Source organism: Acidiferrimicrobium sp. IK (assembly GCF_025499425.1).
Lineage (GTDB): Bacteria > Actinomycetota > Acidimicrobiia > Acidimicrobiales > Palsa-688 > Acidiferrimicrobium.
This window is the reverse complement of the sequence record NZ_JAIMCB010000021.1, coordinates 1-52,949: the sequence shown is the minus strand read 5'-3', so window position 1 is coordinate 52,949 and position 52,949 is coordinate 1. Positions and strand designations below refer to the sequence as shown.

Sequence of the window (52,949 nt, the reverse complement as noted above, 5' to 3'; positions counted from 1 at the left end):
GCGGAGCGCATCGGGATCACCATCGGCCTGGCCGAGCTGGCGTTCGTGCCGGCCATGCTCCTGGCCCATCCGAGCGGCCACGCCCTGCTGCACGGTATGGCCTCCCTGCCCCTCGGCCACTCCTCCTACGTGTACCTGCTGGCCGCCAACGTCGGCGCGGTGGTGATGCCGTGGATGATCTTCTACCAGCAAGGGGCGGTGGTCGACCGGGGCCTGACCCCCGCCGATCTGCGCCAGGAACGCCACGACACCGCGGTCGGCACCCTGCTCACCCAGGGGATCATGATCGTGGTCATCGTCACCCTGGCGGCCACCGTGTGGAGGGCCGGGGCCCACAACTCCCTCGACACCGTCGGGCAGATCGCCGGGTCTCTGACGCCGTTCATCGGCTCCGAGCAGTCCAAGGTGCTCGTCGGCGCCGCAGTGCTCGGCGGGGCGATGGTCGCCGCTTTGGTGGTGTCGCTGGCCGGGTCGTGGGGCGTGGCAGAGGTCCTCGGCTGGCGCCACAGCCTCAACGAGAAGGTCGGGCGGGGTAACGCCAAGTTCTTCGTGCTCTACGCCGCCACCCACATCGTCGGGGCGGTGCTGGTCCTGGCCAGCGTCAACTTGGTGTCCCTGGCGGTGGACGTCGAGGTGATGAACTCGCTGCTGCTGCCCCTCGTCCTCGGCCTGCTGCTCGCCCTCGAGGCCCGGGCCCTCCCACCTGAGCACCGCATGCGCGGCGCCTACCGGGTGGTGGTCACCGGCTTGTGCCTGATCGTGATGGCCTTCGGCTTGTACATGGTGCCCCAGACGCTGGGGCTGTGAGCCACCGCGGGTTCGGCCGGCAGGCCGGCGGCCTTGGACGCGTCGAGGAACCGCCGGTCGAAGGCGACGAACGCCCTTAGATCGTCGCCGAGCAGCAGGGTAGAGGCCAGACGGAGCGCGTCGCGCGAGCGCGACAGCGGCTGGCCCAGCTTGCGGGCGGCGGCTTGGACGGCGCGCTCGAGCGGCACCAGGTCGAGGTCGCCGACCACCGCTCGCGCTTCGATCAGGACCTGGCCGCCCTCGCCGGTAGCCATTGTCGCCGGAAGCCCGGCGCCTGGCCCGGCTCGGTGGGACCGAGCCCGGGCTGACGCTGCCGCCTCGCCGTCGTCCAAAGCCCCGGTGATACTGGTCGACACCTCCATATGGGTCGACCATCTCCGGGCCGGCGAGCCGGCCCTGGCTCACCTGCTCGACCATGGCTGGGTGCTCGCCCATCCGTGGGTGACCGGCGAGCTGGCCCTCGGTCACCTGTCGCAGCGCGAAGACATCCTGGGTCTTCTGGCCAACCTCCCGTCGGCGGAGGTCGCCACCGACGCCGAAGTCCTCGGATTGATCGACGCAGAGCAGCTCTACGGGCAGGGCATCGGCTACCTCGACGCCCAGCTCCTCGCCGCGACCAGGCTCACCGCGGACGCCCGCTTGTGGACCGCGGACAAGCGGCTCGCCGCGGCCGCCCGCCGTCTCCGTCTCCTCGCGGACGGCGAGGCCGGGCCGTAGCAGTCACAAGCAGACAGCGACTGGAGTGGTAGGCGAGACGGGACGGGGGCGACCAGTGAAAGGCCGCTGCCACCTGATCGTCTGCGGCCCGGGTGGCGTCGCCAGCGGCACCGTCAGCTCCTCGATCAACTGGCGGGACGGAGCAGGCGGGGCGACGCCGGGTCCGAGGCCACCCAGCATCGAGGTGGCCAGCCGGGGGCCGGTGGGGATGGCGGGCCGCCGGCCGCGTGAACAGCTCGTTTTGCGCGTCGGCGCAGCGCAAAACTCCGCGATGTCCGCAATGATTGACCGATGGAGGACCAAGACGGGCGGGAGGACCGAGACCGCCGGGAGGGGCGAGACGGGGGGCGGCCGGTGGAGGGCCGCGACCACCTGATCGTCTGCGGCCTGGGCGGCCTGGCCCTGCGCTTGATCAGCGCCCTCCACCACGCCGGCAACGCGGTCGTCGCGGTCGACGCCGCACCGCCGGCCCCGGCCCGCCAGCTGCTCGAAGAGCTGGCGGTGCCCCTCGTAGTCGGCCCGCCGTGGCTCAGCCCGGTCCTGCGCCGGGCCGGCGCGGCGCGCGCCAGAGGGTTGATCTGCGCCGAGGACGACGAGCTGCGCACCCTCGAGACCGCGCTCAGCGCCCAGCGCGCCTTCCCGCAGCTGCGGGTGGTGGCCAGCATGTCCAACGCGTCGGTGGGGCGGGCCCTGGCCGGGGTGACCGGCCCGGGGACCGTCCTCGATGTCGCCACCCTGGCCGCCCCGTCACTGGTCCAGGCGTGCCTGGCCGACAACCACAACACGCTGCGCATCGGCGACGCCGAGTTCGAGGCCACCAGCGTCGAGGTCACCGCCGGGGGTTCTCTGCGGTCCCTGTTCGGGGACCTGGTGCCCATCGCGGTGACCCGGGCCGGGACCTCCGAGGTCGAGGTGTGCCCAGGACGCGACGTCACCGTCGGCTCCGGCGACACCGTCCGGGTGCTCGGCTCGCCCGACGAGCTGGCCTCCGCCGGCGTCGGGCGCCCCGACGAGCAGCGCGGCGACGGCCTCGGCCGCCACCGGCCGGCACGCCAAGCGCTGGTGTTGCTGCGGTCGGTGACCGCCCAGGTGGAGTGGCCGCTGCGCCTGACCCTGGCCGCGCTGGTCGCTCTCACCCTCGGAGCGACCGTCGTCCTCCGCTTCGGGTACCGCCAGCCCGGCCCCGGCGGTCACCACCTGTCGCTGCTCTCCGCGGTGTACTTCACCGTGGAGACCATCGCCACCGTCGGCTACGGCGACTTCTCCTTCGCGCAGCAGCCCAACTGGCTCAAAGTCGTCGGGATCGCGGTCATCCTCGTCGGCGTCACCCTCCTCACCACCCTGTTCGCGCTGCTGACCAGCCAGCTGTTCGGTCGCAGCCTGGCGGCCGCGCTCGGCCAGCGGCGGATCACCGGGATGCGAGGCCACGTGGTCGTGATCGGCACCGGCTCGGTCGGGGTGCGCGTCGTCGAAGGGCTCCTCGCGGCGGGGGCCAACGTGGTGGTCATCGAGCGCGACGACAACAACCGCCACCTGTCGCGGCTGCGGGCGCTCAAGGTGCCGGTCATCACCGGCGACGCCTCCCAGCCGAGCACCCTCGACGCGGCCAACACCACCGCGGCGTCGGCGGTGGCCATCCTGACGAGCAGCGACCTCACCAACCTCGACGTCGGGCTGGCCCTTCGCGACCGCCTCGGCCCGGCGGCCGACACCCTGCCCACGGTGATGCGGATCTTCGACCGGTCGCTGAGCGACACCATCGCCGCCAGCTTCGGGTTCCGCTCCGTGCTGTCCACCTCCGCGCTGGCCGCGCCGTGGTTCATCGGCGCCGCGCTCGGCTTGGAGATCCTCTCGACGTTCTACGTGGAGCGCCAACTGTTCCTCGTCGGCGCGCTGACCGTCGCCCCCGACGGCGGGCTGGCCGGCCTGGCCATGCAGGAACTGTCGGCCCGGATCCGGGTCATCTCCATCCGGAGGGTAGGAACCACGATCATGGAACACCCTCCTCGGCGGGCCACCCGCTTCGCGCCCGGCGACCGGGCGTGGCTGATCGGGCCGCCAGAGGAGCTGCTGGCGGTGCTGCGCCGCGACGCCGTCCCCGCCGCTGTCGCCGCTCCGCCCGGTTTGGTGGAGAAATGAGCGGGGCCGGCGGGGGCCCCGACCACGACAGCGAACGGCTGGCGGGGATGCTCGCCGCCTTCGCGGACCACACCGTCGCCATCGTCGGCCGGGACCTGCGCGTCGTCGCCTCTGGGGGCGACCCGGGCGGCACCGTCGCGCCCGGGTCACCCGTCGCCGCGTTGGCCCCCGGCCACGCCGAGCAGGTCGAGGCCGCCTGCCGGGTCGCGCTCGGAGGCACCCGGGAGGCCTCCGACCTGCCCGGCGGCGAGCTGCTGGTGGAAGCCGCGCCGCTGCGCCGCGACGGCGACACCGTGGTCGAGGTCGTCGTGGCGCTGCGCGACATCTCGTTGCTGCGCGACGAGCAACGCCTGCGCCGCTACTCCGACCACCAGTACCGCAACGCGTTCGAGCACGCCCCGGTGGCGATGGTCCACGTCGACCGGGCCGGCCGCTGCCAGCTGGTCAACGACGCCATGGCCTCCCTCGTCGGGTTGCGCCCGAGCGACCTGCAGGGCCGGGAGATGCTCGAGCTGCTCCACCCCGGGGACCGGCCCCGGGTCGCGGCGGCCATAGACGCCATGCTCGACGGCAGCCTCCCCTGGTACCGGGGGGAGGACCGCCTGTTGCACGCCGGCGGGCCGGTGGTGCTCGCCAGCCTGACCGCGGCGCCGATCTCGGTGGAGGGCGGCGGGGTCACCCACATCCTCATGCACCTGCTCGACGTCACCGACCAGCGTGACCTCGAGGTGCAGCTGCGGGCGCTGGTGGACGAAGACCCGCTGACCAACCTGCGTAACCGCCGGTCGTTCGAAGCCGCCCTCAACGCCCAGTGCAGCCTGGTCGCCCGCTACGGCGGCACCGGCGCGGTGTTGGTCCTCGACCTCGACCGGTTCAAGCAGATCAACGACCTCTTCGGGCATCACATCGGCGACGAGCTGATCGTGCAGTTCGCCGGGCTCTTGCGGGCCACGCTGCGCACCGCCGACATCATCGGGCGGATGGGCGGCGACGAGTTCGCGGTGGTGCTCCCCGAGACCTCCCTGGAGCAGGCGGAGGTGGTGGCGTCCAAGCTGGTGGCGTCGGTGAAAGAGAAGATCCGCATCCCGGTGGGCGGCCAGACCCGGCCGGTGACCACCAGCATCGGCGTGGCCCGCTTCGACAGCGACGACGTCAACGGCCGTCAGGTCCTCATGCGCGCCGACCTGGCCATGTACGAGGCCAAGAACTCCGGACGGGACCGCTACGCCACCTACCAGCCCGGCTCGCCTCGCCGCTCCCGGAGCCGCTCGGCGCTGGTTGAGCGGATCGAGAACGCGCTCAGCCGCGACCACTTCGTCCTCGACGCGCAGCGGGTAGTCGACCTGCGCACCGGAGCCGGGCGGGACTACGAGCTGCTGCTGCGGCTACACGACAGCGCCGGCGCCGTCCCGCCGGCCGCGTTCTTGGGCGTGGCGGAGCAAGCCGGGCTTCTCGGGGCGATCGACCGTTGGGTGCTTGGCGCCGCGGTCGACCTGCTCTCGGCGCCGGGCGTGGACCCCGACACCAGGGTGACGGTCAACGTGTCACCGGCCACGTTGACCTCCGAGGACAACCTGACGTTCCTCGAGGAGCGGTTCCGGGGCGCCCCGACGCTGCCCGGCAGGCTGGCGCTCGAGGTGGCCGAGAGCGCGCTGGTGGCCCACCTGCCCGACGCGGAGACGACGGGGGAGAGGTTGCGGCGGATGGGCGTGCAGCTGTCCCTCGACGAGTTCCGGGCCGGGTTCGGGGCGTTCTCCCACCTGCGGGCGCTGCCGATCGTGCAGGTGAAGATCGACGGCCGGTTCGTGCGGGCCTGTCTCGAGTCGCCGGCGGACCGCCTGGTCGTGCGGGCCCTGGTCAGCGTGGCCCACGGGTTCGGCAAGCGGGTGGTCGCCGAGTACGTGGAGGACGAGGCGACCGTGCAGTTCCTCCTCGAAGAGGACGTCGACTGCGCCCAAGGGTTCCACCTGGGCGCCCCGTTCCCGAGCAGCGAGCTGCTCGGCAGGTAGTCGCCTGCGGGCCGGCTCCTCGCGCCGGTGGACACCTTGAGCCTCGAGCCGGTCGCTTCGTCTGCACCCGGCGATCCGCATCGATCGGCCTGCCACAACGAGCGCAAACAGACGGGTATGGCCTACGCCCAGTGTCAGAGATCGCCCACGCACGGTGAGTTCGCAGGGTCGCTGACGACGGGTAAGGAACCGCCCGCTCGTACGCCTGTGAGCGTGACGGCGGACGGGGGGCAGCACACCCGGCGCAGGCGGAGCCGGGAGTCGGTCATGGCCGCCAGCGAAGTCGGAACGTGTGCCGGCGGATCGGCGTGTAGCGGTTGCTCATCCAGCAGCGGGCCCCCGGTCCGATGGTGTTGAACCAGACCTGAAACAGCGCGTTCTTGCCCTGGAGGCGGCGACCCACTCGGCTGTTGAGCATGACCTCGCTGCTGTGATGATGTAGTCGTTCAAGGACGTCGGCCAGCTGTCGGTCAAGGCGGGCGAGCCAGTGGGCCTCCAAGGCGTGGACGCGGTCATCGGAGAGGCGGTGAGGTGCTGCAGACGCTGCAGGTGGTCGACTTCGACGGAGCGCAACGCCCAGTAGTCCGCCCAGTTGCGAACCCGGTGGAACGGGACCGCCTCGAAGCGCGACTCGAGATCCACGCGGACAGCGGGGGTCGCAGACCCGAGATCCGGCAGCTCCGGGACGGGGTGTTCATCGATTTCCTCGAGCCATACGGCATCGAGCGGCACGCCCCGACCGTCGAGAGTGAGGATCGATCCTGGCACCCGCCCGACGATCGGCGCCAGGGGCGTCGCCCCCTCGCCTCGCTTGTCGAGGAGCATCGCCTGCCCGCTTGGTGTCGCCAGATAGGGGTTCATCGGCGCCCATGCCCGGATGGAGTCGTAGTCGCCGCTGGCATGGGAGGTGACAGCGACGGTGGACCCGTCGGCTGCCCTGAACGTCGAGCACCGTGACCGCATGACCCTTCGTCGGCGGCCACCGCTCTCCTCGATGCCGAGCGCGCCGCTGACACCAGGCTGGCGATCGAGTCCGACGACCCCGAAGAGCGGCGGCTCATGAGACGTACCTCGGACTGGCCCCATGGTCCCAGTGTCGCAGCCCCGGTCCACGCATGCTCGGCGAAAGATCAGCGGAAACGAGGGTGGGGAGGGGGCCATATCCCCTCATGTGAGTGCTCGCAGCTCGGCCGGCACCCACGTCGGCCAAGCAGGCTCGGCCAGGGATGTGCCGTTGAAGAACTCGGCGACGACCCGGAACGGGACGGCGGCGCGGCTGTTGTCGTAGACCGTCGCCCGGTCGGCTTGGCTGACCGCGGAGGCGACGAGCGGCCAGAGCCTGGCGTAGCGCTCCCGCACTTTCACCTCCGGCACGCTGTGGCCGCCCCTGGCCACACGGTCGGCGACGCGGGCGACGGTCAACTCGAGGGGGACCACGACGACGTGGATGACGACGATGTAGCCGGCAGCTCTGGCGTCGCCGACCAGCGACAGCTTCGAGGGATGCGAGAAGACCGTCTCGGTGACGAAGCTCACACGACGGGCGAGCAGCTCCTCACGCGCGTCCGCCGCCAGCTGTGACGCCTCGTAGGCGTGCGCCTCGGCGTCGTCGGGCCAACGTTCGGCGGCGAGCTGGTCGGCGTTCACGAACCGCAGATGGGTGATCGGCCCGACGACCCTCTCATACAGCGTGCTCTTGCCGGATCCGTTCGGCCCGGCGAGGAGGTGCAGGACCGGGTCGGCCATCAGTCGCCCGGGGCGGACGGCGGGCGTTGCACGACGTTTCCGTCGTCGTCGAGTTCGGAGTAGCTGGCGCCTGAGGCGGCGAAGGTGGCGGCCAGATCCAGGGCGGCACGCCGCTCATCCATGCGTTCGGACCACTCGGCCCGCACGATCGCCTGCTCCTGGGCGCTCAACGTGTCGTAGTGCCGGACGCCGGCGAGGACCGCCGCGATGTCACGCTGGGAGGTCGTCGCTGACGCCTCGAGCTCGCGGCCGATGCGGGCCCAGTGGCCGACCTGCTGGGATGCGCTGCGGCTCAACGCCTCACCGACCAGCTTTGCCGAGGCGTACAGATCGTCGTCGATGCGTGCCGGCGATGTCGAAGCCACAGTCACTCCCTCCGTCACTCCCTACTGTAGCAACTTGCAACAGAAGCGCACGGGACCGACCGGGCCATCCCCTGGCACCCGAACGATCGATCACAGCCACGCCCGCCCCGAGCCTTCGTCGCACGCCGAGCAAATCGACGGGTGCGGGTGCCGAGCCTCAGCGGCGAGCGCCACATAGGGTGACGAAATGGCCGCCTGCGGTCCAATGGCAGTTGGCCGGTGGCGGGGAGACCCCAGTTGCCTCCCACCGGCTTCCCCAACAGCCTGTTGGGGAGACTGCTGCAGGGATGGCCCAGCTGGCTAGGGCACCTGCTGATGCGAGGCGCTCGGGAATCTGCTGGACCCGGGTGGATGCGACGGCCCAGGTCGTGAGGCAAGGGCTCGCTGTCGCCCTCGATGAGGCGACGGTGACACTCCTGGAGGGTGAACGGGGCACAGGGACGCCCGCCACGTCCGGGCCGAAGGTGAGCAGCTGCCTGACATCGGCTGCGTTATCAGTCGATCTGCTGTGTCAGCTGGCGGCGTGGGCCGCGTCGAGGATGGTCTCTGTGACCGCGCCGGGATTGGACACCATCGACAGGTGCGGCGCGTGCGGGATGACGGTGACGCGGGAGTGGGCCCGTTTCGCCATGTACTCGAGCTCCGCGGGCGGGATGGCATGGTCGGCGGTGCCGATCACCGCCCATGACGGGACGGTCAGCCACGCCGGCGTCCCCGACTCCTGGCCGAGGGCCAGCGTGGTGAGGGGATGCTGCGTGGCCGCGAGCTCACCGGTGACGGTCGGGTTCAGCCCGTTGGCCATGCAGCTCCCAAAGACGCTCTGCTTCACATAAGCGTCGGCGGCGCCGGTCGGCGCCCCCGGGTAGGGCACCAAGGACAGGTTGGCGGGCACGACGCAGGTCCCCGGCTGGGCCGTGACCAGCTGCCCGATGGTCTCGTTGGCCGCCGGCTCGAACCCGTCGACGTACACCAGCGCCTTGACCTGCGCGTCGCCGGTCGCGGCGTTGGTGATGACCGCTCCGCCGTAGGAGTGGCCGACCAGGACGATCGGCCCGGAGATGGTGTCGAGGAAGTCCCGTAGGTAAGCGGAGTCGTCGGGGATGCCCTGCAGCGGGTTCGGGGGCGCGTAGACGGTGTAACCGTCGTGTTGCAGGCGCCGGATCACTCCGTTCCAGTTGGCGCTGTCCCCCCACGCGCCGTGGACCAACACGACGCTCGGCTTGGGGACTGCCGGCGCCGACTGCCGGGGGGAGGCGTCAGCCGCCGCCGAACCGGCGAACGCGGACGCGGCGACGGCTCCGAGCGCCCCGAGGGTCGCCACCTTGGTCCGTAGGAGGCGGGGGAGGCGGGGGATGGGACCGTTGAACGGCTTCATCGGTGGGGATCCTTTCTCGACGTTCGAGGTGCTCTGCGGGTCCGGGGTCAGGACTGGCGGGCCGCCGCGAGGATGACCTCGAGGGTGGCCTTCGGCTGGCTGATCATCGCCGCGTGCGAAGCCGCGACCTCGCTGATGCGCGCCCCGGCGCGCTCGCCCATGGCCCGCTCGGCCTCGGGCGGGATGGCGGCGTCGTTGGTCGACACTTGGCACCAGCTCGGGACGCTGCGCCAGCCCGGTACGCCCGAAGGCGTGACCAAGCCTGAGAGGACCACACCGCGCTGGGCTTGGGCCATGAACGCCGCCAGCTCCGGGTCGACGTCGGCGCAGAACAGCTCGTGGAAGTAGGCGGGGTCGATGTAACCGTCGGCGTCGCCTTCGGGGGAGCCGGGGTAGGGCCGGGCGACGAGATGCTCTGTTAGGTGGGTGGTGCCACCGCCGAGGTTGCCGGCATCGGCGAGCGTCTCGCCCTCGTCGGGCGCGTAAGCGGCGATGTAGACCAGCGCCTGAGCGTTGGGGAGGTCGGGGCTGGCGTTGGTGATCACGCAGCCGCCGTAGGAGTGGCCGACAAGGACGACGGGACCGTCGATCGTCGCCGCGAACGACTTGATGTAGTCGGCGTCGCTGTGCAGGCCGCGAAGGGGGTTGGCCGGCGCGTAGACGCTGTAGCCGCTGTGGCGGAGGCCGTCGGCAACATCTCGCCATCCGGACGCGTCAGCGAAGGCGCCGTGCACCAGGATGATCGTGGGTTGAGGCATGTTTCTCTCCTAAGGGGGGTGGGGGGCGGGATCAGTTCGACCCGTCAGGCGCCACTTTGTGTCGGACGCCCGCCGGGCCTCTTCCCGTGGCGCGGGTGGTCGGCGCGTAGTCCGCCCCCGACCCCCGCCCTCCGCCCCCGCCGTGGCCGGGCATTGCGGTCCGGTCAGGCTCTTGCCGATCGGCTGTAAAGTGGGGGAGTGGGCCTCGCTCCGCTGCCCGCAGATCGAACGATGCTGTTCGGCAGAGGCAGGGAGCGCTCGAGGCTGACAGAGATGCTCGACGAGGCACGATTAGGCACCAGCGGGGTGCTCGTCGTGCGGGGTCCTGCCGGTATAGGCAAGTCGGCGCTTCTCGACCTCGCCGCCGGTGTAGCCACCGGTTTCCGCGTCGCTCGGGCGACGGGGATCGAGTCGGAGATGGAGCTCGCCTACGCCGGGCTTCATCAGCTGTGCGGGCCGCTAGTCGACGGGCTGGGCCGTCTGCCCGGGCCGCAACGTGAGGCGCTCGAGACGGTATTCGGCCTAGCGCAGGGCCCGCCGCCCGACGCCCTCCTCGTCGGGCTCGCCACCTTGGGGTTGCTCGCAGACGCTGGGGAGCGGCGGCCGCTCCTCTGCCTGGTCGACGACGCCCAGTGGCTCGACTACGCCTCGGCCCGGGCGATCACCTTCGCGGCCCGCCGCCTCGACGCCGATCGGGTGGCCATAGTGTTCGGGGTGAGGGAGCCCGCCGGCCGGGACGACCTCGCCTCGCTCCCGACGCTCGACCTGGAGGGTCTCTCCGACGTCGACGCCCGAGCGTTGCTCGCGTCGGCGGTAGCCGGGCGCCTCGACGACACGGTGGCAGCCCGCATAGTCGCCGAGGCCGAAGGCAACCCGCTCGCCCTCCTCGAGCTGCCGAGAGCGAGGCGACCGGCGGACCTGGCCGGCGGCTTCGCTGTCACCTCGACGTCGCTGCCCCGTCGACTGGAGGCCTATTTCCTCGACCGAGCCGAGCATCTGCCGCCAGAGACCCGCCGGCTCCTGCTCCTCGCCGCGACCGAGTCGGTCGGCGACGCCGCGGTGCTGGCCCGGGCTGCGTCCCTGCTCGACCTTCCCGAGAGCGCCGCCGGCCCCGCCGAGGACGAAGGCCTGATCGACCTCAACGGAAAGGTGCGCTTCCGCCACCCTCTGGTGCGCTCCGCGATCTACAACGCGGCGACCCCGACCCGGCTACGCGAAGCCCACGCCGCCCTGGCCGAGGCGATAGATCCCGCCATCGACCCCGACCGGCGGGCCTGGCACCGCGGCGAGGCGGCCGTCGGCCCCGACGAGGCGGTCGCTGCGGAGCTCGAGAGCTCAGCGCAGCGGGCCAAGACCCGCGGCGGCGTGGCCGCCGAGGCGGCGTTCCTGGAACGGTCGGCGGAGCTCACGCCGGACCAGGACCGCCGGGTCGAACGGGCGATCGCGGCGGCCCAGGCCAAGTACAACGCCGGCGCGCCGGAGTCAGCGTTGCAGCTCATCGCTCTGGCCCTCTCAGGGCCTGTCAACGAGCTGCAGCGCGCTCGCGCCGAACGGGTCCAGGCCCAAGTCGCGTTGTTCCAGCAGAGGACCACCCACGCCGCGCTGCTGCTGATCGACGCGACCAGCCGCCTCGAGCGACTGTTCCCCGCCCTGGCCCGGGCGACCTACCTCGACGCGCTCTGGATGGCATTGGGGGCCGGACGCGCGACCGCGAGGGGGGTGGTCGAGGCGATGCCCGTCAGGGCCCCCTCCCACGAGCCGAGCCCGACCGAGCTGCTCATCACCGGGTGCATACATTTCATGATCGACGGCTTCCCCCGCGGCGTCGACCTGTTGCAGCGAGCCAAGCGAGCTTTTGTCGACGAGCTGCCCGCCGCCAGCGATCCCGACGCCATAGCGCTCGCGTACCAAGTCGCCTACGCCGACTGGGACGACGAGAGCATGTACCTGCTGGCCTCCCGGTGGGTGAGCCTGGCCCGAGAAACCGGCGCCCTCGCCACCCTCCCCGTCGCGCTGGGGTTCTTGTCGGACTGTCAGTTCCACGCGGGGGACCTCGGCCGCGCCATATCGACGATGGAGGAGGCGTCGCTGATCGCCGACGCGGCCGGCAGCGCAGGAGCCATCACCGCCCTCGGACGGGGCAGGCAGTGGCTTGCGCTCTATCAATCGGAGGACGACTCGGCCGCCAAACGGGTCGCTGTCGTTCTGCGCGACGCGGTCGACGCCGGCGACGACAGGTTGCGTACCACCGCAGAGGTCTCTGCCATGCGGGCCTACAACTGCCTCGGCCTCCACGAAGACGCCCTGGCCGTCGGCCTGTCGCACTGCGAGCGCCATCCCTACGCCGGCGACGGGTTCGCTCTAGCCGAGATGGTCGAGGCCGCCGCTCGAACCGGTGCCAGCGAAATCGCAGCAGACACGATGCTCCGGCTCCGGGAGCGGACCCGGCTCTCCGGCACCGACTGCGCTCTTGGGATGGAGGCCCGCTCGCAGGCGCTGACAAGCGACGATGAAGCCGCCGAGGCGTTCTACCGGGAGGCGGTCGAGCGGCTGCATCGGACCCGAATGAAGCTCGAGCTGGCCCGCACACAGCTCGCTTACGGGGAATGGCTGCGCCGGGTCCGTCGGCGAAACGACGCCCAACAGCAACTGGCGGTCGCCAACGACACCTTCGATGCCATGGGCAGTCCGCTCCTGGCGCAAAGGGCGCGGCGCGAGTTGCTCGCCAGCGGCGCCGCGCTGCCGCGGGGAAGGGACCGTCTCGTGGCGGGGCTCACCGCGCAAGAGGCCGTCGTGGGCCGGCTGGCGAGCGAGGGGCGGACCAACCGGGAGATCGCCGCTCAGCTGTTCTTGAGTCCCCACACGGTCGACTTCCACCTGCGGAAGGTGTTTCGCAAACTGGGCATCAATGGGCGCCGGCAGCTCACAGCTGCGCTGATCGACCGGGTCGGGGCACCGGTGGGCGACGACGCGTGAGCGTCGGGGTGCAGCGGTGACCGAGATCCTGACCTTCCGCTCGACGGCGGGGGTCGAGGAGCGGGATTGAGCGAAGCCGACCGGGCCGTCCAGACTCAGTTCGCCTACCAGCGGCCAGGTTTGCTGCGGCGGATCGCCGCCATGGGCGCAGACGGCGGCTGGCTCAGTTGTGGCCGCGCAGCCCGAACCTCGATCGGCGAAAGCCCGGAGCTCATCGCAAACCCGACTCCCCGCCGTTCGCTGACCGACCGGGCGACTCCGAAAGGACGGCTCGGTGCTGCTCGGCGAGAGCCGCGGGCGCGCACGCGGCCCACGCGTCGATCACCGCCTCTTCCAGCTCGGCGACGTCGACCTCTGCCAGCTTGACGAGCACCGCCGGGTGCCCGTCGAAGTGCGGGATCGTGAACCACGCCGGCGACGCGGTGGCGAGGATCGCTTCCTTCTCCACCAGGTCGGCGGTGGACAGCGCCAGGATCGGGCCTTCGGGCGGCGTCGCGGTCCCGAACCGCTTCAGGTCGGCCTTGGTGAACGGGCGCTCCCAGGCGAACGGCTTGCCGGCGGCGAACCACGTCCGCCGGCCGTAGCGGAGCCCCTCGGTGACCTCCGGCAGTGTCATGGCCGCCCGGGCCGCGTCGTCGAAGTCGGCCACGCTCACGCCCCCGCCGGCGGCTGACCCCGGTAGGAGGGGAGCGACGCCCGCTTCGGCAGTGGACCACCAGCTTGCGCCCCGCCGGCGCGTCGGGGGACATCCCGTCCCGCGTCGTTGGCCTGCCGGGGCGCGCTCACCAGCCCAGTATCCCGCTCCCCGCCGCTTCCTGGAAGGAGGTATGTGTCTCTGGCACCATCGCAGGCGTGGAGTTCGTCGATCAGGATCTCTCCGCCGCCCGCTTCGCCCGCTGCTCGCTTCGCGGCGCGGTCATCCGCGGATCGGACGTCACGGGGATGGAGATCGACGACCCGCACCTCCACGACGGCTCGGTGTGGGTCAACGGCGTCGACGTCGTCCCGCTCGTGGAGGCCGAGCTCAACCGCCGCTTCCCCGGCCGCGAGCTGAAGACCGCGGCTACTGCAGACGGCCTGCGCGCCGCGTGGGCCGCGGTGGAGAGGGCGTGGGCCGAGATCCAGCCGAGCGCCGCGGGTCTCCACGACGTCTCCGTCGGCGGGGAGTGGAGCTTCGCTCAGACCCAACGACACCTGGTGATGGCCACCAACGCCTGGTTGCACGGCGCGGTCCTCGGCCAGGAGCGGCCGTTCCACTGGATCGGCGTGCCGTTCGCGGAGTACGAGCTCGACGGCGGTGACACGACGATCTTTCGGGAACCGGGGTCGTACGAGGAGGTGCTCGCGGTCCGCGCTGAGCACCAGGCGGCGGTCCGGGACTACCTGGCCACGGTCACCGACGAAGCGCTCGGAGAGACCCGACCCCATCCGTGGGCGCCCCAGCAGCAGATCCAGGTCCTCCGTTGCGTGCACGTCATCCTCAACGAGGAGTGGGAGCACCACCGCTACGCAGCCCGGGACCTGCGGACCGCGGCGGCGCTTTAGCAGTCATTAGCCTCCCCAAACGGTGATCGAGATCCTGACCTTCCGCTTGGCGGAAGGAACCGACGAGGCGGACTTCCTCGAAGCCGACCGGGCCGTGCAGACCGAGTTCGCGTACCAGCAGCCAGGGTTGCTGCGCCGGACCACCGCCAAGGGCGCGGACGGCGACTGGGTGGTGATCGACGTGTGGCGCAGCCCCGAGGACGCCGACGCCTGCGACCGGGTGTGGGGTCAAGACGAGTGGACCGGGCGGTTCATGTCCCTCGTCGACGCCGCGTCGGCGCGGGTGGCCCGCTACCAGCAGCTCTCCTGAGGCCGCCCCGCAGGCTTGAGCGGCCGGGCTACTGCTGGACGAGGGCCAGCGGGTTGCCCTCGGGGTCCTCCGCGAACGCGATCGTCGGGCCGCCGGGGACGTCGAAGGGGTCCGACGCGGCCCGCCCGCCGAGCGCCGCGACCCGCTCCAAGGATTCGGTGAGGTCGCGCACCTGCACGTAGAGGACCACCCCCGGGCGGTCACCGGCGCGGATGTGGCCAGCCGGACCCGGATCGGGGCCGCCGAGGCCCGGCGCCACGGTCATCACCGGTCCGTCGCCGATGTCCCACTGGAACAGCGCCCGGTAGAACGCCGCCTGGGCCACCGGGTCGGCAGCCACGATCTCCCAGTGGACCAGCGGGCGGGCCCAATCATTGCCCACGGCGATGCCCTCCTGCTCGCCCGGAGCGGGTAGCGGTCACTCGCCTGCGCCGAAGCTCACCGCGGCCGTCTCCACGCTCCGCCCTCGCCGCCCCGGCGCCCGCTGCTCGTTCCAGTACAAGTTGGTGTGGGCGATCACCTTGTCGGGAGGCGGCGCACCGTACCCGCTCAGGTCCTCGGTGGTGTGGGCGTCGGCGACCAACGTCACGTCGTAACCCCGAACGAAAGCCCCGTGGATGGTGGACCGGATGCACGCGTCGGTCTGGGCTCCGGTGACCACCAGCCGCCCGACCCCCCGCTCGGCGAGCAACCCCTCGAGGTCGGTGCCCTCGAAGGAGTCGCCGTAGCCCTTGTGGACCAGAGGCTCCGGCTCGTGGCGGACCAGTTCCGGTACGTACTGCCAGCCGTCGCTGTCTCGGGGCAGCTGGTCGTCGGAGTGCTGCACCCACACCACCGGCACCCCCTCGTCGCGGGCTTTGTCCACCAAGGCGGCGATGTTGGCGACGACGCCCTCGCGGTTATAGGCGTCGGCCACCACCGCGTTTTGCACGTCGATGACCAGCAGCGCGGCGCTCGTGCGATTGAGAAGAGACGTCATTGAAACCTCCGCGGGCTCGGCGGATCGCGTCGGCCTTTCACAGTAGAACGCCCCGACGCCAGCCGGAGCGGGTGGTGGTCACCTGCACGGGATGTCCGCCGGTCGGGCCGCACCGTTGACGCCAGCGATGGTTGGCGTAGACTGACGGTTAGTCGTGGCTCACCAGGGTTCAGGCCCTGCGGAGCAGCGCAAGGAGGGGGAATGAGCCAGCCGTTTGAGGCCACCACCGGCCGCTCTTCGATCGTGGCGGACCTACCCGTCGAGGAGGCGTTCGGGGTCTTTGCCGAAGACCCCGGTCGCTGATGGCGACGTCGGTCAGTGTCGAAGTGGACCGCCCTGCGCCCGAGGTGTTCGACTACGTGACCGACCCCAGCCGCTTCTCGGAATGGCAAAACGGCGTAGTGGATGGGCACCGGCTCGCTGAGGGTCCCGGGTCGACCGGTGGACCAACGACCGACGTATCCGACATAGTCGAAGGTAGGTTCGTCGAGATCGCCGCCGGAACACGGGTCGTCCAGGAAGCAGCCAGGACCGAGACAGGCGCCATCGAGACCTTGACACCACCAAACGGTTAGTATTAGCTGACCGTCAGTGAATACTGACGAACGGCGGGCCGCGGTGCTCGATGCCCTTGGAGACCAGACCCGAAGGGCGATCGTCGACCTGCTCGTCGAGGGACCCCGAGCGGTCTCGGAGCTGGCCGAGGACCTGCCGGTTGGCCGCCCCGCGGTCTCCTTGCACCTCAAGGTGCTCCGGGAGGCCGGCCTGGTGAAGGACAAGGCCGTGGGGACCCGGCGCATCTACTCGATCGACCCTGCGGGGCTCGAAGTGCTGGGGGCCTACCTCGACCGGGTGTGGCAAGGCGCGCTGGCCAACTTCGCGGCGACCGCCGAAGCCGAACACCGAGCGAAGACAACCACCACGACCAGGGAGAGACGATGAGCGAATCAACCACGACCATCGAGCCGATCGTGCGAACGGTCACCGTGAACGCCCCGGTCGACACCTGCTTTCGCACGTTCGTCGAGCGATGGGCGCAGTGGTGGCCGCCGGAGCACCACATCGGCCCGGACCGCGAGATCACCGAGCTCCACCTGGAGGGAAAGGTCGGAGGGCGGGCCTACGACATAGACACGACTGGTGCCGAATGCCAGTGGGGGACGGTGATCGCGTTCGACCCGCCGCGGCGCCTGGTGATCGCATGGCACATCCAGCCTGACTTCACGACCATCGACCTCGACCCGGCCCGCTCGAGCGAGGTGGAGGTGACCTTCAAGGCGGCGGGGGAGGAACGGACCGAGGTCCGCCTCGTCCACGGTCACCTGGAGCGGCACGGCTCCGGCGCAGGGTCGATGCACGGCAGCGTCGGCAACGACGAGGGCGGTTGGGGCTTTCTCATCGCCCGGTTCGCCGACGTCGCCGAGGGCCGCGCCCCTCGACCTTTGCCGGCCGCTCCGAGCGGCGTCTGAACCCACCCGGCGCGGTGGTCCCCCATGCGCCGGGACCACCGCGTGGGCCGCTCGAGCGGAGCCCCATGCTCCTCACAGGGCTACCAAGACCACCACGAGCAACACCGCGATGAGCACTCCGACGGCCACGGTGATCGAGAACACGATGTTGCCCTGGCGCTCCACGGCCCGTCGCTGCTCCTCGTCGGGGTCCTCCACAGTCCTCCCTGCACCGGTGACCGCTGAGGTAACTCCTAGCACGCTACCGACGGGGCTGCTGGGTTCTCGCCGGCCGATGACGGGTCTACCACCATTCGGCAGTATCAATGGTATGGCGAAAGAGAAGGCGACAATCACGCTTGACCGGCGCAAGGCGGAGGAGGCCCGAGCCCTCGTCGGCGCCGAGTCCACTTCGGCGGTGGTCGATGTCGCCCTCGACCGGCTCATCCGCCTCGAGCGTCTTCGACGTGACATCGGCGCCTACAGGGCCACGCCGCCCACCGACGACGAGGTCGCCCTAGCCGAGCTCGCCGGCGGGGGGCTGCTCGACGACGACACCGACTGGGCCGCCCTCTACAGCGAAGAGTGACCGCCATCCCACGAAGGGGCGAGGCGTGGCTCGCCGAGGTGGACAAGACCCGTCCCGTCATCGTGCTCACCCGCACTCCCGTGGGCCGGTACCTCAACGCGGTGCTGGTCGCTCCGGTCACCTCGACGGTGCGAGGGGTCTCGACCGAGGTGCCCGTCGGTCCCGCCGATGGCATCCGTGTCGAATCGGTCGCCAACCTGGACAACGCTCAACTTCTCGCCCGGACCCGTCTTGTTCGCCGCGTCGGCCAAGTCACACCCGACACGATGTCTCGCCTCTGCGACGCGCTGGCCATCGCCGTCGACGGCACGCCGAACTGATCAAAGCCAGCGTCGCCTGGCTCATCGCACCCCAGATTGAAGGGGGCTGGGTCCGCGTCCGGTGCGGGTGCTGCCTGCCGAAACACTGGACGAGAGACGGTCTGCACCCAGGGAAATGGCTCACCCTGCCAATGATGAGGGCGGCCAGCAGGATGTGCCCACCGGCGGACGACAGCGACTGCCCGCAGACGGCCGCTGCCCTCACTCAGGGTGAGAGCGATCGCCGAGCCGCTCGCAGCCCGAGCCGTCGCTGTGTCGCTGTCGAGATCCGCCGGGGTGCTGGCTCCGGCCACGCCGATCACCCGTAGAACGGGCGTTCGGGATGCTGGAGAGGTGTGGCGGGGCGATCGGTGGTCGTGGGGGAGGGGCGCGGAAGGTCCTTCGTGAGCTGTCGCGCATTACGCCCCTCCTCCCTCGGTCCCTCTCGTAGACGTCGCGCAGAGAATCCCAGTCGCACAAGACGATCCCGCTAAGGATGCTCATCGACAGATGCGCTACAAGAACGCTATATTGTTGCTATGAGCGTGGTGATACGGCAGTCGGAGTTGCGCAACGACAACGCGACGGTCATGCGCCGGGTGGCCGAGGGCGAGTCCTTCGTGGTGACCGTCAACGGTCGGCCGGTGGCTGATGTAGTGCCTCATCGCCAGGACACGCGCAGGCGTCGATTTGTGGCTGTCGCGGACTTGACTGAGGCGTTCGCCGCGGAGCCGATGGTGGACCCGAAGGCATGGCGGGACGATCTGGCTGCCGCCCAGGAGGCCTTCGGTCCCGATGAGCCCTCCGACCCGTTCGACCCGGAGAGGCATTGACCTCCGGCGAACCGCGCCGTGCTCTGCTCGACACCTCGGTGGTCATCGACTTCCCGGCCGCGCAGGTCGCTCGGGTGGTGGACGAGGTTGCGGTATCGGCAGTGACCATCGGTGAGCTGCAGTACGGCGTGGCCGTCGCGCCCGACCCGCTGACCCAGATGGCCCGGCGGCGACGGGTGCAAGCGATATTGGACCGGTTCGAGGTGCTGCCATTCGACGTGAGTGCCGCTGAGTACTACGGGGCGCTGGCCGGCCTCGTGCGCCAGCGTGGCCGTAACCCACGGCCACGCCGCATGGACTTGCAGATCGCCGCGACCGCAGCACGCCACGGTCTGACACTGTTGACCCGGAACGGTAGCGACTTCACCGGCCTGGAGTCAGCGCTGGCTGTAGTCGACCTCCCGGACCAGCCGTGAGGGACCGGCGGCCACGAACCCGGTGACCGATGTTCGCTTGGCGATTATCCAGCGGGCAGACGAAGGAGTGACAAGGTGGTGGGGCGAACATCTGGGCCCTGGACCGATGGCAGGACGAACCGACCAATCGAGACGGCCGGAGCACGACGCGCTGGCGTGGCTGACCCACGACGAGGTCACCAACCTGCGCCTGGCGGATCCTCGGCTGCCCGAAGTTGTACGAGCCGCGCTGGACCCGTCCACCTGACGCTGCGAGTCCCGCTGGACAATCCTGCTTCGGCGATGGCGATGGCGGTGGGACACCGCGCCCGGACGGCGATCGGTGTTGGTGTCCTTCGGCCGCCGATACGGAGCCCTGGCGAACTGTCAGGTCTGGTCCCACGAGGCGTACTCGGGGAGGATCTCACGGCGCCACAGCTGGGTGCGTTCGGACTTGGACAGCCGGGCTTCGTCGCAGACCTCTTTCCAGCACGAGTGGATGGTGTGTTGGACGTTGTCGATGATGGAGGCCGCGTCTGCATCAGTGATCCCGAAGGAGCGGGCTGCCTTCCGTGCGACACGGAACTGGCTGCTCCGCTCGCCATCAGCGCTCAGCCCGATGGCGTGGGTAGCCACTGATGTGGACCGTCGCTGGGGGGCGACGTCGAAGGCTGGTGTGAGGGACAGTTCGGTTCCGTCCCAGAACGCGGCGTGGTTGCGCAGGTGGTCGTCGGTGTTGGACACGGCGATGTTCAGCACCATCCTGGTGAACAGTTCCCTCATCTGGGCGGCCGGCTCCGGCCAGCCGGCGAACCGGATCGCTGACGCCAATTCTGCGTACGAGCTGTAGCGGGCCGACAGTTCGTCCAAGCCGAGGACTGTCAGGGCGGAGACGACCATCAGGCGCCGGCCGTCGGCTGTCCGGTCGAAGCGCTCGACGAGCAGGACGTCGAGTCCTGCTGACTGGGTGACCGCGACTGGTGCCACGTCCAAGCCGACCCTGGCGGCGAGCAGCATGCCGACAGCTTCCGCTTTTACGACTGGGCGGTCGTCGGTAGAGGAGGAGAACTTGGCGATCCAGTGTCGGCCGCCGTCCGACAGCAGCGCTTTGGGTCGGGCCCCTCCCACCGACGTGGCGTGCCCGGCGGCGGCTAACAGGTCGTCGGGAAGCGGTTCGCCGGCTTCTATGAGCTCGGCGGCGCGCGCCAGCTGGGCCAGCGTGGCTGGCTCGCTGCGGGGCGCATATTCGGCGGGGGACCGCTGGAAGTCGATAGCACCGATCCGGTCGCTTCCGGACTCGAGGAGATACGTCAACTCGCCCAGGTCGGAGTCCGGGTTCGCGGCGACGCTGGCGTTGAGCACACGTCGTCCCCACGCGTCGGGTGCCGCGTCCCTGAGGCAGCCCGCCAGGGGGAGGGGTCGGCGGCCATCCGATGGCGAGTAGCCCCTCCAGTCCCGGTTCGGTAGGGGGTCAGCTGGGTCGAACGTGGTGTCTCGCAACGGCAGCTCGGGGCTGAACAGCGACAGCGCATCGGGCCTTTGCAGATAGGAACGGCCGTACGTGTAGGCCAGCACGGTCTCGCCGGCCAGGGACCGGTCCGTGCGAGCCAGCCCGCCGGCCACCACCGGCTCGGGCTGGCCGGGAAGCCAAACCCACACGTAGGCGTCGGGCTCAGAAGTCATTGACGATCACGGTCGGGCGGTGATGCACCCGGGCTGGCAGCAGTGCCAGGCGGTTCCGTTCGCTGCGGGCCACCGATGCGAGCTCGGCTCGGTCGCCGCCGAAGAGCGCCACGCCGCAGAGGACCGCGGCCTCGAACACCGTTCCTATCTGGGAGGTCGGCCGCCCGTTCTCGATTCGGCTTATCAGGGGGGCGCTGACGCCGACTCGTTCGGCTAGCTCTGCGGCGGTCCAGCCCAGCTCGCGCCGTGCCGCGGCGATCTGCGCTCCGAGGGCGGCCAGCGCGTCCAGGGTCTCCGGTAGGTAGGTGTGCTCACGCTTCACCGCGCCGCCCTCCGCTCCATGACATTAAACGACAGTATCACCGGTAACTGTTGGTTTATGTTATCGGTGGCGCCCGGCGCGGCGTGGCCTGCCCCTGGTGGGAGGCGCTGCCGATGTCCCGCTCAGCAACGGGTTGGAGCTCCCCGACGGGTTCGAGAGATCGGACCGAGCACCCGCCGGTGTCCACCGACAGGCGCGACCCTCGCCGGGCCCCTGCTGCCATCGGCACCCGTTGGGAGTACTCCAAAGCGGAGGTCTTGACTCTCCCGTCGCGGGAGGCTCGAGCCTGTCGCCATGAACAACCTCATGGTGTCCGATCCGGCTCGACCTGTCGTCTCCCCACGCCGCTTTCTCGGCGAGTGGGCCGCGCTGGTCGTCTTGATGTTCGGGACGTTCATGTACGTCCTGGACTTCTTCGTGGTCAACGTCGCGTTGCCGTCCATCCAGCGAGGGCTACACGCCGGCGCGGCCGATGTCGAATGGGTGGTGGCCGGCTACGCCCTGGTCATCGCCGCGGGCCTGGTGCTCGGCGGAAGGCTGGGCGATCTGCTCGGCCGGCGGCGGATGTTCGCGGCCGGCTTGGCCGCCTTCGCGGTCGCCTCCGCGGCGTGCGCCGTGTCGCCCGACGCCACGTCCCTGATCGCCGCCCGCCTGGTCCAAGGCCTCGGCGCGGCGCTAATGGCGCCCAACATCTTGTCGGTGCTCGGTGTGGTCTACACCGGCGCCCGGCGGGTGCGGGCCATCAGCATCTACGGCATGGTGATGGGCGCAGCTGCAGTGTCAGGCCAGCTGATCGGCGGCGGCCTGATAGCCAGCGGCCTCGGCTGGCGGGCGATCTTTTGGGTCAACGTGCCGGTCGGGTTCGCGGCGCTGGCCACCAGCCGTCGCTGGGTCCCCGAGTCTCGGTCGGGGGAGGGCCGCTCGCTCGACGTCGCCGGGTCGCTGCTGCTCAGCGCGGCGCTGGTAGCGGTGGTCCTGCCGTTGGTGACCGGCCGCGACCAGAGGTGGCCGGCGTGGTCGTGGGCGTGCCTGGCGGCGTCACCGGTGCTCTTCGGCGTGTTCTTCGCCCACCAGCGCTGGTACGCCGGGCGAGGCCGCGTCCCGCTGCTCGACCCGGAGATCTTCGCGGTGGCGGCGTTGCGGGCCGGGCTGATCACCCAAACCGCGTTCTGGTGTCAGCAGGCCGCGTCGTACCTCCTGCTGGCGTTGTACCTGCAGGAGGGCCGCCGCCTGTCACCGCTGGCGTCGGGAGGGGTGTTCGCCGCCCTGGCCGCCGGCTACCTGGCCACGTCGCTTCGGGCGCCGAGATGGGAGGAGCGTTTCGGCCGGCGGGTGATCACCGCAGGCGCCCTCGTCGCGGCCGGAGGTAACGGCCTGCTGTGGGCGTTCGCGGCCCACTACGGCACCGGCGGGGCGCTGACCGCGCTCTTGCCGGCGCTGTTCCTCGTCGGCGCCGGCCAGGGCCTGTGCATCACCCCGCTCACGGCCACGGTGCTCTCACACGCCACGCCGACGACCGCGGGGGCGGTGTCGGGGGCGCTGTCCACTATGCAGCAGGTGGGCAACTCGATCGGGGTGGCGGTCATCGGGATGCTCTTTTTCGACTCGGTCTCCCACGGCTACGGGGTGGCCTTCGAGCGAAGCGCCGCCGCCATGCTGATCCTCCTGGTCGGCGTGGCCGGCCTGGCCCGGGTCCTGCCGGATCGGACGGTCCGGCCGTGAGCGGCGCGCCGGTGGGCGGTCTGACCGCCCGGCAGTGGCGGCGTCTGCAACGACGGGCCCGAGCGGCGCACGAGCGCCAGGTGCTCTGGGCGGCCCGCCGTCTCACCGGGTCCGCCGACATGACCGCGGAGGCGTCGGTGGGCGGGGTGGTCTGCGTCCGAAACGCCCGGTGGCAGGTCGCGCTGGCCGGGACCGTCGTGGCCGGGACCGTAGTGGCCGGGACCGTGGTGCCCGGGTCGGGGCGGGCCGCGCCGTGCCGCCTCGACGGCGTCGGCCGCTACGGCCGGTGGTGGTGGTTGCGGTTGATCACTGGCGGCCGAAGCGTCACCGTGCTCGGCAGCCACCTGCGGGTGGACCGCCTCGGCGACGGAGGCGACGAAGGGACCCTTGACTCTCCCGCGGGGGGAGAGCTGATACTGGCGGCATGCGACTGCGGCTGTCCATCGGCGACTTCTCCCGGATGACGCATCTGAGCGTCAAGGCCCTGCGCCACTACCACGACCTGGGGATCCTCGAGCCGGTCGAGACCGACCCCTACACCGGCTACCGCTACTACGAGCCCGAGCAGGTCCCGGTGGCGCAGGTCATCCGCCGCTTCCGGGACCTCGGCATGCCCCTCGACCAGGTGAAAGCGGTCCTCGACGCTCCCGACGTGCCCAGCCGCAACAAGGCCATCGTGGTCCACCTGGAGCACATGCAGACCGAGCTGGCCCGGACCCAGGCCACCGTCGCCGGCCTGGAGGCCCTGCTCGAAGGGCCGCCCCGGCGGATGCCGGTGACGTTGCGGTCGATCCCCGACGCCGACGTCGTCGCCATCCGCGAGGTCGTGGACACCGCCGACTTCGCCCCGTGGTGGATGGGCGCCTTCGACGAGCTGCGCCAGACAGTCGCCGGGGACGGAGCCGAACCGGCCGGTACCGCAGGGGCGCTGTATCCCGGCCAGTTCTTCGAGCTCGACCGGGCCGAGGTGACCGCCTTCGTCCCGGTCTCGCGCCCGGTCAGGTCCAAGGGTCCGGCCTCGCGGGTCGAGTCGTTGCGGGTCCCCGGCGGAGAGTTCGCGGTCGCCTTGCACGCCGGTCCGCTCGAAGAGGTCGACCGCACCTACGGCGCCCTCGGCACCGTGGTGGCCGAGCGGACCATCGGCATCGACGGGCCGATCCGCGAGTACTACCTCGTCGGCTTCGCCGACACCGACGACCAAGAGCAACACCGCACAGAGGTGTGCTGGCCGGTGTTCCAGACCGCGTCGTAGACGCGACGCCACTGCCGCGTCGACGCCCGAACCGACGCCCGAACCGACGCCTGAACCGGCAGCGGTCCCGCAGGCGCTCGGCCTGCGGGACCACTGCGGCGGCGCCGCTCGGAACGCTCGGGGTTTAGAAGCGGCCGGCCTCGATGTTCGCCACCGTCACACGCGAGACGTGGCAGCTGACGGTGACGCTGGGGGCGGCGCCGTTGGTGGCGCCCACGAAGCTGATCGGGATACCGGTGGCGGCCCCGATGGTGATGGTCTCGCGGTAGTTGGCGGGCAGGTCTGGTTGGCCGCTGGCGCTGATGGCGAGGGCTGCCTGACCGGCGGCCTGGGTGTGGGTGACGGTGATGCCCGGCAACGTGGACAGCAGCCGGAGGATCCCGGCCCGGACCTGAGGGTTGCCCGACCCGGCCTGAAGGGCGTCTTCGGAGTCCATCCAGATGTAGTTGTCGGTGTCGAAGGTGCCGGTGCCATCCTTGACCTTCTGGATGAGGCCGGGGTCCGACTTGCCTGCCGCGGCCAGCTTCTGAGCGACCATCTGTGCGTCGAGGGCTCGCTGCGTCGCGCTCTCGGTCGGCGGTTTGCCGTCGGCGAAGGGGGCGTAGGCCATACGGTGGGCGGCGACCGTGAGGTCCCCGGTGGCGGCGTACTCCGCGGCGGCGACCTCCCGGGCGGACACCCCGCTGTCCAGGTTGGCGTTGGACTTGATGGCGGCGGGCAGGCCGGACTCGGTCTCGGAGTAGAAGTACTTGCCGCTGTCGGTGTAGAGGTCGAAGCCTTGCATCGGAGCCCGGCCGGGATAGGACTGGGTCCGCTGCACCAAGGTGGCGTCGCCCGGCTGTTGGGCGGGGTTGGCGGTGATGTAGGAGGCCAGCTGGGTCAGGGTCTGGTTCCCCCCGGGGACGGCGGCGATGGTCCCGCCGCCGGCGGTGGCGGTGGCGATGGTCCCGCTCGGCCCCCGGTGGGTAGCGGCGCCAGTCGCGGTGACGGCCACCACCGCGGCAGCCGCGCCGACGGCCACCCCCGCGGTGGCCCGGGCCGCGAAGGCCCGCCGCCGGAGAGCGGTGCCGCGCCGGACGATCGAGGAGGTGTCGGGCTGGAACGGCTGGGAGGAGACGAGGTCTTCGAGGGCCTCGCCGAGGTCGTGTTCGGTGGGGGTGATCATAGGGTCGACTCCTGTCGGGTGATCAGGTCGTTGAGGGTGTGAAGGGCGCGGAAGGTCTGGCTCTTGACCGTCCCCTCGCTGCATCCGAGGATCGCGGCGGTCTCGGCCTCGGTCATGCCCTCCAGGTGGCGGAGGACGACGGTGGCTCTCTGCCGTTCCGGGAGGGCCAGGAGGGCGGCGAGCAGCAGATCCCGGCGGGCCAAGCCCCCCGACGCGTCCGGTTGGGACGGATCGGCGGGGTCGTGACTGCGGGTCTGCACATCGACTGGGGTCGCGGCGTGGCGGTTGCGCTTGAAGTGGCGGTTGGCCTCGTTGATGAGGATGCGCCGCACGTAGGCGTCGGGGCTGTCGGCGAGCTGCACGCGCCGCCAATGGCGGAACGTCTTGGCCAGTGCCTCTTGGACCAGGTCGTCGGCCAGGTGCCAGTCGCCGCAGAGCAGGTAGGCGGTGCGGTGCAACGGGGCGGCTCGGCTGCGGACGAACTGCCGGAACTGCTCTTCCGCCGCGCTCATCGATCGCTCGGGTGGGTGGTCATGTATGGATAGACAGGAGTCGCCGGAGAAAGGTTGTCAGGAAAAAGGAGCCGGAGCACGGTCACCTCCCTGCCGCGGCGGGCCTCTTCGCCCTGATGATATCGTAGGGTATCACCGTCGAATCGAGGAGGCCCTGTGCCCGACGTGTTGCTCCGGGACCTACCAGAGGACGTCTTGGCTGCGATAGATGCCAAGGCTCGACGGGTCGGCTTGTCGCGCGCGGAGTACATCCGCCGAGCCCTTTCTCGCGAGCGAGGCGACGTCCTCGCCGGCGTCGGGGTGAAGGACCTGGTCGTCTTCGCCGAGACCTTCGCCGACATCGAGGACGCTGACCTAATCCGCGAAGCTTGGTCGTGACCGCCTGGCTTATCGACAAGTCCGCTCTGGTCCGTCTCGCCCGCAGCCCCGACGCTGAAGCATGGGCTGCCAGGATCGAGCGCGGGCTGGTCCGGATCTGTACGGTCACCCGCCTCGAAGTGGGATTCTCAGCCCGCTCCGGCAAAGACATCCGAACCGCCTACGAGCTTCCTCCGTTGGCCCGCATGCCTGTCGAGTACCTCACCCCGGCCATCGAAGACCGCGCCGTGGCTGTCCAGGTAGCGCTTGGCGAACGGGGCCAACACCGGACGGCATCGATCCCCGCTCTGCTCATAGCGGCCACCGCGGATCTGGCCCAGCTCACCGTCCTCCACGACGACAAGGACTTCGAGCTCATCGCCGATGTCACCGGACAACCCGCCGAACGGCTCATAACCAGCCGACCATCGAGCGAGTAGCGCACCTCGAGGGGTACATCTCGTCGCTCCTCGGGTGGCGGGGCCAGCGGAAGGTGCCCGCAGGCGGCCAGGACAGCAACACCAGCCACGACCACTCCGGGTGACTGAATGGTCGAGGCGGGCAGCGAGACGAGGCCGGCAGCGCGGCGAGTGCTCGCAGTACGCGCCGAGCGAGCCGCGTCGGAACGCCTGTCGTGTTCCTCGGGCTCGCATAACGGCGACGGTGCCCGGGAGCTCATCGATCTGCGCACCACTGCTCAGCACGGGATGACGGGTATCGACCGGCCGGAGGCCACGACGAGCGGGCGGATGTCACCGGGGTCGCTGGTCAGGACGCGATCTCCTGTTGCGGACACGGCCACCACGCTCGCGTCTGCAGCATCGGTCATGCCGGCTTTACCGAGCAGGACGCCCGCCTGTCGGCCCAGCTGGTCGTCGACGGCCTTGATGTCGACGGACTTGAGCAGGTGGGCAAGACTCGCCTGTCGCCCGGCCGGGTCGCGCCACACCTGGGTGACGACGACGCCAGTGGTGCGTAGCTCCAGTCCGGCGTTCTGAGCTACACGTAGGCGCGCCATCATCGCTCGATCTCCGCGATCCGCGGCCACGAACGCGCCGGCGTCGAGCACAAGTGCGCTCACGCCGCCGGCCCGGTCGTGGCAGGCGACGGCAGCGCCAGCTCAGCTGCGGCAGTGGCCAATTCGTCGGCCGTCAGCGACCCGTGCTCGGCTTCCCAAGCGTCTAGGAACTCAGCCAGAGCTTCGCTGCGGAGCTTGGCTGCTGCCGCGTCCGCCAGCCACCGCGAGAGGCCGGCGCCCTGCCGTCGAGCAGCAGCTCGTACTGCGTCACCGAGTTCTGGCTCGAATGAAACGCTCAGCTTGTCAACCTTCATATTCCGATACTACCGCGGTGTGACCTACCACGGTAGGACGCAGGAGCATGCTGGGACCGAGGTGTTCGCAGTAGAAGGCCACGGCGGCGTCGACGTCGCGGACGATGTAACGCACGCTTACCGTCGCCATCCGATTTCCCTGTCTGGCCTCAACCGGACTGGCTCCACACTCGGAACGGATAGCCGGCAGCCCTTACGCCTTGACGGCTTGGCAACACCCGGTGGGCTGTCCGCAGAATCATCGTCCTACGGGCAGGCCTCAGGCAGGGTCAGGCGGGGGCTACGAAGATGCAGAACGGATGGCCGCCGGCCGGATCGGCATACACCCGGAGAGGCTCCTGCACGTCGTCCGAGCGGTCCAGCAAGAGTCGGGCGTCAAGCGCCGTCGCCCAGGAGTGCTGGTTCTCTAGCGCCCCGATCGTCGTCACGGTGAGGTCCAAGTGCAGCTGCTGGGGAACCTCGCCATGGGGCCACGTGGCCGCGTGGCCGCGGGGAGGGTGTCCACTTGCTGGAAGGCGATGCTCGGTCGGCCAGAGCCGTCTCGTAGAACGAGCCAGTCGGAGCCGTGTGTGTCGAGGTGGCCAACGTCGGGCGGTTCGTCACCGGGGCGATAGCTGTACCCGAGAGCTCCCGGTAGAACTCCGCCAGTTCTCGGACGTCCGTGCGTCCAAGACGACCTGCCTGAACCTCGGGTGGTCGGAGTTCACAAGCGCACGAGGTATACCTGCCACCTGTTGGGGGCTCGGGGTGCTTTCCGGGCACCCCTGTGACGGCGACGCCGCCGACCGCTCCGCAGGGGGATCCCCGAGTGACACCGGGCTGCTATTGCCACGGACACTAGGGGACCACCGCCACGGTCGGGCGGGCCAGGCTCGGTGCCAGCACCCCGCCTTGCCCGCGCAGTAGACCGGTCTCCGGGACGGCGTGGCGTTGGCGGCGGGTCATTCTCAAGGTTGAGGCGACAACCGGTGAAGGAGCCGCCAAGCTTGCCTTGGATCGTCTCAGTTGGCGCTCCCGGGCAACCGGCCGGCATGCAGGGCGAAGCCATCGCCTTGGCGGTGGCAGACAACGGCATCGGGATCGCCGCCGCCGACCTGCGCCACATCTAGGGGCGGCTCCCGGTCACTGCGTTTCCCGGGGACCCTCGGTCGTGGATGCGGGGCGGATGACGTCGAGGTCGGTCGCGGCGAAATCGTCGCCGGTGCAGAGCACCGGATGACCGGTTCGCTCCGCGAGCGCGTAGGTGAAGCAGTCTCCGAAGTTCAGTCCGGCAGGGTGGCGGCCTTTGCCGAAGCGTCGCCAACCACTCATGGCGCGGGCTGCTAGGTCGGCGTCGACCGGGACTATCTCGATCTGCGCGTCACGAAGGAATCGCTCCACCACGTCTTGGCCGGCGGGCCAAAACCGGGCCTCGATGACGATGCCCAACTCGACGCGGATCGCGGCTGGCATGAGACGGGCCACCGCGTTTTCGAGGTGCTCAGCGAGCTCATCACCTCCTGGCTCCCCGAGTACGACGGCGAGCGCGGCCGACGTGTCGACGACAACAGCCCGGCGCCTGTCCTCCCTCAACGCGGGAGGCCGGCGTCGTCGTAGCCGATGACCTCGTCTGGTGTCCGGTCGTCCGCGACGGGCAGGCTGGCAACGTCGGCTGCTAGGCGGGCAAGGCGGCGGCGGATACTGGCTGCCTGGCGGGCTTGCTCCCGTTGCAGGCGCTCCTGAAGGGCGGTGACCACCGCCTCGGTCAACGTCTCTCCGGTTTGTGAAGCGAGCTGTCTGGCCAGGCGGTCGGCTTCGTCGCTCTTGATGCTCAGCGCCATGAGGTAGAATTATAGAGCGTTAGGTAGGATTCTGCCTAATGGCCAGCAGCGCACCCGCCGCGGATGTTCGCACCTGGCTCAGGTGGCGCTGCGGGCCAGCGGCTTGACCAGACCGGGCGGGGCCTCGTCGAGGACGGTGAGGATCGCCTCGGCCAGGCGGCGGGCGGCCACCGGGTCCAGCTCCAGCGCGACGCGCGCCCCCGCCCCCTGCTCGGGGTTGAGGACGTCGATGTTGAGGGTGTGGTCGGCGGGGGCGCTGACCGGGTGGTCGAGGTAGACGGTGGCGTCGGTGACCGCGAACCAGCCGCGGGGACCCTTTCCCGAACCGCTCACCGTCACCTTCTCGGTCCTGTAAGTGCACATGGGGATCTCTCGCTCCTTGAGGGCAGTCGGTGGCCGGGTGGTCAGGCGCTCAGGTGGCGGCCGTAGAAGTCCCAGATCTTCTCCCACCCGTCCATCGCCGCCTCCGGCCGGTAGGAGGGGCGGTTCACCGCGAAGAACGCGTGCCCGGCGCCGGGGTAGCTGTGGAACTCGTGGTCCTTGCCGGCCGCATTCAAAGCGGCGTCGATCTCGGCCACGTGCTCGGGGGTGGGGTACTGGTCCTCGTCGCCGAACAGACCGAGGATCGGGCACGACACCTGCGGGGCCCGGTCGACGATCGGCGCCACCTGCAGCGGGAACCCCTCCGGCGGGGTGCCGGCGATGAACGCGCCGTAACAGACGACCGCGGCGTCGAGGGGGAGCGCGGTGGCGGCCAGGAACGACTGGCGCCCGCCCGAGCAGTAGCCGATCACGCCGACCTTCCCGTTGGAGTTGGTCAGCTGGCGCAGGTACGCGGCCGCGCCGGCGACGTCACCGACCAGCTCGTCGTCGCCCTTGCCGCCCTGCGCCCGGGCCGCGGCCGCCGCGTCGTCGGGCTGCGCGTTGGGCGCCACCCGCCAGTACAGGTTGGGGCAGACCGCGTTGTAGCCCTCCGCCGCGAACCGGCGGGTGATCTCCTTGGTCTCGCGGTCGTAGCCGGGCATGTGGTGGATCACCACCACCCCGCCCCGCGCGGCGCCGTCGAGGGGCCGCGCCGCGTACGCCTCGATCGGCTCGCCGCCGGCGCCGGCGATCATGATGGACTCGGCTAGGACCGCGTCGTACACGGGCGTCCCTCCTGAAGGTTCGTCTGGTTAAGGATTATCCGGGACCGTACCCGGACGCCCGGAAGAATCCCCAACCCCGCGGGGTTGCACCCGGCATGCAGGTCGAGATCTGGTCAGACGTCGTGTGCCCGTGGTGCTACATCGGCAAGCGCCGCTTCGAGAAGGCGCTGGCCGACTTCGAGCACGCCGACGAGGTCACCGTGAGGTGGCGCAGCTTCGAGCTGGACCCCAACGCCGCATTCCTGCCCGGTCGTTCGATGGCCGAGCAGCTGGCCGCCAAGTACGGCAGGACCGTCGAGCAGGCCGGGGAGATGCTCCGCTCGATGGACCGCATGGCCGCGGCCGAGGGCCTCGACTACGACCTGGCGTCCACGACCGGCGGCAACACCTTCGACGCCCACCGCCTGCTCCACCTGGCCGAGGACCACGGGCTCGGCCCGGACATGAAAGAGGCCCTCCTCCACACCTACTTCGTGGAGCGGGTGGCGGTGAGCGACCCCGACGTGCTGCGCCGGGTCGCGGCGAAGGTCGGACTGCCCGCCGCCGAGGTCGAGGAGGTCCTCGCCGGTGACCGTTACGCCGACGCGGTGCGCGCCGACGAGCGAGAGGCGCACGAGCTCGGCTGCACCGGTGTGCCCTTCGCGGTGGTGGACCGCAAGTTCGCGGTGCCCGGCGCTCAGGAGCCCGACACGTTCCTGGCCGTGCTGCGCAGGGCGTGGGATCAGGCCCATCCCGTGCTGGAGACGGTGGAGGGCGGCGGGCCGTCTTGCGACGGGGACAGCTGCAGCATCTGACCAGGATCACCTACCGCCGTAGCACCCAGGCCTCGAGGGGACTGCGACATCACGGGAGGACGGCCACTCCCCGCCGCCGTGCGATCGACGCCAGAGCGGCGTCGAAGGTCGCCAGCGAGGTCTGATGGTGCAGGGCGACGTCCAGCACGCAGCAGTCGGGCAGTTTGAGGCCGGTGCCTGCCCGCAGCTCGGCCAGCCGCAACGCTTCGTCGTCATCGCGGGGGGCGACGCCCACGCCGGCCGCTCGCAGGTGGTCGCGCATAGCCGCACCGCGGCCGATGCGACACCCGCCCACCAGCACCTCTGCCATCGTGAGGGTGTGGACCAGCGTGGACCCCGGTTTGGCGTCGAAGAGGATGGCGGTCGCCGCCTCGTGATGCGAATCGACCGGGTCGAAATGAGCGATCAGCACCCGGGCGTCCAGCGTGATCACGCCGGCCAGTCCTCGCGCAGGTCGCCGAGGTAGCCGGGCCCGAACGCGTCAGGGTACGCCCCGCTGCTGGCGGCGACAGCAGCGCGGTGCGCTTCGGCGTCGAGCTGCTGGCGCTGCTCCAACGACTCGCCACCGAGCGCGATCAGTCGCAGAAGCAACTTGGAACGTGAGTCGCCCGGCCACCGCTCGGCCGCCCGATCGAGCGCACGGGCCACGGCTGGAGTCTCTGTCACCTGATGGCGGGGACGGGCGGTCGGCACTCGCCAAGTGTCCACCAGACACCGAAGTGGGTCCACCGGGTCGGCTGGCGTATCTCCGGGGGGTCGGGCCGCCGGCCGACCAGGTAGACTTTCCTTACCTACAGTAAGGAGCCGTGGTGGCGTCGGCGACGGTCACGAGCAAAGGTCAAGTCACCATCCCTGTCGAGGTGCGTACCAAGCTGGGCTTGCGGGCCGGGTCGCGCCTGGCCTTCGTTCCCACTGCGGCCGGCGGCTACGAGATCTACCCGGAGGCCGCGTCGGTCAAGGACCTGAGGGGCGCGCTGCCACGGCGGCCACGGCCGGTCACCGTGGAGGAGATGAGTGACGCCGTCGCGTCGGGTGCGACCGCCGATCAGCGGTGATCGGGCTCGACGCCAATGTGGTCGTCCGCTACCTCGCCCAGGACGACCCTGACCAATCCGCCGCAGCGTCCGCGTTGATGGATGAGCTGACCGAGACCAACCCGGGATATCTGAGCTTGGTGACGGTCGTCGAGATCTACTGGGTGCTGCGTCGCTCCTACGGGGTGACGGCCGCCCGTGGCGGTGAGTTGCTCGACGGTCTGGTGCACGCGCGGGAGCTGCGTATCGACCGTGGCGAAGTCGTCCGGGCGGCCTTGACCGCTGCGGAGAGCGGCGTGGACTTCCCCGACGCTGTCATCGCGGAGCTCGGCCGTGGCGCCGGTTGCCGCCACACCGTCACCTTCGACCGGCGCGCAGCACGATCCGGAGCGATGCACCTCCTCGGCGCGGCTCGACCCGGCCGCTGACGGCGGGAGGCCCGGGCGGCGGCGCTGATCGCGGGAGACCGCCACCACCCCCGAATGAGCGTCGAGCGCCCGCCAGATCTCGCCGAGCGCGCTGCTACGGCCGGTCGCCGGCGTCGAGGTCCCAGCCGACGTCCTCGGGTTCGGGCGTCCTGGCCACCTGGTCGGGGTCGATGCCGTCGGGGTCGTCCATCCCCCCGTCGAGCATGGCCATCCGGTCGGGGTCGTCGAGGTTGGCGCCGATCTCCTCGTTTTCGACCTGGTCGACGGGCATCTCGGTGAGGCGGGTCAGGTCGGCCTCCGCGCCGCTGACCCCGGTCGCTCCGGGGTCCTCGGCGCCGCCGGTGGACCCGGTCTCGGCGACCTCGTCGTACTGCTCGTAGACCTCGGTCTGCTCGGGCGGCTCGTCGGGGATCGTCTGGTCACTCATCGGATCCAACCTACGGCGGTGACGCCGCCATCGGCGGGCCGTCCGGCGAAATACGCGCCCGCTGTCGCTTCTGAGCTAAGGGAATAGGCCGCCTGGAGGTTGGTGGCTACGCCGGCGCCATGACCTCGCTCACCGGAACGTCGCCGAGGGAAGCGGCCCGGCGCCGCCCCGGGATGGCGGCCGCGGCCAGAGCCCCCACCCCGACCACGCCGGCACCGACCCAGGTGGCCCAGCGCAGCCCGCCGGCGAAGCTCGCCGGGCTGGCGTAGCTGCCGTGGCCGGCGAACACGGTGGCCAAGACGGCGATCCCGAGGACGCCGCCCAGCTCCCGGATGGCGTTGTTGGCGCCCGACGCCGCGCCCTGGTCCGCGGCCGGAACGGCGCCGAGCACGACATTCGCCACCGGGATGAAGAACAACGCCATCCCCAGCCCGCAGAGCACGAACGGAGCGACCAGCGCCAGGTAGGTGGTGTGGGTGCCGATGAGGGCGGCGACCCACGCCAGGCCGGCGGCTTGGAGGGCCAGGCCGCCCACCATGAACGGGCGCCCACCGATGCGGTCCGACAGCGGGCCGGCGACGGGAGCTACGAGCAGGGGCATCGCGGTCCATGGGAGGGTGCGCAGGCCGGCCTCGAGGGGTGAGTACCCGAGGGCGGTCTGGAGGAACTGGGCCAGCAGGAAGATGCTGCCGAACATCCCGAAGCTGAACAGCAGCGACGCCGCGTTGGAGGCCGCGAAGGCCCGGTTGCGGAAGAACCGCAGCGGCAGCATGGGATGGGCGGCCCTGGCCTGCCAGAAGATGAAGCCGATCATGGCCACCACGCCCGCGGCGAGCGGGGCGAGCACCGCGGGGGAGGTCCACCCGTCGTCGCTGGCCTTGACCAGGCCGAAGACGATGCCGAACAGGCCGGCGCTGGCGAGGATCAGCCCGAGCGGGTCGAGGTGGGCCCGGGCCCTGGTCTCGCTCAGGCGGGTGGCGGCGAAGGGAAGGGCGGCCAGGCCGATGGGGACGTTGATCCAAAAGATCCACTGCCACGACGCCCCCTGCACGACCGCTCCGCCGACGAGAGGGCCGACGGCCACGGCCAGGCCGGACACCCCGCCGAGCACTCCGAGGGCGGCACCCCGCCGCTCGGCCGGAACAGCCGAGGCCAGGATGGTGAAGGTCAGGGGGAGGACCGCGGCCGCCCCGGCGCCCTGGACCGCCCGGGCGATCACCAGCACCGTCACGTCGGGGGCCATGGCCGCCCCGGCGCTGGCCAGGGTGAACACGGCCAGTCCCAGGGTGAGGACCCGCCGCCGCCCGAAGCGGTCGCCGAGGGCGGCGCCGGTGAGGATGAGCACCGCGAAGGACAGCGTGTAGGCGTTGATCGTCCATTCCAGGCTGGCGAGGCTGGCGTGGAGATGGCTGCGGATGGAGGGCAGAGCCATGGTCACGACGAGGTTGTCGAGGCTCACCATGAACGACGCCACCGAGGTGATGACGAAGGTCCAGATCAGTCGGCTGCGGGGCATGACTCTCCTGTTCAGATATAGAAGTGATTGATCACTAACTTCGATGGGCAAAAAGATACGGGGATGCAGCCGGGCCGGGGGTAGGTGCCGCCGGCCATCCAACTAGGGGCCGTCGGGCTGGATTTCGGGCTGGACATCGGATGCCCGGTGATCGGTACCGGCCACGATCTCCTCGCCCAGGCAGGCCCTCACCCAGGGCAGGTCGATGACCGCCATCAGATCCATGGCGGCCGCCATGTTGAGCAGCATTCCGTAGCCGAAGAAGGCGGTCAGTTCCTCGTCGTCGAGCCCGGTGATGCCAGCCACGGTCAGCCACAGCTTCCCGAAGCACGTCTGGGTGACGCTGCGGACATCGTCGTCTCCGCACGCCGCGTAGGCGTGCATCTGGGTCAAAAGCAGCGTGCGGTCCTGGAGGAACATCCGGTAGGCGTCGGCCATGGCCATCTTGGCCTCGACCCCGGAGAGGTCACCGGCGGCCTCCACCAAGATGGCCAGGGCCCGGTCGAAGGTTCGCTCGATGGCGGCGAGGAACAGCTCCTTCTTGGTGCCGAACAGCCGGAACAGGTAGGGCTGGCTGATCTCCGCTCGCCGGGCGATGTCCTCGGTCGACGTCCCGGCCAGGCCCCCCTTGGAGAACTCGACGATGGCCGCTTTGAGGACCGCCTCGCGGCGTTCGCCGGCGGACATGCGAGAGGCCATGCCGACAAGGTAGTGAGTCATCAATCACAAGTCAAGCGTTCTGTGGAAGCGACGCCGGAGCAGCGAGGGCCGGGGAAAGGAGCGGCGCGGCCCGGCGGTGGCCGGCTCGGAGATGGCGCCGCTCGCTGGACCCGCCGCCTCTCGAAGCCTCACCGGCCAATCGCTGCGAGCGACGGGGTTGACCGCGGGCACTGCTCCACCGGTCTACGCCCGCAATCGGGGACCGGGGCTTGGCGGCCGAGCTGGGCGTGTTGGCAGGGCGGAGTGGAAGCGGGCCCGGACATGACAGTCGCGGCCCTGCTGCCCGAGACGACGGGTTACGCGGTCGGGTCCGTGACGCTCTCCAGCCAGCACCGCTTGAGGATCCCTGGCTGGGCGCGGTCACCCATTGTCGAACCGGGCATAGCGAGCGAGCCGTTCGTCGTAGCTCAGTAGGGCCCCGCCGAGCTCATGGGCGGTGGCCAGGACGATCGCGTCAGGCAGACGCAGGCGGCTGTGACGGGCTCGAAGCTCCGCGGCCCGCTCGGCCGTCTTGGCGTCGAGGGGTGACACGCGGATTCCCATAGCAGCAATCGCCTCACGAGCGTCACCGATGCGGTCGACACGTGCAAAGGCCACCATCGCCTCGCTGTAGGCACTGGCCGGGGCTACGAGCTCCCTCGACGCCTCGTCGGCGGCTTCGACGTCATTTACGGCGCGGTGGTGGTGAGCGTCTGCGTCGTCGAGCAGCCCGATCAGGACGCTGGCGTCAAGGATCAGCGATCCCACTCGTCTCGCAACCGGTCAAGTTCTCCAGGTTCGTAGATTCCCGTTGCGATGCCGGCGTGGCGACGCACCCGGGAGCCCCGAGCCGCTATGACGATTTCGCCGGCGCCGATCGGTCGGACCGTTACCTCATCACCCGGTTCAAGTCCTGCGGCGCGCAAGGCAGCGACCGGGAGCGTCACCTGGTTCTTGGAAGACACTCTAGCCATGGCCTTTACTATATCCCGGCAAGAGTAAAGGCATCGTTGGTCGCCGGGATCGGCCTTCGGGACGCCGAACCGTCTCTCGAGGCAGAGTTTCTGTAGTACGCTTATTCCGTGTGGAGATCCATCGTTCGGCGCGTCGCCACCAGGTTGCCGACGACGACATCAACCACGCCTACGAGCACTCGGTTGCCTGGGCCGAGCTCGGCGACGAGCCGCTGCGTTACCTCCTGGCTGGTCCGGGCCGATCCGGGAACCTCCTCGAGTTGGTGGTCATCTACACCAAGAGTGCCGTGCTCGTGATTCATGCCATGGCGCTTCGGCGCAGCACGCAGCGGGAGCTGCTCGGAGATGGAGACTTATGAGCCAGCGCATCTACGGTCAGACCAAGGGTGGGAAGCCGATCACCGATGAGATGATCGAAGAACTTGCCGACGAAGCGGAGCGCGGCTTCGAGCCCGGCCGGCTTGGGGAGCACCGCCGGGGCCCGGGGCGCCCACCTCTGGGCGAAGCTGCGAAGTCAGTCGAGTCAGTTCGCCTGGAGCCGGCCCTGCGGGCTGAGGCGGCGCAGCGGGCAGCAGCTGAGGGCGTCACCGTCTCCGAGGTGATCCGGCGAGCGCTTCGGGAGTACCTCCGGAGCGCATAGAGCTGCCGGTGTCTCGGCCCGGCCGGCGTCAGGCCTGAACTGTTCGGCCGCTTCGATCCGACCGGCTATCACCGCCGGGTTCGCCTCCCGGGTCCGGCCCGACGGCTTCACCACTACGACGACGGGTAGATCTTGGTGCCCAGCCGGCGGGCACGAGTACCGGCCGCCACGGCGGGTACGACCGGCCCATGACCTCCTACGGCTACACGATGATGTGCGAGCAGTCCGCCCCCAAGGCGCTGGTCACCGACCTGGTGGCCGCGGAAGCCGCCGGCTTTGACTTCTCGGTCATCTCCGACCACTACTCGCCGTGGCTCGACGCCCAGGGCCACGCCCCCTACGCGTGGAGCGTGCTGGGCGCCGCGGCCCAGGCCACCGAGCGGATCGGGCTGATGACCTATGTGACGTGTCCGACCCGGCGCTACCACCCGGCGGTGGTGGCCCAGAAGGCCGCGACGATGGCCCTCCTATCCGACGGCAGGTTCCGTCTCGGGCTCGGCGCCGGCGAGAACCTCAACGAGCACGTCATCGGCGGGGGATGGCCGCCGGCCAACACCCGCCACGAGATGCTCGACGAGGCCCTCCAGATCATCACCGCGCTCTTCGCCGGCGGGTACGTCAACTTCCGGGGCGCCCACTTCCAGGTCGACTCGGCCAAGCTGTGGGACCTGCCCGACCGCGCGCCGGAGATCGGCGTGGCGGTATCGGGGGAGCAGTCGGTGGAACTGGCGGCTCGTTACGCCGACTACCTGATCGCGGTGGAGCCCGAAGCCGACCTGGTCGAAGGGTTCAACGCCAAGGGCGGCCAAGGCAAGGACAAGGTCGGCCAGATCCCGGTGTGCTTCGACCCGGACAAGAAGGCCGCGGTGGCCCGGGCGCACGAGCAGTTCCGGTGGTTTGCAGGTGGATGGAAGGTCAACGCGGAGATGCCGGGCACCTCTGGGTTCGCGGCCGCGACTCAGTTCGTCACCCCCGACGACGTGGCGGAGAACATCCCCTGCGGCTCCGACGTCGAGGAGTTCGTGGGGCCGATCCAGGCGTTCGCCAAGGCCGGCTTCACCCACGTGGCGCTGGTCCAGATCGGCGGGGACCACCAGGCGGCGTATATCGACTGGGCCCAAAAGGAGCTGCTGCCGGCGCTGCGGGGGTGAGCCGGCCCGGCGGGGGAGCCGGGCGCTAGAGTGGCGTCCGGGCCGGGGCTGCCCTGGACAGCTGCGCCAGAAGCGCTAGCATGTTCGACGGCCCATCCGGCTGCTGCCCGCGCGGCGGCGCTGGAAGGCCCGATACCTATTCCGCAGTTACGTATCTCTCCTACGAGGTTGCTTTGCCCACCATCGCACAGCTGGTCCGCAAGGGCCGCGAGCAGAAGTCGGTCAAAACCAAGACGCCTGCGCTCGTCGGCGCGCCCCAGCGGCGCGGTGTGTGCACCCGCGTGTTCACGACCACCCCGAAGAAGCCCAACTCGGCGCTGCGCAAGGTGGCCCGTGTCCGCCTGACCAGCGGCGTCGAGGTCACCGCCTACATCCCCGGCGTGGGCCACAACCTGCAGGAGCACTCCATCGTGCTCGTGCGCGGCGGGCGAGTGAAGGACCTCCCCGGTGTCCGCTACAAGATCATCCGCGGCACGCTCGACACGTCGGGTGTGCGCGACCGCAAGCAGGCCCGTAGCCGCTACGGCGCCAAGAAGGGTTAGGAAAAGTGCCCCGTAAGGGAGCCGCGCCGCGGCGGGAACTGGCCCCGGATCCGATCTACAAGTCGGTCCTGGTCACCCAGATCGTCAACAAGGTCCTGACCAGCGGCAAGCGGAGCCTGGCCGAGACCATCGTCTACCAGGCGCTCGACACGGTGAAGGACAAGACCGGCGCCGAGCCGATCGCCACCTTGAAGCGGGCGCTGGAGAACACCAAGCCGCAGCTCGAGGTGCGCAGCCGCCGGGTCGGCGGCGCCACCTACCAGGTGCCCGTCGAGGTCCGTCCCCGCCGGGCGACCACCCTGTCGATCCGCTGGCTGGTCGGCTACTCCCGCCAGCGGCGCGAGAAGACCATGGCCGAAAAGCTCGCCGCCGAGCTGCTCGACGCCTCCAACGGCGTCGGCGCCGCGGTGAAGCGCCGCGAAGACCTCCACAAGATGGCGGAAGCCAACAAGGCGTTCGCCCACTACCGCTGGTAGCAGCCGCGTCCGCGCCGCTGGGCGCTCCCAATGCGGCACAATAGAACTACGTGCCTTGGGGCCCCGCCGTTGCCCCGCGGCCTGAACCCCCCTGACGCGGCGAGAGTGAGCGATGGCTGAAGCGACCACAACCAAACAGATGCCCCTGGTCAAGTACCGCAACATCGGCATCATGGCCCACATCGACGCGGGCAAGACGACCACGACCGAGCGGATCCTCTTCTACACCGGGATCAACTACAAGATCGGCGAGGTCCACGAGGGCCAGGCCACCATGGACTGGATGGTCCAGGAGCAGGAGCGGGGGATCACCATCACCTCCGCGGCGACCACCTGCGAGTGGAACGGGCATCGCATCAACATCATCGACACCCCCGGCCACGTCGACTTCACCGTCGAGGTCGAGCGCTCGCTCCGGGTCCTCGACGGCGCCGTCGCGGTGTTCGACGCGGTCGCCGGCGTGGAGCCCCAGACCGAGACGGTGTGGCGCCAGGCCGACAAGTACAACGTGCCGCGGATGTGCTTCGTCAACAAGATGGACCGCATCGGCGCCGACTTCTACCGCTGCGTCGACATGATCAAGGACCGCCTCGACGCCACCGTCGCGGTCGTCCAGCTGCCGATCGGCGCCGAGTCGGGTTTCCGGGGCGTGATCGACCTGATCAACATGAAGGCGCTCATGTGGCCCGAGGAGGCCTCCAAGGGCGAGGCGTTCGAGGTGGTCGACATCCCCGCCGAGCTCGTCGAGCAGGCCGACGTCTACCACAGCGAGCTGGTCGACGTGCTGTCCAACTTCGACGACGCGATCACCGAGAAGTACCTCGGCGAGGAAGAGATCACCGCCGATGACCTGCGCGGCGCGCTGCGCAAGGCGACCATCGCCGGCAACGTCGTGCCGGTGCTGTGCGGCTCCGCGTTCAAGAACAAGGGGGTCCAGCCGATGCTCGACGCGGTCGTCGACTTCCTTCCCTCGCCCCTCGACATCCCCCCGACCAAGGGCATGGACGTCAAGGGGATCGAGGAGCTCGAGCGCGCTCCCGACCCCGACGCTCCTTTCTCCGCCCTGGCCTTCAAGATCGCCACCGACCCGCAGTCGGGCGGCAAGCTGACCTACGCCCGGATCTACTCGGGGCGCCTGTCGAAGGGCGACCCGATCCTCAACTCCACCAAGGACCGCAAGGAGCGCGCCGGGCGCATCCTGCAGATGCACGCCAACCACCGCGAGGACCGCGACGTGGCCACCGCCGGCGACATCGTCGCCCTGGTCGGCATGAAGCAGACCACCACCGGCGACACGCTCTGCGACCCGAACGCCCCGATCGTGCTCGAGTCGCTGGACTTCCCCGAGCCGGTCATCCACGTGGCGGTCGAGCCGAAGACCAAGAACGACCAGGACAAGCTGTCCAAGGCGCTGCAGTCGCTCTCCGAGGAGGACCCGACGTTCCAGGTCCGCTCCGACGAGGAGACCAACCAGACCATCATCGGTGGGATGGGCGAGCTGCACCTCGAGGTCCTCGTCGACCGGATGCTGCGGGAGTTCCGGGTCGACGCGAATGTCGGCAAGCCGCAGGTCGCGTACCGCGAGACCATCAAAAACACGGTGGAGAAGGTCGAGACCCGCTACGTCCGCCAGACCGGCGGCAAGGGCCAGTACGGACACGTCGTGCTGACCCTGGAGCCGACCGGCCCCGGCGGCGGCTACGAGTTCGTCGACAAGATCTCCGGCGGCATCATCCCGAAGGAGTACATCCCCTCCGTCGACGCCGGCATCCAAGACGCCATGCAGTCAGGCGTCCTGGCGGGGTACCCGACCGTCGACGTGCGCGCCACGCTGACCTACGGCTCCTACCACGACGTCGACTCCTCGGAGATGGCGTTCAAGATCGCCGGCTCCATGTGCTTCAAGGAGGCGGCCCGCAAGGCGCACCCGATCCTGCTCGAGCCGATCATGAGCGTCGAGGTCGTCACCCCGGAGGACTACATGGGCGACGTCATCGGCAACCTGTCCTCGCGGCGGGGCAAGGTCGGCGGCATGGACCAGCGAGGCAACAGCCAAGTGGTCCGCGCCGAGGTTCCCCTCGCCGAGATGTTCGGCTACGCCACCGACCTGCGGTCCCGCACGCAGGGCCGGGCCACCTACACGATGCAGTTCGCGTCGTACCAGGAAGTGCCGCAGTCGGTGGCCGAGGAGATCATCAAGCGGGTCCGGGGCGAGTAGCCCCCCACCTGTACCGGGCCCCAGGCCCATCGTCTAGATTTACCAACCGCGTCTGACCGGCCATTGGAGGCCGGCGTTTAGAGGAGCGATTCCCTTCCATGGCCAAGCAGAAGTTCGAGCGTACGAAGCCTCACCTCAACATCGGCACGATGGGTCACGTCGACCACGGCAAGACGACGCTGACCGCTGCCATCACCAAGGTGCTCTCGGAGCGTGACCCCTCCGGGACCCAGGCGATCGCGTTCGATCAGATCGACAAGGCCCCCGAGGAGCGCCAGCGGGGCATCACGATCAACATCAGCCACGTCGAGTACCAGACGCCCAAGCGCCACTACGCGCACGTCGACATGCCCGGCCACGCCGACTACATCAAAAACATGATTACCGGCGCAGCCCAGGTCGACGGCGCCATCCTGGTGGTATCCGCGGCGGACGGCCCGATGGCCCAGACCCGTGAGCACGTGCTCCTGGCCCGCCAGGTCGGTGTCCCGTCGATCGTCGTCGCGCTCAACAAGGCCGACGCGGTCGACGACGAGGAGCTCCTCGACCTGGTGGAGCTCGAGGTCCGCGAGCTGCTCAGCGAGTACGACTTCCCGGGCGACGACACCCCGGTCATCCGGGTCTCCGCTCTCAAGGCCCTCGAGGGCGACAAGGAGTGGGAGGAGAAGATCGTCGAGCTGATGGACGCGGTCGACGAATTTGTCCCCGAGCCCGAGCGCGACTTCGAGAAGCCGTTCCTCATGCCGATCGAGGACGTCTTCACCATCCAGGGCCGCGGCACCGTGGTGACCGGCAAGGTGGAGCAGGGCAAGGTCAAGGTCGGCGAGGAGATCGAGATCGTGGGCCTGCGGCCCACCACCAAGACCACCTGCACCGGCGTCGAGATGTTCCGCAAGCTGCTCGACGAGGGCCACGCCGGCGACAACATCGGCGCCCTCCTCCGCGGCACCAAGAAGGAGGACGTCGAGCGCGGGCAGGTCCTCTGCAAGCCGGGCTCGATCACCCCCCACACCGACTTCGAGGGCACCATCTACGTGCTCTCCAAGGAAGAGGGCGGCCGCCACAAGCCGTTCTTCAACAACTACCGCCCGCAGTTCTACTTCCGGACCACCGACGTCACCGGCAGCATCACCCTGCCGGAGGGCACCGAGATGGTCATGCCCGGCGACAACACCGAGATCAAAGTCGAGCTCGGCAAGCCGATCGCCATGGACGAGGGTCTGCGCTTCGCCATCCGTGAGGGTGGCCGCACCGTGGCCTCCGGCCGAGTCACCAAGATCATCAAGTAACACTGCTCCGCAGGGGTAACGGTGCTTCGCCGTCCTCTGCACTGCTCCGCAAGGACAACTGAGCTTCGCCGCCCCACCTGTTGTAGCGGGGCGGAGTCGGATCGCCGGCTCCGCCCCTTGCATGTCCCGTCCTTTGAAAACCCGCATCTCACACCCTGGAGTGTTTCCTGTGACCATGAACGAGTCGACCCGTGGCTGACGGCGCGAAGCAGAGGATCCGCATCCGCCTGAAGGCGTATGACCACGAGATCCTCGACCAGTCCACCAAGAAGATCGTCGAGACCGTCGTGCGCACCCAGGCCAAGGTCCGCGGACCTGTACCGCTGCCCACCGAGAAAAACCGCTACACGGTGATCCGCAGCCCCCACAAGTACAAAGACAGCCGCGAGCACTTCGAGATGCGGGTGCACAAGCGCCTCCTCGACATCGTCGAGCACACCCCCAAGACTGTCGACAGCCTCCAGCGCATCGAGCTGCCTGCCGGCGTGGACATCGAGATCAAGATCCAGGCCGGGTAGGGTAGAGCAACTGGGTCGACAGTCCCGTTTCGGGACCGGCCGCTCCCACCTCGGACGTATAGGTCAGCCCGCGTGCCTGGCTTGCGGTGCGCGCTCGGCTCTTGTGTGAGTAAGCTGAGCGCCTGGCGACGAGGTCGGAGGACGCCTAGATGCGGGTGCGACGGAGTCGGTGAGCCGGGAGAAATATGCGTGGGCATACTCAACGGTTCGTGCGATGGGTGCCAAGGCGTTCCCAGCGGGAGCGACCACCACTGAAAGAACTCCTATTACGCTCCGGCCCCAGGGGGAGGCCTTGCGAGCGTCGCAGAGACAGGGATGCATGGAACCAAGGTGTGCCCCCTGCGTGGAGCGGCTGCGTGAGCGGCGGGCGGGCGGAGGGCTTTGATGGACCATGCGTGGCCTTGGGCCGAGCGACGGCGGCCAGCCGACCATGCACTCATTGTGTTGGACTTAATCTGGCACCATCCAGTGACCCGTGATCGGCGCCCTCGCGAAGTCCCCCGGGCCGCAGCCTTTCAGGCCCAAGCACGAGTTCTGCATCAAGCGGTCAGACGACCACTGGAGAGAGCGCTTGGATCTGGGTCGGTCTTAACCGGACCGCCGCTACGAAAGCCCTGTATGCCAACCCCTCAGACTGGCTCGAGATGCGGGTCTTGCAGCAGCGACTTCGTCGTGGGGACCTATTCGTGGATGCACGTGCGAACGTCGGCACCTACCCCGGCTTGGCGGCGGCCTTGGGTGCTTCGGTAATCGCCGTCGAAGCCGCGGCGGACACCGCAATCCACCTGTGGGAGAACGTCGCCCAGGACGGCTCTATATCAGGGGAAGTCGTCGAGGCCGCAGCCGGGAGCGCCTTAGGCTCGACGCCGTACAACGTGGACCGAGATTCGGTCAACCGGATAGATGTCGAAGGCTCGGTCGGAGTCCGCGTGGCGGCACCTGACTCACTAACCGGCAGTCGTCGAGTCGCAGGGTTAAAGGTGGACGTCGAAGGCCAAGAGCGGGAGCTTCTAGAAGGAGCCAGTTCGGCTCTACGAGACCGGCGGATAGCGCTCGTGCAGATGGAACGGAACTCGGCGTCTCCAGAGTCGCTCGAACAACATCGCGACCCGGTGGCCGACATGCTCAACGAGTACGGGTACAGGCTGCTCCGACCCTCGCGAGACGGGGTGCTGCTTCCAACGGACGACCTAGAGAGGCCCAGCGAGATGTTCGTAGCTCCGGCCTCGGCTCTATCGTGACGTCCCACGCCGCTGGAGGAGAGCGCGAGGAGGGCGCCGCTTCACCGCCGGATGAGCCTTCCCGGGCGACCATCCGAAGAGTCGTCGTCGCGGGGCAGGGATACGTGGGTCTCCCCATTGCCATGCGGTCGGTCGAGGTGGGGCACTGGGTGGTTGGTTACGAACCCGATGCGTCACGTACTAAGCGGCTGTTGTCAGCGTCCTCCTACATTGAGGACGTCTCTGATGGCCAGCTGACTGCAGCGATGGCTACTGGCCGATACCTCCCGAGCACCGATCTGTCGGTATGTGAAGGCTTCGACGTGGCCGTTATTACCGTCCCCACTCCTCTAACGGACGGTGCGCCCGATCTGTCCTTTGTTGAGCAGTCGGCTCGCGACCTTGCGCCCTTCGTGCGCTCAAGATCGACTGTGATTCTTGAGTCGACGACGTATCCAGGCACGACGGAAGAGCTGCTCGTGCCCCTGCTCGAAGCGGGATCGGGCCTGCGGGCCGGACGCGACTTCTTCGTCGGCTACAGCCCCGAGCGCATCGACCCCGGCAACCGGACGTGGACGTTCCGCTCGACTCCTAAAGTGGTTTCTGGCATAGACAAGCGATCAACCGACAAGGTAGAAGCGTTCTACCTGGAGTTGGTCGACTCCACCGTTCGGGTGTCCGGACCAAAGGTCGCTGAATTGACCAAGTTGCTGGAGAACACGTTTCGGCATGTAAACATCGCACTGGTCAATGAGCTCGCCATGTTCGCTGATGAGCTCGATGTCGACGTGTGGGAGGCGATAGACGCCGCGTCGACGAAACCGTTCGGCTTCATGCCGTTCTTCCCGGGTCCTGGGGTGGGCGGTCACTGCTTGCCGGTCGATCCTTCATACCTGTCGTGGAGGGTGAAGCAGACCCTCGGCTCGCCGTTCCGGTTCGTCGAACTGGCCAACGACATTAACGATCACATGCCCGACTATGTGGCTCAGCGAGTCGCTGTCGCCCTCAACCGGGATGCTAAAGCAATTCGAGGGTCGCGGATCCTGGTGCTCGGCCTCTCGTACAAGCGCAACTCGGGTGATATTCGAGTATCTCCTATACCGGTGCTTTGTTCGCGCCTGTCCGCACTAGGTGCACAAGTAAGCGCCGCCGATCCGCTCGTGGAGCGAGGCATGTTCCCCGCAGAGATCCGATCTGTCACCTTAAGCGAAAGCGAGATTGCTGGAGCGGACCTAGTGGTGGTCGGCACTGACCACGACTCTTTCGACTGGCAACTGGTCAGGCGAACAGCGCGTCGGATCCTCGACACCCGCCATCGGATGCCGAAAGCCGAATCGGTGGAGCATTTGTGAGGGTGGTATGGCGCACTTCATGAAGTCGGGACAGCGCCCTGATGAACCCCCTGGGCCCCCGCCCAGTACACCCGCCCACGACCTGCGAGTCACTCTCGCCGCGAACGCGACTCTGGCAGCCCTGGCCATGGTCACGGGCCCGCTTGCCGCCCATCTTCTCGGACCGACCGGGGAGGGCGAGCTGGCTGCTATCCAAACCTGGCCTCTGCTTCTCGCCACCCTAGCGATGCTCGGATTGCCCGAGGCGCTGACCTACTACATCGCTCGCGATCCGAGCCGGGCGAAGGATCACATTGGGACGGCGGTTGGAGTGGCTCTCCTCTCATACGCGTTGGTAGCGAGCGCCGCTTGGGTGGCGATGCCTTGGCTGCTTCGGACCCAGTCTGGTCGCGTGATCGCCGCAGCCCGTGTGTTCTTGTGCGTAGGCGTAGTTTTCGCACTCATGGGCGTCCCGCATGGGGCATTGCGCGGGGCGCGGCGGTTCACCGCTTGGAACCTCTACCGCGTCGTGCCGGGACTGGCGTGGCTCGGCGTCCTTATCGGGTCAGGGGCCGTTGGGCACTTCGACGCGGTCGGACTGTCACGCTGGTACCTGTTCGTCGTCGCTGCCACGGGTTTGCCCTTCCTGATCGTGGTGAAGCGGGCGCTGAAGGGCTCCCTGCGGCCCCGGGCAGCGATAGCGCCGAAACTGGTGCGCTTTGGTCTTCCATCCGTTCTCACAACCGTCCCGCAGACTGTCAACCTACGGCTCGACCAGCTGCTCATCATCGCCTTTCTCCCCTCCCGTCCACTTGGGTTTTACGTTGTAGCCGTCGCGTGGAGTGGAGCGACGGCGCCGTTGCTCTCCGCAGTCGGCTCTGTGTTGTTCCCCCACGTCGCCGGGGAGTCCGAGGCCTCTGAACGCGCCAGGATGCTCGCCACAGCTCTGCAAGGCGGGGCGATCGTGGCTACTGGTCTTGCAGTGCTGCTCGCTGCGCTTGCGCCCTTCCTGCTCCCGCTCGTATTCGGTCACCGGTTCGGCCCTGCGGTGCCCTCCGCCTTGGTGCTGGTGCCGGCGGGAGCGATTCTGGTGTGGGCCGGCGTTGCAGAGGAGGGGCTGCGCGGCCTGGGCCACCCGAGGTTGGTCCTCGCCGCAGAGGGAGTGGGCGCAGTAGTCACTATTGCCACCCTCCCTGGGCTCTTGGCGGCATGGGGGATTCTCGGCGCCGCCGTCGCCTCGCTAATCGGCTACTCCGCCGTGGCTGTAACGGTGTCTGTGGCCATCGCCCGCTGCACAGACGAGCGCCTCAGTTCGCTCGTCATGCCGACCTGGCCGGTCGCCAAGGATGTTGCCCGTCGAAGCCTCTCTCTGCTACGAGTGCCGCTGCACGGGGCGGCTGGCTGATGGAGCGCCTGACGGCGACAGTGATCAGTGCTTACCCGTTTCACATGATCGACCAGGCGCGCCAGCTTCATGAGCTGGGCGTACTGGAGCGTCTGGTCACAACGGTGCCGCGAAGCCGTGTCGGATTGCCTGTCGGCCAGGTAAAAACTCGGATGCGCTACGCCGCTGCGAGGCGGGTAGCCGGTAGGGCAGTTCCCCGCCTGGACCCCACGCTTAACCGGTTCGTTGTTCGTGATTTCGACCAATGGGCCTCTAAACGGCTGGGTCGTCCGTCTGTAGTCAACGCCCTTTCGGGCTTCGCAACCGCCACCGTGACGCGAGCGTCGGCGGAGGGAGTGGCGGTGTGCTGTGACCGGGGCTCCTGGCACATCGAGGAGCAGAAGCGGGTTCTGGATGAGGAGGCGGAACGGATCGGCGCTCCGCTGGTACGGTTCGACCGCTTCATGGCGGAGCGCGAACTCCAGGAGTACGACTTGGCTGACAGGATTCTGGTTCCCTCGGAGCGAGCAAGGCGGACCTTTTTGGACCGGGGGATTAGCGCCGAGAGGGTGGTCACCATCCCGTATGGCGTGGACGTTACTGAGTTCGTCCCGGGTGCGCCTCCGCAGCCCGGGGCGATCGTGTCGGTCGGGACCGTTGGGATGCGAAAGGGGCACCGGTATCTGGTTGACGCCTTTCGGTCGCTGTCGACGAGCGCAGCCTCCCTGACACTGGTCGGACCGGTTGAGCCAGGCTGGGATGCCCTCCTCGGCTTGTCCAGAGGTGATGTCCGCAGCGTTGGCGCGGTCAGCAGGGGCCGGGTGATTGAGGAACTCCAACGGGCTTCGGTGTTCGCTCTGGCCTCGATCGAGGAGGGGCTGGCGCTCGTTTTGGCTCAGGCCATGGCATGTGGGCTACCGGTGGTCGCAACGGAGTCGACCGGTGTGCGTGAGTTGGTGGAGGACGGTGTGGAAGGCTTGATCGTCGCTCCCGCGGACAGCGCAGCGCTGGCGGAGGCCCTCGACTGGTTGCTGAGCAACCCGGATCGGGCCAAGGCGATGGGCGCTGCCGGTCGCCGCCGGGTTGAAGGCTTCGGTGGATGGGATCGATACGGCCGGGCGGTCGTTGCAGCGCTCGCCGATGCGGCACGAGAGAGGGCATGAAGACGTGCGGCTCGGCATAGTCGTTACGCACCCTATCCAGTACCAGGCTCCTTTGTACCGCCACCTCGCAGCTTGCACGGACGTGCAGCCCCACGTCTTCTTCCTTACCGAGCACGGCGTCGACTCCTCCTACGATCCCGGCTTCCGCCGCTCGATCCAATACGACGTTCCTTTGCTCGAGGGATACAGCTACCAGTTCGTTCCGAACCGCAGTCCTCGCCCATCACCTAGCACCCCTTTCGGCGCGATCAATCCTTCGCTGCCCTCCCGCGTCCGGGCTGCCGGGATAGACGCCTTGTTGGTACATGGTTACAGCAGCCCGTCCCACTGGCTGGCTTACGCAGCCGCTGGACGGTGGCGTATCCCCTACATCTTGAGAGGTGAATCCAGACCGGACCCTCCCACCACACCGGGGCTGAAGGTGGCGATCAAGCGGGCTTTCGTTGGACCTCTGGTGCGCCGCGCCTCCGCATGCCTGGCAATCGGCACAGAGAACCGGAATTTCTATCTCGCCTACGGCGCGGCGCCCGAGCGCATTTTCGCCGCTCCGTATTCGGTGGACCGTGATCGCTTCGCCGCGGCCGGGGAGGAAGGGCGCCGACGCCGGGGAGAGCTGCTCGGTGGCCTCGGACTGGACCCTGGTCGGCCAACGATCCTTTTCGCAGCGAAGCTGCAACCCTGGAAGCGGCCGCTCGATCTCGTCGCCGCCATGGACCAGATTGCTGGTCGGGCCAACCTCCTGTTGATCGGAGACGGCCCTCTCCGCCCGGCAGTTGACCATCTCTGCGCCGACCGAGCCTGGATGCGGAGCCTCGGGTTCGTCAACCAGCGAGAGATAGGCCGGTGGTATGGCGTAGCTGACCTGTTCGTGCTCCCCTCCGAACGCGAGCCCTGGGGCTTGGCCGTCAACGAGGCCATGTCAGCGGGAGCGGTCCCGATCGTGTCCGACGCTGTCGGCTGCGGACCGGACCTCGTGGCGCCCGGTGCCGGCTGGGTGTTCTCGGCCGGAGACGTCGGAAGCCTTGCAGACGCTATCGTCCAAGCGCTAGAGCCCGGTGCATTGACTAGTCGTCAAGAGGTAGCTCGGCGCGTGGCAGCCGAGCACGGGATTGACCGGACCGCAGATGGCATCGTGGCCGCAACGCGGGCGGTGCTGGATCTGTGAGCTCACGGTCGATATTGGTTGTCGGCGAGGGAGCGGAGGGCGGCCTACGTGACTCGGTGGCGGCAGGCTTCCGGGACGCGGGGTGTCAGGTGGAAGTCCTCGACTTGGGCCCGTGGTCCCCGTGGTGGCTTACGTCGGCAGCATTCCGCTGGCCCGCTCTCGGATTCGGCTTTCGCCGCGAGATTCTTGGGCGCGTCTATGCACTGGCCCAACACGTACAGGTTGACTTGGTGGTCGTCATCAAGGGTGGGTTCCTCGATCCGCCGACCATCGACCAGATCCGTGAGCGCGTCGGGGCTCCGATCGTCTGCTGGAACCCTGACAGCCCGTTCGACCCCACCGTATCCAACTCCGGCGCTGGGATAACCCGAGCAGTGGGGTCCTACGACCTCTACGTGACATGGGCGGAGGACATCGCAGATCGTCTGGCCGACGTCGCAGCCAGGGTGTTAGTCCTACCCTTCGCTTGGGATCCCCATGTGCTGAGCCCCGTCGTAGGTACGGGTTTGGCCCGCGACCGAGTTGTCTTTGTGGGAACTCCCACGGCGCAGCGGGTGGCGTCGCTGCAGAGCCTCGCGGAGGTGCACCCGCTGGTGTTCGGCCCTCGGTGGCCAGTGATGCCGGGGGTCGAGATCCGACCGGCGATCCGTATGCGGCAGCTTGCCGAGGTAATCGGCGAGGCTCGATGGAACCTGAACGTCCTGCGCCCTCAGAATGCACATTCCCACAACATGCGTAGTTTCGAGATTCCAGGGGCTGGAGGGAACCAGGTGGCACCGGCCACGGTAGACCATCACCGGCTCCTAGGCCGTGACCCGCGCACAGTCACATTCACAACGCCCGATGAACTGGGGGACGTGTTGCGCAGCGATCCTTCCGACCTGCCCGCTCGACCCCCGGGCCTATTGAGCGGTCATACCTACCGGGACCGGGCGATGCGCCTCCTAGAGGAAATGGGGAATCGATGAGCGATCTCCGGAGAGACGCGGCTATGCCAGGTGCAAGGACTAGCGGCGAACGAGCCGAGACCGTGGCTCTCTTGCAGGATCCAGCGAACAAGGGCGGGATTGCCTCAGTGATGGCGGTCTACTCGGCTTGGGCGGTCAGACATCGGCCTGGTCATCATCGCTCCTACTACCTCGATGATGCCGCCAGGGGCTGTGCGGGCCGCTTGTGGCGTTGGGACCAATCAGTCTCTGCTGTCCCTCGGGTGCTTCCGCGGCTGCAGGTGCCCATGTACAGCGCGGCCCGGCTCCGAATGCGGGGGATGTGGGAAGACGTCGAGGAGGTTCACGTAATCGGTGCCCATGTGATGCACGGGTCGTTGGCCCCCCCGCACATACCGAGTGTCGCGTGGCTGGCGACACTAATCGAGGATGAACGACGCCCCACCCTTCATCTCCGGTCTGCTCCGCGCCGACAGGTCTACCGTGCGAGCCTGGGGTCACTCTCCCGCATCGAGGGCCTGGTGCTTGGACGCGCACGACGCGTGCTCGCCATGAGTGCTCATACCGCCGATCTCATAGTTTCCCGGGGTATCGCACAAGCGAAGCGCGTCGAGGTAGTGCCGGTCCCCGTGGACACCGACGCTTATGCGCCATCCAGCGGGGGGGCCGAGCGCTCTGGCCTGCTCTTCGTGGGCCGATCCCACGACCCACGCAAAGGCTTTTCTCGGATCCGACGGCTCCTTGACGTCTCATCTCTAGCACGAGCGGCGGGCGTGACGGTGGTTTCCGCCTTCGACCCGGGTGGGCAACCCATGATTCGTTGGTTGGGGCGGGTGGACGAATTGCCGAGCGTCTACCAGCGAGCGAAGCTCTTACTTCTCCCCTCGCTACAAGAAGGCCTCGGAATCGTGGCCTTGGAGGCCATGGCCTGTGGCACCCCGGTAGTGGCTTATCGTTGTGGGGGCGCGGATCGTGTCCTGACAGAGTCGGGTGGAGGCCTCGTTGTTGATGACGAGCTAGCGTTCCGCTTGGCGGTGGAGCGGCTGCTTGTCGATCCTGAAGCTTGCCAAGACATGGGGCGCGCCGGGAGGGCATATGTCCAGCGCCACTTATCCTTGCGCTCTTTCCTGTCGGATGCCTCGGTCTTCGAGGTCCCCGTCACATGAGTATGCGCTTGCACATCAATGCCGTGGGAATCATCTCTGGAGGTGGTCTCAATCACCTGACTAGCTTTGTGCCCGCGTTGGCGACGGTGAGGCCAGCATGGGATCTAACCGTCTACCTCTCTGAGGGAGGTCCGGACCTTGATGAAACGGGGGTCCGCGTCATCCGTGTCAACCGGCGGTCGTGGAAACGCCTTGGATGGGACAGTGTGACGGTGGGTAGGCGAGCGGCGTCAGACGATGCCCACGTGCTACTCAACCTCGCAAACTACGGCCCCATCCACTCGCCAGTCCCTTCGCTGCTCTACCAACGGAACCCCATCTACTTTGATCCCGCATGGGTGAGGCGACGCCCGGCGCAGTGGCGGGCGGAGGCGATGGTGCGCCGAGCGCTTGCCTTCGCTGCTATGCGCGGGTCGACAGCGGTGCTCGTCCCCAGCGGCGGGATGGGCGACTATTTGAGGCACTGGCGCAGCTGTCCGCGTCGGGTGCCGATCGAGGTGGTGCCTCACGGTGTCGACACCTCCCGCTTCCGGTTTATTCCGGCTTCGCGTAGCGAACGAGTGCGCCTTGGGTCCCTCAGCCTAGGCTATCCGCATAAGGACCAAGGGCTGCTGGTCGATTTGGTTGCCGAGTTGGGCAAGCGGGGTGTTGAAGCCGAACTTCAGGTTACCATCGCCGATGCTGACGATCCAGCCTATGTGGCTTTACTCAGGGGCAAGGTTCGAAGTCAGGCACTTGAGGACCGGATCCGTTTCGTCGGGCGGGTGGATGCGGCGACCTTCTTGCGGGGCACCCAGGTATCCGTACTTCCGTCGATCACCGAGTCCTTCGGATTCGCGGTGATCGAGTCGATGGCCAGCGGCGTCCCCGTGCTGGCATCCCGCATCCCCTCCTCGGTGGAGGTCCTCGGCGACTTGGGTTGGTACTTCGAGCCCGGTGACGCCAGCGGCGCAGCGGACCAGTTAGTGCGCCTCCTCGACACCGATCGAGGTGCCCTCGAACAAAAGCTCCGAGAAGCCCGCCAGGTAGCGGAGTGTTATACCTGGGACAGAAACGCCGCCCACGTGGCTGAGATAGTCGAGCGCGTTGCGGGCGCCGGCGCAGGTGAAAATATCCGGTGATGCGCCCGTTGCGAGACGTGTTAGCCTGGAAGCACCGTTCCGCTGATGGGGTGAATCAGCGCGTATCCGCGGAAAATGCCCTCTGACCTGGGAGGATGGCGGTTCTCTACGCCAACCAACTTCCCGATCAGAAGGGCATCTTC

At 68.9% G+C, this 52,949-nt stretch carries 68 protein-coding genes and 1 pseudogene (1 of these 69 running past the window's edge); 40 read left to right on the top strand and 29 right to left on the bottom strand.

Annotated features, from left to right (window positions below; genetic code table 11):
* Positions 1-807 carry the 3' portion of an NRAMP family divalent metal transporter gene (locus K6U06_RS22770; protein WP_262324278.1) on the top strand. Its footprint begins 450 nt before the window's first position, so only the last 807 of its 1,257 coding nucleotides appear in the window; its start codon lies beyond the left edge, outside the window; it ends in the stop codon at positions 805-807.
* Here the strand turns inward: K6U06_RS22770 and K6U06_RS22765 are convergent.
* The gene (locus K6U06_RS22765) at positions 726-1,061 is read right to left on the bottom strand and encodes a hypothetical protein (protein WP_262324277.1); all 336 of its coding nucleotides are present in this window, start codon (positions 1,059-1,061) and stop codon (positions 726-728) included. The genes K6U06_RS22770 and K6U06_RS22765 overlap by 82 nt on opposite strands.
* 85 nt (positions 1,062-1,146) lie before the next feature.
* Here K6U06_RS22765 and K6U06_RS22760 point away from each other — a divergent pair, with 85 nt between their 5' ends.
* The 3 genes from K6U06_RS22760 (at position 1,147) to K6U06_RS22750 (ending at position 5,672) form a co-directional block, all read left to right on the top strand.
* The gene (locus K6U06_RS22760) at positions 1,147-1,524 is read left to right on the top strand and encodes a type II toxin-antitoxin system VapC family toxin (protein ID WP_262324276.1); all 378 of its coding nucleotides are present in this window, start codon (positions 1,147-1,149) and stop codon (positions 1,522-1,524) included.
* A gap of 291 nt (positions 1,525-1,815) precedes the next feature.
* The gene (locus K6U06_RS22755) at positions 1,816-3,663 is read left to right on the top strand and encodes a potassium channel family protein (protein ID WP_262324275.1); all 1,848 of its coding nucleotides are present in this window, start codon (positions 1,816-1,818) and stop codon (positions 3,661-3,663) included.
* Positions 3,660-5,672 carry a putative bifunctional diguanylate cyclase/phosphodiesterase gene (locus K6U06_RS22750; protein ID WP_262324274.1) on the top strand — a complete coding sequence of 671 codons (2,013 nt, stop codon included), beginning with the start codon at positions 3,660-3,662 and terminating at the stop codon, positions 5,670-5,672. Before K6U06_RS22755 ends, K6U06_RS22750 begins: the two co-directional genes overlap by 4 nt.
* A gap of 321 nt (positions 5,673-5,993) precedes the next feature.
* Here K6U06_RS22750 and K6U06_RS22745 read toward each other — a convergent pair whose 3' ends face one another.
* From K6U06_RS22745 to K6U06_RS22725, 5 genes are all read right to left on the bottom strand, one after another.
* Positions 5,994-6,635, bottom strand: coding sequence for a hypothetical protein (locus K6U06_RS22745; protein ID WP_262324273.1), 642 nt, complete (start codon positions 6,633-6,635; stop codon positions 5,994-5,996).
* Positions 6,636-6,839: 204 nt separating this feature from the next.
* On the bottom strand, positions 6,840-7,418 hold the full coding sequence (locus K6U06_RS22740; RefSeq protein ID WP_262324272.1) for a zeta toxin family protein: 579 nt from the start codon (positions 7,416-7,418) through the stop codon (positions 6,840-6,842).
* Entirely contained in the window at positions 7,418-7,783 is a 366-nt protein-coding gene (locus tag K6U06_RS22735) for a ParD-like family protein (RefSeq protein WP_262324271.1), read from the bottom strand. Before K6U06_RS22735 ends, K6U06_RS22740 begins: the two co-directional genes overlap by 1 nt.
* A gap of 511 nt (positions 7,784-8,294) precedes the next feature.
* Positions 8,295-9,158 (bottom strand): alpha/beta fold hydrolase, encoded by an 864-nt coding sequence (locus K6U06_RS22730; RefSeq protein WP_262324270.1) that lies wholly within the window; start codon positions 9,156-9,158, stop codon positions 8,295-8,297.
* Between the two features lie 47 nt (positions 9,159-9,205).
* A complete protein-coding gene (locus K6U06_RS22725; RefSeq protein WP_262324269.1) occupies positions 9,206-9,916 on the bottom strand; it encodes an alpha/beta fold hydrolase in 711 nt (236 codons plus the stop codon).
* Positions 9,917-10,147: 231 nt separating this feature from the next.
* Between K6U06_RS22725 and K6U06_RS22720 the strand changes: the two genes are divergently transcribed.
* Positions 10,148-12,892, top strand: coding sequence for a helix-turn-helix transcriptional regulator (locus K6U06_RS22720; protein WP_262324268.1), 2,745 nt, complete (start codon positions 10,148-10,150; stop codon positions 12,890-12,892).
* A gap of 211 nt (positions 12,893-13,103) precedes the next feature.
* Here the strand turns inward: K6U06_RS22720 and K6U06_RS22715 are convergent, their stop codons facing one another.
* Positions 13,104-13,547: a hypothetical protein gene (locus tag K6U06_RS22715; protein WP_262324267.1), complete on the bottom strand. Its 444-nt coding sequence runs from the start codon at positions 13,545-13,547 to the stop codon at positions 13,104-13,106.
* 197 nt (positions 13,548-13,744) lie between these two features.
* On the opposite strand from K6U06_RS22715, the gene K6U06_RS22710 reads away from it, so the two are divergent.
* Together K6U06_RS22710 and K6U06_RS22705 are read left to right on the top strand one after the other, a co-directional pair.
* The gene (locus tag K6U06_RS22710; protein ID WP_262324266.1) at positions 13,745-14,437 is read left to right on the top strand and encodes a DinB family protein; all 693 of its coding nucleotides are present in this window, start codon (positions 13,745-13,747) and stop codon (positions 14,435-14,437) included.
* A gap of 22 nt (positions 14,438-14,459) precedes the next feature.
* On the top strand, positions 14,460-14,747 hold the full coding sequence (locus K6U06_RS22705; protein ID WP_262324265.1) for a hypothetical protein: 288 nt from the start codon (positions 14,460-14,462) through the stop codon (positions 14,745-14,747).
* Positions 14,748-14,775: 28 nt separating this feature from the next.
* Here K6U06_RS22705 and K6U06_RS22700 read toward each other — a convergent pair whose 3' ends face one another.
* A complete protein-coding gene (locus tag K6U06_RS22700; protein WP_262324264.1) occupies positions 14,776-15,129 on the bottom strand; it encodes a VOC family protein in 354 nt (117 codons plus the stop codon).
* 36 nt (positions 15,130-15,165) lie between these two features.
* Positions 15,166-15,726, bottom strand: a complete 561-nt coding sequence (locus tag K6U06_RS22695; RefSeq protein ID WP_262324263.1) for a cysteine hydrolase family protein — start codon at positions 15,724-15,726, stop codon at positions 15,166-15,168.
* A 302-nt stretch (positions 15,727-16,028) separates the two neighbouring features.
* On the opposite strand from K6U06_RS22695, the gene K6U06_RS22690 reads away from it, so the two are divergent.
* Genes K6U06_RS22690 through K6U06_RS22680 form a run of 3 tightly spaced genes read left to right on the top strand, consistent with a single transcriptional unit; the run spans position 16,029 to position 17,195 of the window.
* Positions 16,029-16,301: an SRPBCC family protein gene (locus K6U06_RS22690; protein WP_262324262.1), complete on the top strand. Its 273-nt coding sequence runs from the start codon at positions 16,029-16,031 to the stop codon at positions 16,299-16,301.
* A 16-nt stretch (positions 16,302-16,317) separates the two neighbouring features.
* Positions 16,318-16,668, top strand: a complete 351-nt coding sequence (locus K6U06_RS22685) for an ArsR/SmtB family transcription factor (protein WP_262324261.1) — start codon at positions 16,318-16,320, stop codon at positions 16,666-16,668.
* Positions 16,665-17,195 (top strand): SRPBCC family protein, encoded by a 531-nt coding sequence (locus K6U06_RS22680; protein ID WP_262324260.1) that lies wholly within the window; start codon positions 16,665-16,667, stop codon positions 17,193-17,195. The genes K6U06_RS22685 and K6U06_RS22680 overlap by 4 nt, the downstream gene beginning before the upstream one ends.
* 72 nt (positions 17,196-17,267) lie before the next feature.
* Here K6U06_RS22680 and K6U06_RS22675 read toward each other — a convergent pair whose 3' ends face one another.
* Entirely contained in the window at positions 17,268-17,393 is a 126-nt protein-coding gene (locus tag K6U06_RS22675) for a hypothetical protein (RefSeq protein ID WP_262324259.1), read from the bottom strand.
* Positions 17,394-17,505: 112 nt separating this feature from the next.
* On the opposite strand from K6U06_RS22675, the gene K6U06_RS22670 reads away from it, so the two are divergent.
* From K6U06_RS22670 to K6U06_RS22650, 5 genes are all read left to right on the top strand, one after another.
* The gene (locus tag K6U06_RS22670; RefSeq protein WP_262324258.1) at positions 17,506-17,763 is read left to right on the top strand and encodes a hypothetical protein; all 258 of its coding nucleotides are present in this window, start codon (positions 17,506-17,508) and stop codon (positions 17,761-17,763) included.
* A complete protein-coding gene (locus tag K6U06_RS22665) occupies positions 17,760-18,083 on the top strand; it encodes a type II toxin-antitoxin system PemK/MazF family toxin (RefSeq protein WP_262324257.1) in 324 nt (107 codons plus the stop codon). Before K6U06_RS22670 ends, K6U06_RS22665 begins: the two co-directional genes overlap by 4 nt.
* A gap of 518 nt (positions 18,084-18,601) precedes the next feature.
* On the top strand, positions 18,602-18,895 hold the full coding sequence (locus K6U06_RS22660) for a type II toxin-antitoxin system Phd/YefM family antitoxin (RefSeq protein ID WP_262324256.1): 294 nt from the start codon (positions 18,602-18,604) through the stop codon (positions 18,893-18,895).
* Positions 18,892-19,311 (top strand): type II toxin-antitoxin system VapC family toxin, encoded by a 420-nt coding sequence (locus tag K6U06_RS22655; RefSeq protein ID WP_262324255.1) that lies wholly within the window; start codon positions 18,892-18,894, stop codon positions 19,309-19,311. Before K6U06_RS22660 ends, K6U06_RS22655 begins: the two co-directional genes overlap by 4 nt.
* Positions 19,312-19,417: 106 nt before the next feature.
* Positions 19,418-19,558 carry a hypothetical protein gene (locus K6U06_RS22650; RefSeq protein WP_262324254.1) on the top strand — a complete coding sequence of 47 codons (141 nt, stop codon included), beginning with the start codon at positions 19,418-19,420 and terminating at the stop codon, positions 19,556-19,558.
* 119 nt (positions 19,559-19,677) lie between these two features.
* On the opposite strand, the gene K6U06_RS22645 is transcribed toward K6U06_RS22650, so the two are convergent.
* Both K6U06_RS22645 and K6U06_RS22640 read right to left on the bottom strand, forming a co-directional pair.
* The gene (locus K6U06_RS22645; protein WP_262324253.1) at positions 19,678-20,973 is read right to left on the bottom strand and encodes a type II toxin-antitoxin system HipA family toxin; all 1,296 of its coding nucleotides are present in this window, start codon (positions 20,971-20,973) and stop codon (positions 19,678-19,680) included.
* The gene (locus K6U06_RS22640; protein WP_262324252.1) at positions 20,963-21,295 is read right to left on the bottom strand and encodes a helix-turn-helix domain-containing protein; all 333 of its coding nucleotides are present in this window, start codon (positions 21,293-21,295) and stop codon (positions 20,963-20,965) included. Before K6U06_RS22640 ends, K6U06_RS22645 begins: the two co-directional genes overlap by 11 nt.
* 294 nt (positions 21,296-21,589) lie before the next feature.
* Between K6U06_RS22640 and K6U06_RS22635 the strand changes: the two genes are divergently transcribed.
* From K6U06_RS22635 to K6U06_RS22625, 3 genes are read left to right on the top strand one after another with little or no spacing between them, the layout of a single operon-like run.
* Positions 21,590-23,017 carry an MFS transporter gene (locus tag K6U06_RS22635; protein ID WP_262324251.1) on the top strand — a complete coding sequence of 476 codons (1,428 nt, stop codon included), beginning with the start codon at positions 21,590-21,592 and terminating at the stop codon, positions 23,015-23,017.
* Complete coding sequence (locus tag K6U06_RS22630; protein WP_262324250.1) at positions 23,014-23,481, top strand: hypothetical protein; 468 nt, start codon at positions 23,014-23,016, stop codon at positions 23,479-23,481. The genes K6U06_RS22635 and K6U06_RS22630 overlap by 4 nt, the downstream gene beginning before the upstream one ends.
* Positions 23,442-24,269 carry a MerR family transcriptional regulator gene (locus K6U06_RS22625; RefSeq protein WP_262324249.1) on the top strand — a complete coding sequence of 276 codons (828 nt, stop codon included), beginning with the start codon at positions 23,442-23,444 and terminating at the stop codon, positions 24,267-24,269. The genes K6U06_RS22630 and K6U06_RS22625 overlap by 40 nt, the downstream gene beginning before the upstream one ends.
* 124 nt (positions 24,270-24,393) lie before the next feature.
* Here K6U06_RS22625 and K6U06_RS22620 read toward each other — a convergent pair whose 3' ends face one another.
* Both K6U06_RS22620 and K6U06_RS22615 read right to left on the bottom strand, forming a co-directional pair.
* Positions 24,394-25,434: a hypothetical protein gene (locus K6U06_RS22620; protein ID WP_262324248.1), complete on the bottom strand. Its 1,041-nt coding sequence runs from the start codon at positions 25,432-25,434 to the stop codon at positions 24,394-24,396.
* The gene (locus K6U06_RS22615) at positions 25,431-25,946 is read right to left on the bottom strand and encodes a SigE family RNA polymerase sigma factor (protein WP_262324247.1); all 516 of its coding nucleotides are present in this window, start codon (positions 25,944-25,946) and stop codon (positions 25,431-25,433) included. Before K6U06_RS22615 ends, K6U06_RS22620 begins: the two co-directional genes overlap by 4 nt.
* A gap of 156 nt (positions 25,947-26,102) precedes the next feature.
* On the opposite strand from K6U06_RS22615, the gene K6U06_RS24555 reads away from it, so the two are divergent.
* Positions 26,103-26,324 carry a CopG family transcriptional regulator gene (locus K6U06_RS24555; RefSeq protein ID WP_316044748.1) on the top strand — a complete coding sequence of 74 codons (222 nt, stop codon included), beginning with the start codon at positions 26,103-26,105 and terminating at the stop codon, positions 26,322-26,324.
* The gene (locus tag K6U06_RS22605; RefSeq protein WP_410051128.1) at positions 26,315-26,743 is read left to right on the top strand and encodes a PIN domain nuclease; all 429 of its coding nucleotides are present in this window, start codon (positions 26,315-26,317) and stop codon (positions 26,741-26,743) included. Before K6U06_RS24555 ends, K6U06_RS22605 begins: the two co-directional genes overlap by 10 nt.
* Positions 26,744-27,000: 257 nt before the next feature.
* Here the strand turns inward: K6U06_RS22605 and K6U06_RS22600 are convergent, their stop codons facing one another.
* The 4 genes and pseudogenes from K6U06_RS22600 to K6U06_RS24865 form a co-directional block, all read right to left on the bottom strand.
* Complete coding sequence (locus K6U06_RS22600; RefSeq protein WP_262324245.1) at positions 27,001-27,372, bottom strand: hypothetical protein; 372 nt, start codon at positions 27,370-27,372, stop codon at positions 27,001-27,003.
* Positions 27,373-27,380: 8 nt separating this feature from the next.
* Positions 27,381-27,635: a hypothetical protein gene (locus tag K6U06_RS22595; protein ID WP_262324244.1), complete on the bottom strand. Its 255-nt coding sequence runs from the start codon at positions 27,633-27,635 to the stop codon at positions 27,381-27,383.
* A 34-nt stretch (positions 27,636-27,669) separates the two neighbouring features.
* Positions 27,670-27,765, bottom strand: a pseudogene (locus tag K6U06_RS24870) (VOC family protein); the annotation flags it as partial.
* A gap of 139 nt (positions 27,766-27,904) precedes the next feature.
* Positions 27,905-28,075 (bottom strand): hypothetical protein, encoded by a 171-nt coding sequence (locus K6U06_RS24865; RefSeq protein ID WP_410051127.1) that lies wholly within the window; start codon positions 28,073-28,075, stop codon positions 27,905-27,907.
* 528 nt (positions 28,076-28,603) lie between these two features.
* Between K6U06_RS24865 and K6U06_RS22585 the strand changes: the two genes are divergently transcribed.
* Entirely contained in the window at positions 28,604-28,744 is a 141-nt protein-coding gene (locus K6U06_RS22585) for a hypothetical protein (protein ID WP_262324243.1), read from the top strand.
* 13 nt (positions 28,745-28,757) lie between these two features.
* On the opposite strand, the gene K6U06_RS22580 is transcribed toward K6U06_RS22585, so the two are convergent.
* The 4 genes from K6U06_RS22580 to K6U06_RS22565 form a co-directional block, all read right to left on the bottom strand.
* A complete protein-coding gene (locus tag K6U06_RS22580) occupies positions 28,758-29,207 on the bottom strand; it encodes a type II toxin-antitoxin system VapC family toxin (RefSeq protein ID WP_262324242.1) in 450 nt (149 codons plus the stop codon).
* Complete coding sequence (locus K6U06_RS22575) at positions 29,204-29,455, bottom strand: type II toxin-antitoxin system VapB family antitoxin (RefSeq protein WP_262324241.1); 252 nt, start codon at positions 29,453-29,455, stop codon at positions 29,204-29,206. The genes K6U06_RS22580 and K6U06_RS22575 overlap by 4 nt, the downstream gene beginning before the upstream one ends.
* Positions 29,456-29,533: 78 nt before the next feature.
* Positions 29,534-29,818 (bottom strand): DUF6295 family protein, encoded by a 285-nt coding sequence (locus K6U06_RS22570; RefSeq protein WP_262324240.1) that lies wholly within the window; start codon positions 29,816-29,818, stop codon positions 29,534-29,536.
* Positions 29,819-29,859: 41 nt separating this feature from the next.
* Entirely contained in the window at positions 29,860-30,603 is a 744-nt protein-coding gene (locus tag K6U06_RS22565) for a dienelactone hydrolase family protein (RefSeq protein WP_262324239.1), read from the bottom strand.
* Between the two features lie 95 nt (positions 30,604-30,698).
* On the opposite strand from K6U06_RS22565, the gene K6U06_RS22560 reads away from it, so the two are divergent.
* On the top strand, positions 30,699-31,397 hold the full coding sequence (locus tag K6U06_RS22560; protein WP_262324238.1) for a DsbA family oxidoreductase: 699 nt from the start codon (positions 30,699-30,701) through the stop codon (positions 31,395-31,397).
* A gap of 49 nt (positions 31,398-31,446) precedes the next feature.
* Here the strand turns inward: K6U06_RS22560 and K6U06_RS22555 are convergent, their stop codons facing one another.
* Entirely contained in the window at positions 31,447-31,830 is a 384-nt protein-coding gene (locus tag K6U06_RS22555; RefSeq protein WP_262324237.1) for a type II toxin-antitoxin system VapC family toxin, read from the bottom strand.
* Positions 31,827-32,045, bottom strand: a complete 219-nt coding sequence (locus K6U06_RS22550; protein ID WP_262324236.1) for a hypothetical protein — start codon at positions 32,043-32,045, stop codon at positions 31,827-31,829. Before K6U06_RS22550 ends, K6U06_RS22555 begins: the two co-directional genes overlap by 4 nt.
* 161 nt (positions 32,046-32,206) lie before the next feature.
* Here K6U06_RS22550 and K6U06_RS22545 point away from each other — a divergent pair, with 161 nt between their 5' ends.
* The gene (locus K6U06_RS22545; protein WP_262324235.1) at positions 32,207-32,452 is read left to right on the top strand and encodes an AbrB/MazE/SpoVT family DNA-binding domain-containing protein; all 246 of its coding nucleotides are present in this window, start codon (positions 32,207-32,209) and stop codon (positions 32,450-32,452) included.
* On the top strand, positions 32,449-32,859 hold the full coding sequence (locus tag K6U06_RS22540; protein ID WP_262324234.1) for a PIN domain-containing protein: 411 nt from the start codon (positions 32,449-32,451) through the stop codon (positions 32,857-32,859). Before K6U06_RS22545 ends, K6U06_RS22540 begins: the two co-directional genes overlap by 4 nt.
* 94 nt (positions 32,860-32,953) lie before the next feature.
* Here K6U06_RS22540 and K6U06_RS22535 read toward each other — a convergent pair whose 3' ends face one another.
* The 5 genes from K6U06_RS22535 to K6U06_RS24860 form a co-directional block, all read right to left on the bottom strand.
* Positions 32,954-33,286: a hypothetical protein gene (locus K6U06_RS22535; RefSeq protein ID WP_262324233.1), complete on the bottom strand. Its 333-nt coding sequence runs from the start codon at positions 33,284-33,286 to the stop codon at positions 32,954-32,956.
* 106 nt (positions 33,287-33,392) lie between these two features.
* Positions 33,393-34,802 (bottom strand): DHA2 family efflux MFS transporter permease subunit, encoded by a 1,410-nt coding sequence (locus K6U06_RS22530; protein WP_262324232.1) that lies wholly within the window; start codon positions 34,800-34,802, stop codon positions 33,393-33,395.
* 102 nt (positions 34,803-34,904) lie between these two features.
* A complete protein-coding gene (locus K6U06_RS22525) occupies positions 34,905-35,501 on the bottom strand; it encodes a TetR/AcrR family transcriptional regulator (RefSeq protein WP_262324231.1) in 597 nt (198 codons plus the stop codon).
* Between the two features lie 381 nt (positions 35,502-35,882).
* On the bottom strand, positions 35,883-36,269 hold the full coding sequence (locus K6U06_RS22520; RefSeq protein ID WP_262324230.1) for a type II toxin-antitoxin system VapC family toxin: 387 nt from the start codon (positions 36,267-36,269) through the stop codon (positions 35,883-35,885).
* Positions 36,257-36,475, bottom strand: a complete 219-nt coding sequence (locus K6U06_RS24860; protein WP_410051126.1) for an AbrB/MazE/SpoVT family DNA-binding domain-containing protein — start codon at positions 36,473-36,475, stop codon at positions 36,257-36,259. Before K6U06_RS24860 ends, K6U06_RS22520 begins: the two co-directional genes overlap by 13 nt.
* Before the next feature lie 110 nt (positions 36,476-36,585).
* On the opposite strand from K6U06_RS24860, the gene K6U06_RS22515 reads away from it, so the two are divergent.
* From K6U06_RS22515 to K6U06_RS22440, 16 genes are all read left to right on the top strand, one after another.
* Complete coding sequence (locus tag K6U06_RS22515) at positions 36,586-36,834, top strand: hypothetical protein (RefSeq protein WP_262324229.1); 249 nt, start codon at positions 36,586-36,588, stop codon at positions 36,832-36,834.
* Positions 36,831-37,115, top strand: coding sequence for a ribbon-helix-helix protein, CopG family (locus K6U06_RS22510; protein ID WP_262324228.1), 285 nt, complete (start codon positions 36,831-36,833; stop codon positions 37,113-37,115). The genes K6U06_RS22515 and K6U06_RS22510 overlap by 4 nt, the downstream gene beginning before the upstream one ends.
* Positions 37,116-37,303: 188 nt before the next feature.
* Positions 37,304-38,266 carry an LLM class F420-dependent oxidoreductase gene (locus K6U06_RS22505; RefSeq protein WP_262324227.1) on the top strand — a complete coding sequence of 321 codons (963 nt, stop codon included), beginning with the start codon at positions 37,304-37,306 and terminating at the stop codon, positions 38,264-38,266.
* A gap of 173 nt (positions 38,267-38,439) precedes the next feature.
* A complete protein-coding gene (gene rpsL, locus K6U06_RS22500; RefSeq protein WP_262324226.1) occupies positions 38,440-38,808 on the top strand; it encodes a 30S ribosomal protein S12 in 369 nt (122 codons plus the stop codon).
* A 5-nt stretch (positions 38,809-38,813) separates the two neighbouring features.
* Positions 38,814-39,284 carry a 30S ribosomal protein S7 gene (rpsG, locus tag K6U06_RS22495; RefSeq protein WP_262324225.1) on the top strand — a complete coding sequence of 157 codons (471 nt, stop codon included), beginning with the start codon at positions 38,814-38,816 and terminating at the stop codon, positions 39,282-39,284.
* A gap of 112 nt (positions 39,285-39,396) precedes the next feature.
* Positions 39,397-41,502, top strand: coding sequence for an elongation factor G (gene fusA, locus K6U06_RS22490; RefSeq protein ID WP_262324224.1), 2,106 nt, complete (start codon positions 39,397-39,399; stop codon positions 41,500-41,502).
* 98 nt (positions 41,503-41,600) lie between these two features.
* Positions 41,601-42,791 carry an elongation factor Tu gene (tuf, locus tag K6U06_RS22485; protein WP_262324223.1) on the top strand — a complete coding sequence of 397 codons (1,191 nt, stop codon included), beginning with the start codon at positions 41,601-41,603 and terminating at the stop codon, positions 42,789-42,791.
* A 191-nt stretch (positions 42,792-42,982) separates the two neighbouring features.
* Positions 42,983-43,309, top strand: a complete 327-nt coding sequence (gene rpsJ / locus K6U06_RS22480) for a 30S ribosomal protein S10 (protein WP_262324222.1) — start codon at positions 42,983-42,985, stop codon at positions 43,307-43,309.
* A gap of 644 nt (positions 43,310-43,953) precedes the next feature.
* The gene (locus K6U06_RS22475) at positions 43,954-44,550 is read left to right on the top strand and encodes an FkbM family methyltransferase (protein WP_262324221.1); all 597 of its coding nucleotides are present in this window, start codon (positions 43,954-43,956) and stop codon (positions 44,548-44,550) included.
* 71 nt (positions 44,551-44,621) lie between these two features.
* Positions 44,622-45,881, top strand: coding sequence for a nucleotide sugar dehydrogenase (locus tag K6U06_RS22470; RefSeq protein ID WP_410051129.1), 1,260 nt, complete (start codon positions 44,622-44,624; stop codon positions 45,879-45,881).
* 7 nt (positions 45,882-45,888) lie between these two features.
* Positions 45,889-47,265: a lipopolysaccharide biosynthesis protein gene (locus K6U06_RS22465; RefSeq protein WP_316044747.1), complete on the top strand. Its 1,377-nt coding sequence runs from the start codon at positions 45,889-45,891 to the stop codon at positions 47,263-47,265.
* A gap of 44 nt (positions 47,266-47,309) precedes the next feature.
* Positions 47,310-48,407 (top strand): glycosyltransferase family 4 protein, encoded by a 1,098-nt coding sequence (locus K6U06_RS22460; protein ID WP_262324219.1) that lies wholly within the window; start codon positions 47,310-47,312, stop codon positions 48,405-48,407.
* A complete protein-coding gene (locus tag K6U06_RS22455; protein WP_410051125.1) occupies positions 48,385-49,572 on the top strand; it encodes a glycosyltransferase family 4 protein in 1,188 nt (395 codons plus the stop codon). Before K6U06_RS22460 ends, K6U06_RS22455 begins: the two co-directional genes overlap by 23 nt.
* 230 nt (positions 49,573-49,802) lie before the next feature.
* Entirely contained in the window at positions 49,803-50,540 is a 738-nt protein-coding gene (locus tag K6U06_RS22450) for a glycosyltransferase (protein ID WP_262324217.1), read from the top strand.
* A complete protein-coding gene (locus tag K6U06_RS24550) occupies positions 50,537-51,685 on the top strand; it encodes a glycosyltransferase family 4 protein (RefSeq protein WP_316044746.1) in 1,149 nt (382 codons plus the stop codon). The genes K6U06_RS22450 and K6U06_RS24550 overlap by 4 nt, the downstream gene beginning before the upstream one ends.
* Entirely contained in the window at positions 51,682-52,806 is a 1,125-nt protein-coding gene (locus tag K6U06_RS22440; RefSeq protein WP_410051124.1) for a glycosyltransferase family 4 protein, read from the top strand. The genes K6U06_RS24550 and K6U06_RS22440 overlap by 4 nt, the downstream gene beginning before the upstream one ends.
* The last annotated feature ends 143 nt before the right edge of the window (positions 52,807-52,949 follow it).

Bases quoted from the DNA above. Each gene is read 5' to 3' on its own strand.
- K6U06_RS22730 (WP_262324270.1), bottom strand. From the start codon at position 9,158: ATGAAGCCGTTCAACGGTCCCATCCCCCGCCTCCCCCGCCTCCTACGG.
- K6U06_RS22750 (WP_262324274.1), top strand. From the start codon at position 3,660: ATGAGCGGGGCCGGCGGGGGCCCCGACCACGACAGCGAACGGCTGGCG.
- K6U06_RS22615 (WP_262324247.1), bottom strand. From the start codon at position 25,946: ATGAGCGCGGCGGAAGAGCAGTTCCGGCAGTTCGTCCGCAGCCGAGCC.
- K6U06_RS22650 (WP_262324254.1), top strand. From the start codon at position 19,418: ATGGCAGGACGAACCGACCAATCGAGACGGCCGGAGCACGACGCGCTG.
- K6U06_RS22660 (WP_262324256.1), top strand. From the start codon at position 18,602: ATGAGCGTGGTGATACGGCAGTCGGAGTTGCGCAACGACAACGCGACG.
- K6U06_RS22460 (WP_262324219.1), top strand. From the start codon at position 47,310: ATGATCGACCAGGCGCGCCAGCTTCATGAGCTGGGCGTACTGGAGCGT.
- K6U06_RS22535 (WP_262324233.1), bottom strand. From the start codon at position 33,286: ATGAGTGACCAGACGATCCCCGACGAGCCGCCCGAGCAGACCGAGGTC.
- K6U06_RS22740 (WP_262324272.1), bottom strand. From the start codon at position 7,418: ATGGCCGACCCGGTCCTGCACCTCCTCGCCGGGCCGAACGGATCCGGC.
- K6U06_RS22620 (WP_262324248.1), bottom strand. From the start codon at position 25,434: ATGATCACCCCCACCGAACACGACCTCGGCGAGGCCCTCGAAGACCTC.
- K6U06_RS22530 (WP_262324232.1), bottom strand. From the start codon at position 34,802: ATGCCCCGCAGCCGACTGATCTGGACCTTCGTCATCACCTCGGTGGCG.
- K6U06_RS22475 (WP_262324221.1), top strand. From the start codon at position 43,954: ATGCGGGTCTTGCAGCAGCGACTTCGTCGTGGGGACCTATTCGTGGAT.
- K6U06_RS22625 (WP_262324249.1), top strand. From the start codon at position 23,442: ATGCGACTGCGGCTGTCCATCGGCGACTTCTCCCGGATGACGCATCTG.
- K6U06_RS22680 (WP_262324260.1), top strand. From the start codon at position 16,665: ATGAGCGAATCAACCACGACCATCGAGCCGATCGTGCGAACGGTCACC.
- K6U06_RS22690 (WP_262324262.1), top strand. From the start codon at position 16,029: ATGGCGACGTCGGTCAGTGTCGAAGTGGACCGCCCTGCGCCCGAGGTG.
- K6U06_RS22720 (WP_262324268.1), top strand. From the start codon at position 10,148: ATGCTGTTCGGCAGAGGCAGGGAGCGCTCGAGGCTGACAGAGATGCTC.
- K6U06_RS22505 (WP_262324227.1), top strand. From the start codon at position 37,304: ATGACCTCCTACGGCTACACGATGATGTGCGAGCAGTCCGCCCCCAAG.
- K6U06_RS22455 (WP_410051125.1), top strand. From the start codon at position 48,385: ATGCGGCACGAGAGAGGGCATGAAGACGTGCGGCTCGGCATAGTCGTT.
- tuf (WP_262324223.1), top strand. From the start codon at position 41,601: ATGGCCAAGCAGAAGTTCGAGCGTACGAAGCCTCACCTCAACATCGGC.
- K6U06_RS24550 (WP_316044746.1), top strand. From the start codon at position 50,537: ATGAGCGATCTCCGGAGAGACGCGGCTATGCCAGGTGCAAGGACTAGC.
- K6U06_RS22465 (WP_316044747.1), top strand. From the start codon at position 45,889: ATGGCGCACTTCATGAAGTCGGGACAGCGCCCTGATGAACCCCCTGGG.
- K6U06_RS22595 (WP_262324244.1), bottom strand. From the start codon at position 27,635: ATGAAGGTTGACAAGCTGAGCGTTTCATTCGAGCCAGAACTCGGTGAC.
- K6U06_RS24860 (WP_410051126.1), bottom strand. From the start codon at position 36,475: ATGGCTAGAGTGTCTTCCAAGAACCAGGTGACGCTCCCGGTCGCTGCC.
- fusA (WP_262324224.1), top strand. From the start codon at position 39,397: ATGGCTGAAGCGACCACAACCAAACAGATGCCCCTGGTCAAGTACCGC.
- K6U06_RS22755 (WP_262324275.1), top strand. From the start codon at position 1,816: ATGGAGGACCAAGACGGGCGGGAGGACCGAGACCGCCGGGAGGGGCGA.
- K6U06_RS22645 (WP_262324253.1), bottom strand. From the start codon at position 20,973: ATGACTTCTGAGCCCGACGCCTACGTGTGGGTTTGGCTTCCCGGCCAG.
- K6U06_RS22745 (WP_262324273.1), bottom strand. From the start codon at position 6,635: ATGCGGTCACGGTGCTCGACGTTCAGGGCAGCCGACGGGTCCACCGTC.
- K6U06_RS22560 (WP_262324238.1), top strand. From the start codon at position 30,699: ATGCAGGTCGAGATCTGGTCAGACGTCGTGTGCCCGTGGTGCTACATC.
- K6U06_RS22725 (WP_262324269.1), bottom strand. From the start codon at position 9,916: ATGCCTCAACCCACGATCATCCTGGTGCACGGCGCCTTCGCTGACGCG.
- K6U06_RS22570 (WP_262324240.1), bottom strand. From the start codon at position 29,818: ATGTGCACTTACAGGACCGAGAAGGTGACGGTGAGCGGTTCGGGAAAG.
- K6U06_RS22765 (WP_262324277.1), bottom strand. From the start codon at position 1,061: ATGGCTACCGGCGAGGGCGGCCAGGTCCTGATCGAAGCGCGAGCGGTG.
- K6U06_RS22635 (WP_262324251.1), top strand. From the start codon at position 21,590: ATGAACAACCTCATGGTGTCCGATCCGGCTCGACCTGTCGTCTCCCCA.
- K6U06_RS22440 (WP_410051124.1), top strand. From the start codon at position 51,682: ATGAGTATGCGCTTGCACATCAATGCCGTGGGAATCATCTCTGGAGGT.
- K6U06_RS22575 (WP_262324241.1), bottom strand. From the start codon at position 29,455: ATGGCGCTGAGCATCAAGAGCGACGAAGCCGACCGCCTGGCCAGACAG.
- K6U06_RS22670 (WP_262324258.1), top strand. From the start codon at position 17,506: ATGGCGAAAGAGAAGGCGACAATCACGCTTGACCGGCGCAAGGCGGAG.
- K6U06_RS22510 (WP_262324228.1), top strand. From the start codon at position 36,831: ATGAGCCAGCGCATCTACGGTCAGACCAAGGGTGGGAAGCCGATCACC.
- K6U06_RS22525 (WP_262324231.1), bottom strand. From the start codon at position 35,501: ATGGCCTCTCGCATGTCCGCCGGCGAACGCCGCGAGGCGGTCCTCAAA.
- K6U06_RS22695 (WP_262324263.1), bottom strand. From the start codon at position 15,726: ATGACGTCTCTTCTCAATCGCACGAGCGCCGCGCTGCTGGTCATCGAC.